This is a genomic window from Streptomyces cucumeris, from assembly GCF_024295805.1.
Taxonomy (GTDB): Bacteria; Actinomycetota; Actinomycetes; order Streptomycetales; family Streptomycetaceae; genus Streptomyces; species Streptomyces cucumeris.
The window spans coordinates 86031-142123 of the sequence record NZ_JANCLX010000021.1 but is presented as its reverse complement, the minus strand read 5'-3'; the positions used below and the strand labels follow the sequence as shown (position 1 = coordinate 142123).

At 73.0% G+C, this 56093-nt stretch carries 54 protein-coding genes (1 of these 54 only partly in view); 31 read left to right on the top strand and 23 right to left on the bottom strand.

The features are described 5' to 3' along the window. Positions 1-80, top strand: the 3' end of a protein-coding gene (gene ccrA, locus NMK44_RS27380) for a crotonyl-CoA carboxylase/reductase (RefSeq protein WP_254747870.1). Its footprint begins 1294 nt before the window's first position; 80 of the gene's 1374 nt are visible here — the last part of the coding sequence; the start codon falls outside the window, past its left edge; its stop codon occupies positions 78-80. On the opposite strand, the gene NMK44_RS27375 is transcribed toward ccrA, so the two are convergent. Next, on the bottom strand, positions 25-1314 hold the full coding sequence (locus NMK44_RS27375) for a catalase family protein (RefSeq protein WP_308358578.1): 1290 nt from the start codon (positions 1312-1314) through the stop codon (positions 25-27). The genes ccrA and NMK44_RS27375 overlap by 56 nt on opposite strands. Positions 1315-1469: 155 nt before the next feature. Between NMK44_RS27375 and NMK44_RS27370 the strand changes: the two genes are divergently transcribed. The 5 genes from NMK44_RS27370 to NMK44_RS27350 all read left to right on the top strand — a co-directional run bounded on the left by NMK44_RS27370 (position 1470) and on the right by NMK44_RS27350 (position 8193). Next, on the top strand, positions 1470-2336 hold the full coding sequence (locus NMK44_RS27370) for an Fpg/Nei family DNA glycosylase (protein ID WP_254747868.1): 867 nt from the start codon (positions 1470-1472) through the stop codon (positions 2334-2336). A gap of 67 nt (positions 2337-2403) precedes the next feature. After that, a complete protein-coding gene (locus NMK44_RS27365; protein WP_254747866.1) occupies positions 2404-3624 on the top strand; it encodes an FAD-dependent monooxygenase in 1221 nt (406 codons plus the stop codon). A 129-nt stretch (positions 3625-3753) separates the two neighbouring features. Next, positions 3754-5073 carry an NAD(P)/FAD-dependent oxidoreductase gene (locus NMK44_RS27360; protein WP_254747864.1) on the top strand — a complete coding sequence of 440 codons (1320 nt, stop codon included), beginning with the start codon at positions 3754-3756 and terminating at the stop codon, positions 5071-5073. 27 nt (positions 5074-5100) lie between these two features. Continuing rightward, the gene (locus tag NMK44_RS27355; protein ID WP_254747862.1) at positions 5101-6936 is read left to right on the top strand and encodes a transketolase; all 1836 of its coding nucleotides are present in this window, start codon (positions 5101-5103) and stop codon (positions 6934-6936) included. A 186-nt stretch (positions 6937-7122) separates the two neighbouring features. Next, positions 7123-8193: a phosphatidylinositol-specific phospholipase C domain-containing protein gene (locus NMK44_RS27350; protein ID WP_254747860.1), complete on the top strand. Its 1071-nt coding sequence runs from the start codon at positions 7123-7125 to the stop codon at positions 8191-8193. Positions 8194-8251: 58 nt separating this feature from the next. Here NMK44_RS27350 and NMK44_RS27345 read toward each other — a convergent pair whose 3' ends face one another. Continuing rightward, positions 8252-8488 carry a dodecin gene (locus NMK44_RS27345; RefSeq protein ID WP_254747858.1) on the bottom strand — a complete coding sequence of 79 codons (237 nt, stop codon included), beginning with the start codon at positions 8486-8488 and terminating at the stop codon, positions 8252-8254. 93 nt (positions 8489-8581) lie between these two features. Next, positions 8582-9043, bottom strand: a complete 462-nt coding sequence (locus NMK44_RS27340) for a universal stress protein (protein ID WP_254747856.1) — start codon at positions 9041-9043, stop codon at positions 8582-8584. A 98-nt stretch (positions 9044-9141) separates the two neighbouring features. Between NMK44_RS27340 and NMK44_RS27335 the strand changes: the two genes are divergently transcribed. Then, positions 9142-9993: a metallophosphoesterase family protein gene (locus tag NMK44_RS27335; protein WP_254747854.1), complete on the top strand. Its 852-nt coding sequence runs from the start codon at positions 9142-9144 to the stop codon at positions 9991-9993. Positions 9994-10062: 69 nt separating this feature from the next. Then, on the top strand, positions 10063-11352 hold the full coding sequence (locus NMK44_RS27330; RefSeq protein WP_254747852.1) for a cytochrome P450: 1290 nt from the start codon (positions 10063-10065) through the stop codon (positions 11350-11352). On the opposite strand, the gene NMK44_RS27325 is transcribed toward NMK44_RS27330, so the two are convergent. The 4 genes from NMK44_RS27325 to NMK44_RS27310 form a co-directional block, all read right to left on the bottom strand. Then, positions 11315-12085 (bottom strand): bestrophin-like domain, encoded by a 771-nt coding sequence (locus NMK44_RS27325; protein ID WP_254747850.1) that lies wholly within the window; start codon positions 12083-12085, stop codon positions 11315-11317. The two genes, NMK44_RS27330 and NMK44_RS27325, sit on opposite strands and share 38 nt — an antisense overlap. 243 nt (positions 12086-12328) lie before the next feature. Next, positions 12329-12643: a hypothetical protein gene (locus tag NMK44_RS27320; protein WP_302888679.1), complete on the bottom strand. Its 315-nt coding sequence runs from the start codon at positions 12641-12643 to the stop codon at positions 12329-12331. 367 nt (positions 12644-13010) lie between these two features. Continuing rightward, complete coding sequence (locus tag NMK44_RS27315) at positions 13011-13796, bottom strand: crotonase/enoyl-CoA hydratase family protein (protein WP_254747848.1); 786 nt, start codon at positions 13794-13796, stop codon at positions 13011-13013. After that, positions 13793-15439 (bottom strand): acyl-CoA dehydrogenase family protein, encoded by a 1647-nt coding sequence (locus tag NMK44_RS27310; protein ID WP_254747846.1) that lies wholly within the window; start codon positions 15437-15439, stop codon positions 13793-13795. The genes NMK44_RS27315 and NMK44_RS27310 overlap by 4 nt, the downstream gene beginning before the upstream one ends. Before the next feature lie 153 nt (positions 15440-15592). On the opposite strand from NMK44_RS27310, the gene NMK44_RS27305 reads away from it, so the two are divergent. Beyond that, entirely contained in the window at positions 15593-16333 is a 741-nt protein-coding gene (locus NMK44_RS27305; RefSeq protein WP_254747844.1) for a PaaX family transcriptional regulator C-terminal domain-containing protein, read from the top strand. Between the two features lie 64 nt (positions 16334-16397). Here the strand turns inward: NMK44_RS27305 and NMK44_RS27300 are convergent, their stop codons facing one another. From NMK44_RS27300 to NMK44_RS27290, 3 genes are all read right to left on the bottom strand, one after another. Next, on the bottom strand, positions 16398-17402 hold the full coding sequence (locus tag NMK44_RS27300; RefSeq protein ID WP_254747842.1) for a LacI family DNA-binding transcriptional regulator: 1005 nt from the start codon (positions 17400-17402) through the stop codon (positions 16398-16400). Between the two features lie 109 nt (positions 17403-17511). Next, complete coding sequence (locus tag NMK44_RS27295; RefSeq protein ID WP_254747840.1) at positions 17512-18519, bottom strand: acyl-CoA dehydrogenase family protein; 1008 nt, start codon at positions 18517-18519, stop codon at positions 17512-17514. A gap of 93 nt (positions 18520-18612) precedes the next feature. Further along, positions 18613-19815, bottom strand: coding sequence for an acyl-CoA dehydrogenase family protein (locus tag NMK44_RS27290; protein ID WP_254747838.1), 1203 nt, complete (start codon positions 19813-19815; stop codon positions 18613-18615). Positions 19816-19888: 73 nt separating this feature from the next. Here NMK44_RS27290 and NMK44_RS27285 point away from each other — a divergent pair, with 73 nt between their 5' ends. The 6 genes from NMK44_RS27285 to NMK44_RS27260 all read left to right on the top strand — a co-directional run bounded on the left by NMK44_RS27285 (position 19889) and on the right by NMK44_RS27260 (position 24550). Beyond that, positions 19889-20677 carry an SDR family oxidoreductase gene (locus tag NMK44_RS27285; protein WP_254747836.1) on the top strand — a complete coding sequence of 263 codons (789 nt, stop codon included), beginning with the start codon at positions 19889-19891 and terminating at the stop codon, positions 20675-20677. Between the two features lie 66 nt (positions 20678-20743). Then, entirely contained in the window at positions 20744-21331 is a 588-nt protein-coding gene (locus NMK44_RS27280; protein ID WP_254747922.1) for a TetR/AcrR family transcriptional regulator, read from the top strand. A 27-nt stretch (positions 21332-21358) separates the two neighbouring features. Continuing rightward, complete coding sequence (locus NMK44_RS27275) at positions 21359-22516, top strand: acetyl-CoA C-acetyltransferase (protein ID WP_254747834.1); 1158 nt, start codon at positions 21359-21361, stop codon at positions 22514-22516. A gap of 92 nt (positions 22517-22608) precedes the next feature. Next, entirely contained in the window at positions 22609-23031 is a 423-nt protein-coding gene (locus tag NMK44_RS27270; RefSeq protein ID WP_254747832.1) for a septal ring lytic transglycosylase RlpA family protein, read from the top strand. Positions 23032-23042: 11 nt separating this feature from the next. Continuing rightward, entirely contained in the window at positions 23043-23693 is a 651-nt protein-coding gene (locus tag NMK44_RS27265) for a cell wall protein (RefSeq protein ID WP_254747830.1), read from the top strand. Continuing rightward, the gene (locus NMK44_RS27260) at positions 23690-24550 is read left to right on the top strand and encodes a MauE/DoxX family redox-associated membrane protein (RefSeq protein WP_254747828.1); all 861 of its coding nucleotides are present in this window, start codon (positions 23690-23692) and stop codon (positions 24548-24550) included. Before NMK44_RS27265 ends, NMK44_RS27260 begins: the two co-directional genes overlap by 4 nt. Positions 24551-24595: 45 nt before the next feature. On the opposite strand, the gene NMK44_RS27255 is transcribed toward NMK44_RS27260, so the two are convergent. Beyond that, positions 24596-25567, bottom strand: coding sequence for an antibiotic biosynthesis monooxygenase (locus tag NMK44_RS27255; protein WP_254747826.1), 972 nt, complete (start codon positions 25565-25567; stop codon positions 24596-24598). 97 nt (positions 25568-25664) lie between these two features. Here NMK44_RS27255 and NMK44_RS27250 point away from each other — a divergent pair, with 97 nt between their 5' ends. From NMK44_RS27250 to NMK44_RS27235, 4 genes are all read left to right on the top strand, one after another. Beyond that, complete coding sequence (locus NMK44_RS27250) at positions 25665-26231, top strand: nucleoside deaminase (protein WP_254747824.1); 567 nt, start codon at positions 25665-25667, stop codon at positions 26229-26231. 83 nt (positions 26232-26314) lie between these two features. After that, entirely contained in the window at positions 26315-27166 is an 852-nt protein-coding gene (locus NMK44_RS27245; RefSeq protein WP_254747822.1) for a YhjD/YihY/BrkB family envelope integrity protein, read from the top strand. A gap of 211 nt (positions 27167-27377) precedes the next feature. Then, positions 27378-29015, top strand: coding sequence for an FAD-dependent oxidoreductase (locus tag NMK44_RS27240; protein ID WP_254747820.1), 1638 nt, complete (start codon positions 27378-27380; stop codon positions 29013-29015). Positions 29016-29066: 51 nt separating this feature from the next. Further along, positions 29067-30116: an amidohydrolase family protein gene (locus NMK44_RS27235; RefSeq protein WP_254747818.1), complete on the top strand. Its 1050-nt coding sequence runs from the start codon at positions 29067-29069 to the stop codon at positions 30114-30116. Positions 30117-30161: 45 nt separating this feature from the next. Here NMK44_RS27235 and NMK44_RS27230 read toward each other — a convergent pair whose 3' ends face one another. Further along, positions 30162-30647 carry a hypothetical protein gene (locus NMK44_RS27230; protein WP_254747816.1) on the bottom strand — a complete coding sequence of 162 codons (486 nt, stop codon included), beginning with the start codon at positions 30645-30647 and terminating at the stop codon, positions 30162-30164. A 227-nt stretch (positions 30648-30874) separates the two neighbouring features. Here NMK44_RS27230 and NMK44_RS27225 point away from each other — a divergent pair, with 227 nt between their 5' ends. The 4 genes from NMK44_RS27225 to NMK44_RS27210 all read left to right on the top strand — a co-directional run bounded on the left by NMK44_RS27225 (position 30875) and on the right by NMK44_RS27210 (position 34461). After that, a complete protein-coding gene (locus NMK44_RS27225; RefSeq protein ID WP_254747814.1) occupies positions 30875-31633 on the top strand; it encodes a Mut7-C RNAse domain-containing protein in 759 nt (252 codons plus the stop codon). Beyond that, complete coding sequence (locus tag NMK44_RS27220; RefSeq protein WP_254747812.1) at positions 31633-32322, top strand: hypothetical protein; 690 nt, start codon at positions 31633-31635, stop codon at positions 32320-32322. Before NMK44_RS27225 ends, NMK44_RS27220 begins: the two co-directional genes overlap by 1 nt. Continuing rightward, positions 32319-33611: a nucleotidyl transferase AbiEii/AbiGii toxin family protein gene (locus tag NMK44_RS27215; RefSeq protein ID WP_254747810.1), complete on the top strand. Its 1293-nt coding sequence runs from the start codon at positions 32319-32321 to the stop codon at positions 33609-33611. Before NMK44_RS27220 ends, NMK44_RS27215 begins: the two co-directional genes overlap by 4 nt. A 61-nt stretch (positions 33612-33672) precedes the next feature. Then, on the top strand, positions 33673-34461 hold the full coding sequence (locus NMK44_RS27210; RefSeq protein WP_254747808.1) for an Fpg/Nei family DNA glycosylase: 789 nt from the start codon (positions 33673-33675) through the stop codon (positions 34459-34461). 33 nt (positions 34462-34494) lie between these two features. Here the strand turns inward: NMK44_RS27210 and NMK44_RS27205 are convergent, their stop codons facing one another. Further along, positions 34495-35475, bottom strand: a complete 981-nt coding sequence (locus tag NMK44_RS27205; RefSeq protein ID WP_254747806.1) for a CU044_5270 family protein — start codon at positions 35473-35475, stop codon at positions 34495-34497. Next, on the bottom strand, positions 35472-36047 hold the full coding sequence (locus tag NMK44_RS27200) for an RNA polymerase sigma factor (RefSeq protein ID WP_254747804.1): 576 nt from the start codon (positions 36045-36047) through the stop codon (positions 35472-35474). Before NMK44_RS27200 ends, NMK44_RS27205 begins: the two co-directional genes overlap by 4 nt. Positions 36048-36151: 104 nt before the next feature. On the opposite strand from NMK44_RS27200, the gene ctaD reads away from it, so the two are divergent. Both ctaD and NMK44_RS27190 read left to right on the top strand, forming a co-directional pair. Continuing rightward, positions 36152-37828 carry an aa3-type cytochrome oxidase subunit I gene (ctaD, locus tag NMK44_RS27195; RefSeq protein ID WP_254747802.1) on the top strand — a complete coding sequence of 559 codons (1677 nt, stop codon included), beginning with the start codon at positions 36152-36154 and terminating at the stop codon, positions 37826-37828. Further along, complete coding sequence (locus tag NMK44_RS27190; protein WP_254747800.1) at positions 37825-38190, top strand: hypothetical protein; 366 nt, start codon at positions 37825-37827, stop codon at positions 38188-38190. Before ctaD ends, NMK44_RS27190 begins: the two co-directional genes overlap by 4 nt. Here the strand turns inward: NMK44_RS27190 and NMK44_RS27185 are convergent. The 6 genes from NMK44_RS27185 to NMK44_RS27160 form a co-directional block, all read right to left on the bottom strand. Further along, complete coding sequence (locus NMK44_RS27185) at positions 38122-40068, bottom strand: transglycosylase domain-containing protein (RefSeq protein WP_254747798.1); 1947 nt, start codon at positions 40066-40068, stop codon at positions 38122-38124. The two genes, NMK44_RS27190 and NMK44_RS27185, sit on opposite strands and share 69 nt — an antisense overlap. A gap of 138 nt (positions 40069-40206) precedes the next feature. Then, on the bottom strand, positions 40207-41466 hold the full coding sequence (locus NMK44_RS27180; protein ID WP_254747796.1) for a sensor histidine kinase: 1260 nt from the start codon (positions 41464-41466) through the stop codon (positions 40207-40209). 2 nt (positions 41467-41468) lie between these two features. Beyond that, entirely contained in the window at positions 41469-42251 is a 783-nt protein-coding gene (gene cseB / locus NMK44_RS27175) for a two-component system response regulator CseB (RefSeq protein ID WP_254747794.1), read from the bottom strand. Beyond that, complete coding sequence (locus NMK44_RS27170) at positions 42248-43048, bottom strand: hypothetical protein (protein ID WP_254747926.1); 801 nt, start codon at positions 43046-43048, stop codon at positions 42248-42250. The genes cseB and NMK44_RS27170 overlap by 4 nt, the downstream gene beginning before the upstream one ends. Before the next feature lie 144 nt (positions 43049-43192). Beyond that, complete coding sequence (locus NMK44_RS27165) at positions 43193-43855, bottom strand: helix-turn-helix transcriptional regulator (protein ID WP_374215348.1); 663 nt, start codon at positions 43853-43855, stop codon at positions 43193-43195. 220 nt (positions 43856-44075) lie between these two features. Next, on the bottom strand, positions 44076-44381 hold the full coding sequence (locus NMK44_RS27160) for a hypothetical protein (RefSeq protein WP_254747791.1): 306 nt from the start codon (positions 44379-44381) through the stop codon (positions 44076-44078). On the opposite strand from NMK44_RS27160, the gene NMK44_RS27155 reads away from it, so the two are divergent. Both NMK44_RS27155 and NMK44_RS27150 read left to right on the top strand, forming a co-directional pair. Beyond that, a complete protein-coding gene (locus NMK44_RS27155; RefSeq protein WP_254747789.1) occupies positions 44380-44847 on the top strand; it encodes a hypothetical protein in 468 nt (155 codons plus the stop codon). The genes NMK44_RS27160 and NMK44_RS27155 overlap by 2 nt on opposite strands. Before the next feature lie 45 nt (positions 44848-44892). Then, positions 44893-49338, top strand: a complete 4446-nt coding sequence (locus tag NMK44_RS27150; RefSeq protein WP_254747787.1) for a cation-translocating P-type ATPase — start codon at positions 44893-44895, stop codon at positions 49336-49338. A gap of 32 nt (positions 49339-49370) precedes the next feature. On the opposite strand, the gene NMK44_RS27145 is transcribed toward NMK44_RS27150, so the two are convergent. Further along, positions 49371-50750, bottom strand: coding sequence for an FAD-binding oxidoreductase (locus NMK44_RS27145; protein ID WP_254747776.1), 1380 nt, complete (start codon positions 50748-50750; stop codon positions 49371-49373). A 129-nt stretch (positions 50751-50879) separates the two neighbouring features. Here NMK44_RS27145 and NMK44_RS27140 point away from each other — a divergent pair, with 129 nt between their 5' ends. Both NMK44_RS27140 and NMK44_RS27135 read left to right on the top strand, forming a co-directional pair. Beyond that, positions 50880-51128: a DUF6296 family protein gene (locus NMK44_RS27140; RefSeq protein WP_254747765.1), complete on the top strand. Its 249-nt coding sequence runs from the start codon at positions 50880-50882 to the stop codon at positions 51126-51128. Between the two features lie 178 nt (positions 51129-51306). Beyond that, on the top strand, positions 51307-52293 hold the full coding sequence (locus NMK44_RS27135; protein WP_254747763.1) for a sigma-70 family RNA polymerase sigma factor: 987 nt from the start codon (positions 51307-51309) through the stop codon (positions 52291-52293). Here the strand turns inward: NMK44_RS27135 and NMK44_RS27130 are convergent. Then, a complete protein-coding gene (locus tag NMK44_RS27130; RefSeq protein ID WP_254747761.1) occupies positions 52204-52731 on the bottom strand; it encodes an STAS domain-containing protein in 528 nt (175 codons plus the stop codon). The genes NMK44_RS27135 and NMK44_RS27130 overlap by 90 nt on opposite strands. Before the next feature lie 28 nt (positions 52732-52759). Continuing rightward, the gene (locus NMK44_RS27125; RefSeq protein WP_254747759.1) at positions 52760-53689 is read right to left on the bottom strand and encodes a LysR family transcriptional regulator; all 930 of its coding nucleotides are present in this window, start codon (positions 53687-53689) and stop codon (positions 52760-52762) included. A gap of 133 nt (positions 53690-53822) precedes the next feature. Between NMK44_RS27125 and NMK44_RS27120 the strand changes: the two genes are divergently transcribed. Next, positions 53823-55319 carry an MFS transporter gene (locus NMK44_RS27120; protein WP_254747757.1) on the top strand — a complete coding sequence of 499 codons (1497 nt, stop codon included), beginning with the start codon at positions 53823-53825 and terminating at the stop codon, positions 55317-55319. Further along, the gene (locus NMK44_RS27115) at positions 55316-55993 is read left to right on the top strand and encodes a siderophore-interacting protein (RefSeq protein WP_254747755.1); all 678 of its coding nucleotides are present in this window, start codon (positions 55316-55318) and stop codon (positions 55991-55993) included. The genes NMK44_RS27120 and NMK44_RS27115 overlap by 4 nt, the downstream gene beginning before the upstream one ends. Positions 55994-56093 lie beyond the last annotated feature (100 nt).

Below are 56093 nucleotides of genomic sequence, written 5' to 3'. Positions count from 1 at the left end.
TGCGCGAACGCCATCTGCCGTCGATCAACCGCTTCCGCCGGCCGGCCGCGGCGGGGTCTCCGGGACCTCGGGGTCGATGAGGTGGAACCGGCGCAGGGTCCGCCGGAGCGCCACCAGGTCGAGCAGCCCCGGCGGGACCGGCAGCCGGTGCCAGGGCACATAGCGGTCGACCAGCCCGAAGGCCGCGCGCAGCGGTACGCCCAGCAGGGTGTTGTGGCCCGGTTCCGGGGTGCTGAAGCGCAGTCCGAGACGGTGCGCTGCGGCCACCTCGTACGCGGCCTTGCGGGCCCGGTTGAGGTTGCCCAGCGGCCGGAACTCCTCGGTGGTGTGCCAGGGGTTGAACGCCAGCTGCTCGACGCGGCGGGCCGCGGAGCGCGCCTCGGCGGAGTCCAGGTCCTGCCGCGGCAGGGTCAGCAGGGCGACCGGTACGACGGGAGCGTCGCTCTCCGGCCACTCCACCGAACCGTCCTCGACCGGGGTGCGGCCCTCGTCCCGGTAGCGCTGTACGCACAGTTCGAAGGCGACGTCCCCGGTGGCCAGCCGCAACGCCAGCTCATGGTGGAGGTAGTCGGGGTCACCGCGGTCGGGCGGGGGAGCGGGCGTCCCGCCGGGAGCCGGGCGCAGCTGGTAGCGGACCGGCCCCGCGCCGCCCCACAGGATGGCGCCCCGGCTCCAGAAGGTCTCCCGCGCCAGTGAGCCGACGCTGTGCCGGGTGGCCGTCCACACGTTGCGGCGCATCCGGTCGGCGGTCCCCCAGCCCACGGAGAGCGGCAGCCGTACGAAGAGTCCGAACGCCTGCTCGACGGTGCTGGTCGCGCCCGCCATGGCCTTGGCGAACGCCACGAACTCACGGGCGTCGGCGGCGTGCGAGACGGGGAAGCTGGTGGCCAGCAGATCGTGGGTCTCCTCGGGTCCGGCCTGGACCCGGACGGCGATCCCGCGCAGATCCGGCGAGGCGTCGTGCCGCTCGGTGCCCCCGGCGTTGGACATCCGCACCACGGCCGGGTACTCGGCGCCGGGCCGGGCGTACCCCACGCACAGTTCGGACGGCAGATCGTCGTGGAACCGCAGCCGCGCGTTCTCCACGCCCAGGGCCGCCTTGGCGTGGAAGGTGCGCAGCAGCGGTCCGGCGCCCGCGGTGTCCCGGTGGGTGTGCTGCACCCGCACCAGCTCCCGGGCCAGCTTGTCGAAGACCACCCGTTCGGCCTCGGGGCTGCCGCCCTGGTACGCCTCGTAGCGCTCCGCCGCCGGGTGTGCCGTCGCGCCGTACCCGTGACTCCGTACGGACCGCTCCTGCTGTCCGGTGTCGACCATGGGAACCTCTCCGTACGGGATGAACGCGAGAAAAGCGATAAAAGGAACAGAAAAGAGACAGTAGGGGAGGGAGTCCGAAGGCGCAGCCCGGAGCGGCGGCGGGGGTGGCGGTCCTCGGCGGCGCGTGGGCCGGGCCGCTGCGGCACACTGGGGGCATGCCGGAACTGCCCGAGGTGGAGGCCCTCGCCGGGATCCTGGCCGAGCGTGCCGTCGGCCGGGAGATCGGCCGTGTCCTCCCTGTCGCGGTGAGCGTGCTCAAGACCTACGACCCACCGCTGACCGCGCTCGAGGGCCGGACCGTGACAGCGGCGCGGCGCCACGGGAAGTTCCTGGACCTGGACACCGATGGGCTCCATCTGGTCGTCCATCTCGCCCGTGCGGGGTGGCTGCGCTGGAAGGACGGCCTGCCCGAGGCGCCGCCGCGGCCGGGCAAGGGGCCGCTGGCGCTGCGGCTGGTGCTGGCCGGTCCGGAGCGCTCCGGCTTCGACCTCACCGAGGCCGGGTCCCGCAAGGGACTCGCGGTCTACTGCGTGCGCTCGCCCGGGGATGTGCCGGGGGTCGCCCGGCTCGGCCCGGACCCGCTGGACGGCTCGCTCACCCCCGAGGCGTTCGCCGGACTGCTGCGCGGGGTGCGCCACCGGATCAAGGGCGTGCTGCGCGACCAGAGCGTCATCGCCGGGATCGGCAACGCCTACTCGGACGAGATCCTGCACGCCGCCAGGATGTCCCCCTACCGGCTGGCCTCCGACCTGGGCGAGAAGGAGATCTCCGCCCTGTACGAGGCGATGGACACCACGCTGCGCTCGGCGGTCGAGCGCTCCCGCGGGCTCGCCGCCGGGGACCTCAAGGCGGAGAAGCGCAGCGGGATGCGGGTGCACGGACGCACCGGCCTGCCGTGCCCGGTGTGCGGCGACACGGTCCGGGAGGTGTCCTTCAAGGACTCCTCCCTCCAGTACTGCCCCACCTGCCAGACCGGCGGCAAACCACTGGCCGACCGTCGTATGTCACGACTGCTCAAATAGTGCATGGCAGCGGTCAGTTGACGACACCCTCTTGACCCGGGCGGATCAAGCCCGCCATATGGTGGCCATGACCACAGCCCTGATCATCGGTGGCGGAATCGCCGGCACGGTGACCGCGATGGCCCTGCACAAGGCCGGGATCGACGCGGTCGTCCACGAGGCGTACCCCGAGAACGCCATGGACACGGGTGCGTTCCTCGTCGTCGCGGCCAACGGCCTGGAGGCGCTGCGCACGATCGACGCCCACCAACCCGTACTGGACCAGTCCTTCGCGGCCGGCCACGTCGACTTCATCAGCGACACCGGCAAACGGCTCGGCCGCAAACCGATGTCCGGTTCGCAGAACGGCGGCATCGGGTCCCGCACCATCAAACGCGCCACCCTGGTCGGCGCGCTGCGCGAGGAGGCGGTACGCCGCGGGGTGCGCATCGAGTACGGCAAACGGCTGCTCGCCGCCCACACCAGCCCCGACGGCTCGGTCGTCGGCTCCTTCGCGGACGGCGGCCGCGCCGTGGCCGATGTGCTCATCGGCGCCGACGGCATCCACTCGCTGATCCGCAGGACCATCGACGCCGCCTCGCCCCGGCCGCGCTACACCGGACAGCAGACCGTCTGCGGCTACGCCCGCGACGTCCCCGTGGCGCCGGATCCCGACACCTACACCATGATCTTCGGGAAACAGGCGTTCTTCGGCTGTACCACCGCCCCGGACGGCGAGATCTGGTGGTTCACCAATGCCCCGGCCCCCGAGCTGTCCCCGGCGGAGCTGGCCGCCGTCACGCCCGCGCAGTGGCGGGAACGGCTCACCGGGCTGTTCGCCGAGGACCGGACCGCCGCCGCCGGGATCATCGGCGCCACCGGCGACGACATCATCGCCACCGGCGCCTACGACCTCGTCTCCACTCCCACCTGGTCCTCGGACGGGATGGTCATCGTGGGGGACGCGGCGCACGCCTGTGCCCCCAACGCCGCACAGGGCGCCTCCCTGGCCATCGAGGACGGAGTGGTGCTGGCCCGGTGTCTGCGCGATCTGCGCCGCCCCCGGGCCGCCTTCGCCGCCTACGAGGGCTTGCGGCGCGAACGGGTCGAGAAGGTGGCCCGGAGCAGCGCAGGTATGGCCCGCCGGACAGCCCCCGGCCCGGTCAAACGCGCCCTGCGGGACGCCACCCTGCCCCGGCGGCTGGACCGCGCGGGCCAGGCCGCCCCCGACACCGACTGGCTGACCGGCTACCGCATCGACTGGGACGAGCCGGTGGACGGCCGGACGGCGCTCCACGACCGCCGCTGAGGCCCGCATCCGCCCCGGGGAGGGCGGCCGGACATTGTCCCCGTGGCCGGGGCCACCCGCCACCCGGGTTTGGCCCCGGCCCGCACGGGCACTTGGAGCCCTCTGGTTCCGTACGTCCGGGAGTCCCCTGTGAGCCCAGTACGTATCGTGATCGTCGGTGCCGGATTCGCCGGTTACCAAGCCGCCCGTACGCTTTCCCGCACCGTGCGTGACGCGGCGGAGATCGTCCTGATCAACCCCAATGACTACTTCCTGTACCTCCCGCTGCTGCCCGAGGTGGCCGCGGGAGTGCTGGAACCCCGACGGGTCTCGGTCTCCCTCACCGGCACCCTGCCGCACGTCCGGCTGGTGCTCGGCGAGGTCCACTCGCTCGACCTCGCGGGCCGCCGGGTCGGCTGGGAGGACCCGGAGGGCAACCGCGGCGAGATGAGCTACGACCGGCTCGTCCTCTCCGTCGGCAGCGTCAACAAACTGCTGCCGATCCCGGGCGTCGCCGAGCACGCCCACGGCTTCCGCGGTATGCCCGAGGCCCTGTACCTGCGCGACCATGTGACCCGTCAGATCGAGATGGCGGGCAACACCGAGGATCCACGGGAGCGCGCCGCCCGCCGCACCTTCGTGGTGGTCGGCGCCGGTTACACCGGCACCGAGGTGGCTGCCCACGGAGTGCTGTTCATCGACGCGCTGGCGCGGAAGAACACCGCGCTGCGCGGCACGGCACCACCCCGCTGGCTGCTCGTCGACGTCGCCCCGCGGATCCTGCCCGGACTGGACGAACGGCTGTCCCGCACCGCCGACCGGGTGCTCCGCAGACGCGGGGTCGAGGTCCGCACCGGCACCAGCGTCAAGGAGGCCACCTCCGAGGGGGTGCTGCTGGACGACGGTGAGTTCATCGACACCCGCTCCCTGATCTGGTGCGTCGGGGTGCGCCCGGACCCCCTGGTGGAGAACCTCGGGCTGGCCACCGAACATGGTCGGCTGAAGGTGGACCAGTACCTCGCCGTACCCGGCCATCCGGAGGTGCTGGCCTGCGGTGACGCCGCCGCGGTGCCCGATCTGACCCGGCCCGGCGAGGTCACCGCGATGACCGCGCAGCACGCCCAGCGCCAGGGGAGGACCGCGGCCCACAACACCCTGGCCTCCCTGGGCAAGGGCACGCCCAAGCCCTACAAACACCATGACCTGGGGTTCACGGTCGACCTCGGTGGGGTGCAGGCGGCCGCCGACCCGCTGCACATCCCGCTGTCCGGACCGCTCGCCAACGCGGTCACCCGCGGCTACCACCTGATGGCCATGCCCGGCAATCGCGTCCGCGTGGCCGCCGACTGGCTGCTCGACGCGGTGCTGCCACGCCAGGCGGTGCAACTCGGAGTGGTGCCCTCCTGGGCGGTCCCGCTGGACACCGAGTCCCCCGAGGTCGTCCGGACGGCCCGGGCGCCCGGCCGCTGACCGCCCGGCACGGAAGGAAGGAGAACCATGCGACACGAACAGCTCGGCGAGCTCGGGCAGCAGCTCCGTGTGGACTCGGTGCGCGCCGCCGCGGCGGCCGGGTCCGGCCATCCGACGTCCTCGATGTCGGCCGCGGATCTGATGGCCGTCCTCATGGGGAACCATCTGCGCTACGACTTCGAGAAACCCGAACACCCCGGCAATGACCACCTGGTCTTCTCCAAGGGCCATGCCTCCCCGCTGCTGTACTCGGTCTACAAGGCTGCGGGCGCGGTGAGCGACGAGGAACTGCTCACCTTCCGCAAGAACGGCAGCAGGCTGGAGGGCCACCCCACACCCCGGCTGCCCTGGGTGGACGTGGCCACCGGCTCCCTGGGGCAGGGACTGCCCTTCGGCGTCGGCATGGCGCTGAGCGCCAAACGGCTGGACCACGTGGCCAGCCGGGTCTGGGTGCTCATCGGTGACAGCGAGATGGCCGAGGGATCGGCCTGGGAGGCGTTCGAGCAGGCCGGGTTCGACCGTCTGGACAACCTCACCGCCGTCATCGACGTCAACCGGCTCGGCCAGCGCGGCCCCACCCGCCACGAATGGGATCTCGACGCCTACGCCCGCCGCATCCGCGCCTTCGACTGGCACACCATCGAGATCGACGGCCATGACATCGCGGCGATCGACCGGGCGTACGGCGAGGCGATGTCCACGGTCGGCCGTCCCACCGCCATCATCGCCCGCACTCAGAAGGGCCGTGGTGTGGCCGCGGTGGAGAACCGCGAGGGCATGCACGGCAAACCGCTGAAGGACCCCGAGGAGGCCATCGCCGAACTCGGCGGGATCCGGAACATGGCGGTGCCGGTGCTCGGCCCGCCCTCGGTCACCCCCACCCGCCCGACCTCCGAGGGCCCGCTGAGCCTGCCGCGGTTCAACCCCGGTGACACCGTCCCCACCCGGGACGCGTTCGGGGAGGCGGTGGCCGCCGTGGGCACCGCCCGCGGCGATGTGGTGGCGCTCGACGGCGAGGTGGGCGACTCGACCCGGCTGGAGTACTTCCAGAAGGAACACCCGGAGCGCTACTTCGAGTTCTACATCGCCGAACAGCAGCTGGTGGCCGCGGCGGTGGGGATGCAGACCCGTGGCTGGACCCCCTACGTCTCCACCTTCGCGGCGTTCTTCACCCGTGCCTACGACTTCATCCGCATGGCCGCCATCAGCCGTGCCGACCTCAACCTCGTCGGCTCCCACGCGGGGGTGGCCATCGGTGAGGACGGCCCCTCCCAGATGGGCCTGGAGGACCTGGCCGCCCTGCGGGCGGTGCACGGCAGCACGGTGCTCTACCCCTGCGACGCCAACCAGACCGCCCACCTGACCGCCACCATGGCCCGGCTGTCGGGCATCCGCTATCTGCGCACCACCCGCGGCGGGACCCCGGTCGTCTACCCGTCCACCGAGGAGTTCCCGATCGGCGGCAGCAAGGTGCTGCGCGCCACCGAGAACGACCGCGTCACCATCGTGGCGGCCGGGGTCACGGTGCCCGAGGCCCTCGCGGCGGCCGACCGGCTCGCCGAGGAGTCCGTCCCGGTACGGGTCATCGATCTGTACTCGGTCAAACCGGTGGACGCCGGGGCGCTGCGCACCGCCGCCGAGGCGACCGGCCGGCTGATCACGGTGGAGGACCACCACCCCGAGGGCGGACTGGGCGGCGCGGTGCTCGACGCCTTCACCGACGGTCGTCCCGTGCCCCGGCTGGTCCGGCTCGCGGTGCGCGACATGCCGGTCTCGGCAACCCCCGAGGAGCAGCTTCGCGAGGCCGGGATCGACGCGGACGCCATCGTGGCGGCCGCCCGCGACCTCGCCGGGGCCGCCTGACCAGGCCTCCCGGCCCCTGAGGGCCGACCCCACAACTCCATATGATCCACGCACAGCGGACGGGCCCGGGGCATCAGCGCCCCGGGCCCGTCCGCTGTGCGCGCGTCCCGCCTCTCGTACCCCGCGAGGCGACTCCCGTACGCTACTGCCCAGTTGTGTACCGGACGTCGACAAGGGGCGGGGACGATGGCGCACTTGGGCAGAACAGCGGGCGAGACGCCCCGCCGCTCGGGCACGGGCGCGGGCCTCGCGGCGGCCGCCGCACTGTGTCTGACGGCGCCGGCGGACGCGCGTCCGGCCGGGGCCTCGGACGACCGGCCCTACTCCGCCACCACATCGGTGGGCGTGCACAACGCGTACGAGAAGGACAAGTACCCGTACTTCGCCGACGCGCTCGACTCCGGTGCCGCACTGCTGGAACTCGACGTGTGGACCAACGCGTTCGGCTCCGGCTGGCGGGTCTCGCACAGCAATCCGTTCGGCAACGACAACAACTGCGCGGGCGCCGGATCCGCGGCCGAACTGCGCACCAAGGCCCGCAACCAGAGCCTGGCCGGATGTCTGGCCGACCTCAAGGCGTGGCACGACGCCCACCCCGGACACCGCCCGGTCGTCATCAAGACCGAGCTGAAGGACGGTTTCAACGGCAAGGGCGGCCGCGGTCCCGCCGATCTGGACGCCCTGCTGAGCGGCACACTGGGGGACGCCCTGCTGCGCCCCGCCGATGTGACGGGCGGCCACGCCACCCTCGACGAGGCGGTCCGGGCCGACGGCTGGCCCTCCCGCTCCGCGCTCGCGGGCAAGTTCGTCTTCGAGCTGATCCCGGGCACGGTCGAGCAGAGCAACCCCTTCGACCACCTGTGGACCGACCGCGAGTACGCCACCCACCTCCGCGACCTCGCCGCCGCCGGGAAGCTGCGGCAGGCCGCCGCCTTCCCCGCGGTCATCAAGGCGACCGCCGGTGATCCGCGCACCCGCTACGCCGACGCGGCCATCCGCCCCTGGTTCGTCTTCTTCGACGGGGACGCCGCCACCTACGTGGGCGGCGGGATCGACACCGCCTGGTACGACGACCGGCACTACCTACTGATCATGACCGACGCGCAGGGTGTGCCCCCGGCCATCGACGGCACCCACCCCACCGAGGAGCAGGCGAAGCAACGGGTGGCCCAACTCGCTGCCGGGCACGCCAGTTTCGTGACGGCCGACTGGTACCCACTGCCGTCGGTGCTGTCCTCCGTGCTGCCCCGTGGCTGAACCCGCTCCCCGGGCGCACCGCTCACCGGCCGGATCCGCCCCGCGGGTCCGGCCGTGCTCAGCCCGGCAGATCGCCCGCGCCGCCGTCGGCCGCCTCCAGCCGGAAGCCGACCTTCAGCCCCACCTGGTAGTGGGCGATCCTGCCGTTCTCGATATGCCCGCGGACCTGGCCCACCTCGAACCAGTCGAGGTTGCGGAGCGTCTGCGAGGCGCGGCTGATCCCGCTGCGGATCGCGTCGTCGACGCTCTCGGTGGACGAGCCGACGATCTCGGTCACCCGGTAGGTGTGGGACATGGCAGTCTCCCCGGTCCGTGGGGCGGTCCGATTGCTCCTCCCACCGTGCCTCACGGCGCGTCCGTGCGCGAGCCGGACGGCCGGCGCCCGGCCTCACGGAACCACGGTCACCGGCCAGCGCCCCGCCTTCACCAGCCGGACCGCCACCGAGCCGACGATCCGGTGCCCGGCCTGCTCGGAGGCGCCCACCACCACCGCGTCCGCGGTGAGCTCGTCCGCGGCCTGCACCAGACCGCTGTAGGGATCGCCGCGGAAGGTGTGGAACTCCCAGCGGACCTCGAACACCCCGCGCAGCCGCTCGGTCGCCTCCCGGATCTCCCGGACCAGCTCCTCGGCCACCTCACCGGTGGTGTCGGCGACCGCCGCGCCGAGCACCGCGCCCGCGGGCAGCACCGGCTGCACATAGACCACGGCCAGCAGCGCGTTCTGCCGTCTGGCCAGTCCGGCGGCGTACGCCGCGGCGCGCCAGGAGGAATCGGAGCCGTCCACTCCGACCAGGATGACCTTCGGGCCGTCGGTGCCACGTTCAAAAGACGCCGGGAGTTTGTCCACCACATCTGCGAGGCTAGCGCCAGGGACGGACCGGCCATCAGCCGGGCCGGGCCCGGTACGACCGCATCGCATATGACCGCCACCGTACGACAGGAGAAACAATGGGCGGCACGCACCGGGGCGAACTACTCGCCATCAGTGACCTGCACGTGGCCTACTCGGAGAACCGGGCGATCGTGGAGCGGCTGCGGCCGGGCTCCGAGGACGACTGGCTGATCGTCGCCGGGGACGTCGGCGAGATCTTCTCCGAGGTCGAGGAGACGCTGGGACTGCTGAGCGAGCGCTTCGCCAAGGTCATCTGGGTGCCGGGCAACCATGAACTGTGGACCCACCCCAAGGATCCGCTGGAGGCCCGTGGCGTCGCGCGCTACGAGGCGCTGGTGGAGATGTGCCGGGCCAAGGGCATCGTGACGCCCGAGGACCCCTACCCGCTCTGGGAGGGCGTCGGGGGGCCGCTGACCATCGCCCCGCTGTTCCTGCTCTACGACTACACCTTCCGCCTCGACGGCATCACCACCAAGGAAGCCGCCCTGGCCCACGCCCATGACTCCGGAGTGGTCTGCACCGACGAGCACTTCCTCCACCCCGACCCGTACCCCACCCGCGACGCCTGGTGCCGCGCCCGCGTCGCCGCGACCGAGGCGAAGCTGGCCGCGTGCGACCCCACCGTGCGGACCGTGCTCATCAACCACTGGCCGCTGACCCGGCTGCCCACCCGGGTGCTGCGCTACCCGGACTTCGCCCTGTGGTGCGGCACCGAGCTGACCGCCGACTGGCATGTACGGTTCCGCGCCGAGACCGTGGTCTACGGCCACCTCCACATCCCCCGCACCACGGTGGAGGACGGAGTGACCTTCCAGGAGGTGTCGGTGGGCTATCCGCGCGAATGGAAGGCGCACGGCAGGCTGCCCGAGGACCCGCTGCGCCGGGTGCTCCCGGTGCCGGTGCCATGACGGCCTCCTCCGGGGCGTGGTTCACGGCGTCTTGACGCGCCCGGCGGGTGGCGCCGTACGGTCTCGGCTGTGAACCCTGTCGAGGCGTTCCTCCCCGAGACCTATGCCACCGGCGTCCCCTACGCGCTCTTCCGCACCCTGCGCGCCACCCGCCCCGTCTGCCGGATCGAGGAGCCCGCGGTCGGCGGGTGGCCCGCGGGCCCGGGCTTCTGGGCGGTGTTCCGGCACGCGGACGTCAAACATGTGCTGCGCACCCCCGAGGTCTTCTCCTCCTGGCTGGGCGCCACCCAGATCCGCGACCCCGACACCCCGGCCGACCTCGACTTCGTCCGGGCGATGATGCTCAATCAGGATCCGCCAGGACATGTGCGGCTCCGCCGGATCGTCGCCGCCGCCCTCACCCCGCGCGCCGTACGCGAACTGGAGACGGCCATCGGGAATCGTGCGGCGGCGCTCATCGACTCCGTGGCCGACCGCGGCGAGGCCGACTTCGTCGAGCTCGCGGCCGATCTGCCGGTGTGGACCCTGGCCCAGGTGATGGGGGTCCCCGAGAGCGACCGGCGGCTGCTGTACGACTGGTCCAACCGCGTCATCGGCTACCAGGACACCGACCACGCCGGGTCCAGCACCGCCGACCCGGGGGAGCTGAGCCCCTCCGGACGCGCCGCCCTCGCCCTCCGGCCCACCCCGGCGGTCCGCCCGGACGGACGGCCGGTGAACCCGCGCTCCCGCGAGGCCCTGGCCGATATGTTCGGCTACGCCCATGCGCTGGCCGAACGGCCCCGGCCCGGCAGTGTGATGGCGCGGATGCGGGAGGCAGGGCTCAGCCGCGAGGAGTTCGAGACCATGTTCTTCCTCTTCGCGGTGGCGGGCAACGAGACACTGCGCAACGGCATCCCCGGCGGGCTGCTCACCCTGCTCGAACACCCCGGGAGCCACCGGCTGCTGCTGACACGGCCCGGACTGACCGGCTCCGCGGTGGAGGAGATGCTGCGCTTCTGGCCGCCGGTCGTCGACTTCCGCCGTACCGCCACCCGTGATGTGGAACTGGGCGGACAGCTCATCCGGCGCGGTGAGAAGGTCGTGGTCTTCCACGCCTCCGCCAATCGCGACGAGACGGTCTTCGCCGACCCCGACCGCTTCGACCCCACCCGCTCACCCAACGACCACGTCAGTTTCGGCCACGGGCCGCACTTCTGCATGGGTGCGCAACTGGCCCGCGTCCAGATGCGGGCCATGCTGCGCGCCGCCCTCGACCGGCTGCCCGGACTGCGCCTGGCCGGGGAGCCGGTGCGGCTGACCTCCAACTTCCAGAACGGGCTCAAGCGCCTCCCGTTGCGCTGGGGAACAGATCGGTGAACGGGGCGGTCGCGTCACCGACCGAGCGTCCGAAGGGATCGTCGAAGTCCCAGACCAGGAAGAGCAGAAAGACGATCAGGCTGGTGAACATCACCGACAGCATCAGCTCCCGTGGGGAGCGGCGGATCTGCAGGGTGAAGATCAGCCCCACCACCAGGGCCGCCCCCAGCGTCAGCCCGATCCAGACCACCTGGGGCATGGTCGGCCCCGCGCTCTGCTGCCGGGCGGTCCTGGCCGCGTCGGCGGCCGCCACCTCGTCCACCATGGGCTGGTACGCCTGTGACTGGAGCGCCGTCCGGGGCCGGGCATGGGTGACCTCGTGGCGCACCGCGTCCAGCAGTACCGTGCCGCGTTCGGTGAGTTCACCCTTGTCGATCATCACCTGCCACTCCTCGGACACCACGTGGTCCACGTACGCGTCGATGTCCCCACGGATCCGGTCGCGTACGGACGGCGGGTAGACACTCGCCCGCTGGCTCACCTCGTGCAGGGCCTGGGCCTCGGTACGCACCCCGTCCTGGGCGGCGCCCCGGGCCTCCCAGACCCCGGCGATGGCCAGACCGAGCACGATCGCGTAGACCACGCCGATCATCATGATCATGTAGTCGAGGACATCGGGGGTCTCGGTGGGATCGTCCTCCACGCCGAGGCGGCGGGAGTTGAGGACCGCGGCCAGTACGACGGCCGAGCAGACCCCGGCCATCACAAGCGTCAGAATCAGCCATTCGGGCATGGGTAACCTCCGGAGCGGGTCGGCAGGGCGGATCAGCCGCGCCGTCCGCCGCGTGAGGCGGAGCGTGAACGCGGGCGGAGAGCGGCGGCCGCGAGCACCGCGGGCGCCGTGAGCAGCAGGGTGAAGGTGACCAACGAGGTTCCCTCGGGGGGCTCGTCGCGGCGGGGCGGGCGATACGCCGGCGCCTGGACCGGCTCGGCCCGCGTCGGGGCGGGCGCCGGTTCGGAGGACGGCGCCGCGGGCTCACCGGGCGCGGCCGGGGAGGGCCGGGGCGGCGTGGGCCGAGGCGAGGGGGTCCGGCGGGGCGTAGGGCGCTCGGCAGCGGGCGCCGGAGCCTTCGAGGTCAGCGAGGGACTCGGCGTCGGCGTCGGGGTGGGTGTGGCCGTCGGGGTGGGCGTCGGCGAGACCGTGGGGGACGGTGTGGGAGTCGGCGTCGGCGTGGGGGTCGGAGTGGGCGTAGGGGTGGGTGTGGGCGTCGGGGTGGGCGTCGGGGTGGGCGTGGGGCAGTGTCCGTAGTGCGCGAACGCGCCGTCCGTCCCGGCCGACGCGACCGCGCACATACAGAAGCCGGGGCGGACCTCGATCCGTGCGGCCGCGTACGCCCCCTCGTCCGTCACTCCCGCCCGGACCCGGACGTCGACCGTCCGTCCGGGAGCGGGCGTGACGGACGTGTCCCCACCACCCGTTCCGTCGGCCGCGGCCGTCGCCCCCGCCGAGGCGCAGACAAGGGCCGTGACGAGGACCCCTGAACGCCATGCGCGATGCCATCGGTTCACGAGGAAGATCTTTGGCCCATCACACCGGTGTCAGCCGTGCGGCCCCGTGTTTTCGCCCGAACGGGTTACGGGGGAGGGGGGTTCACCGTGCCGGGGTTGACGTCAGGGGCGGATCCGCCCCTGACGCACCGGTCTAGAGGGCCCGCGGCTCACAGGTCGTCGAAGCCGCCGTGCCGTCCCGCGCCCGCCGCGAAGCGGGCCGCGCCGTCCAGCCCCTCGGCCAGGGTCGCCAGGCCGTGACGGAACTCCCCGGCCATCGCCTCCTCCTCCGGCAGCCCCTCCTGTTCGAGCAGCGCGGCACGGTCGCCGCGCAGACAGGTCTGCGGGAAGCGGGCGATCTCGGCGGCCAGCCGCTCCGCCGCGGCACGGGCCTGGCCCGGGGGCACCAGCCGGTTGGCGAGCCCGATGTCGTACGCCTCCCGGGCCGGTACCGGACGCCCCGTCAGCACCAGGTCCATGGCCCGGCTCGCGCCGATCAGCCGGGGCAGCCGTACCGTGCCGCCATCGATCAGCGGTACGCCCCAGCGGCGGCAGAACACCCCGAAGACCGCGTCCTCCTCCACCACCCGCAGATCGCACCACAGGGCCAACTCCAGCCCGCCCGCGACCGCGTGGCCGCTGACCGCAGCGATCACCGGTTTGGACAGCCGCAGCCGGGTGGGGCCCATCGGCCCGTCGCCGTCCTCGGCCACGCGGTTGCCGCGCTCGGTGCCGACCGCCTTGAGGTCGGCGCCGGAGCAGAAGGTGCCGCCCTCGCCCCACAGCACGGCCACCCGGGCCGCGGGATCGGCGTCGAAGGCGCGGAAGGCGTCGGCGAGGGCGGTCGCGGTCGCCCCGTCCACCGCGTTGCGGACGCCGGGGCGGGCGAGCACCACGGTGGTCACCGGGCCCGCCCGCTCGGTGCGGACCGCCGCCCCGCCCCCGTCGGAGGTCACCGCAGATCCTTGGGCCGGGCCCGCTCCAGGATCGGTCCGGTGTCGGTCCCCGGCGGCAAGGTGCCGAACGCGTGCCCCCAGTCCCCGTCCAGCCGCGAGGCACAGAACGCGTCGGCGACCGCCGGATGGCTGTAGCGCACCAGCAGACTGCCCTGGAGCACCAGGGTCATCTGCTCGGCCAGCCGGCGCGCCAGCAACTGGGCCCGCTGCGGGTCGCCGAGCTGCGGCAGCAGCGCCCGCAGCCGTGCCACGGCCGCGTCCAGCCGGGCGTCGGCCCCCGCCGCGCTCTCGACCTCGGCGAGGAACGCGTCGAGCGCGCCCTCCTCACGTCCCAGCGCGCGCAGTACGTCGAGCGCGGCGACGTTGCCCGAGCCCTCCCAGATGGACAGCAGCGGCGCCTCCCGGTACAGCCGCGGCATCCCCGAGTCCTCCACATAGCCGTTCCCGCCCAGGCACTCCAGGGCCTCGGCCGCGTGGGTCGAACCGCGTTTGCACACCCAGTACTTGCTGACCGCCAGCCCGAGCCTGCGCAGCGCCGCCTCCGACGCGTCCCCGGCCTCCGCACGGTCCAGCGCCGCCGCGAGCCGCATGGCCAGGGTGGTGGCGGCCTCCGACTCCACCGCCAGGTCCGCCAGAACGTGGCGCATCAGCGGCTGGTCGATGAGTTCGGCGCCGAACGCCCGGCGGTGCTCGGCGTGGTGCAGCGCCTGCCGCAGCCCGGTGCGCATGGCCGCCGCCGAACCGATGACGCAGTCCAGCCGGGTCATGTTCACCATCTCGACGATGGTGCGCACCCCGCGGCCCGGTTCGCCGACCCGCCAGGCCACGGCCTGTTCGTACTCGATCTCCGATGAGGCGTTGGAGTGGTTGCCCAGCTTGTTCTTCAGCCGCTGCAGCCGCAGGGCGTTACGGGTGCCGTCCGGCAGGACCCGCGGCACCAGGAAGCAGGTCACTCCCTCGTCGGCCTGGGCCAGCGTCAGGAAGACATCGCTCATCGGCGCGGAGGTGAACCACTTGTGGCCGGTGAGCACATAGGTGCCGTCACCGGCCGGGACGGCTCGGGTGGTGTTGGCGCGGACGTCCGAACCGCCCTGCTTCTCCGTCATCGACATGCCCGCGATCAGACCGCGTTTGCCGAGCGGCGCACGCAGTCCGAAGTCGTACTCCCGGGCGGCCAGCAGCGGTTCGTACGCCGCGGCCAGCTCCGGTTCCGCCCGCAGCGCGGGAACCGCGGCGTAGGTCATGGAGATCGGGCAGCCGTGCCCGGCCTCGGCCTGCGCGAAGGCGTAGAACTTGGCCGCGCGCACCAGATGGGCGCCGGAGCGGCTGTCGCGCCACGCCGCCGCGTGCTGGCCGCTCGCCACGGCCTCCGCCATCAGCTCGTGGTAGGCGGGGTGGTACTCGACCTCGTCGACCCGGTGGCCGTAGCGGTCGTGGGTGTGCAGCACCGGCGGGTGCTCCTCGGCCATCCGCGCCCGGTCCTGGACCTCGGCGGAACCAGCCCGCGCGCCCACCTCCCGGACCTCCGCCTCGCCCCAGGCGCCGCCGTCCCGGCGCAGCGCCTCCAGCAGGGCGGGGTCGTCCGCCGTGGTGAAGCCGACGAGGGGCGGGGGCTGGTTGAGGACTTCATGCGTGGGGCTCATCGCGGAACAACTCCTCGGTCGTGGCGGACTCACCGGCCTCCCGGTGCGCACCGGTCCCACCGGTGCCCTCCCGGGCGGCCTTACACTTCCATCATGCGTGATGAATAACTGTAATGGGAAGGGGGTCGGGCAGCTATAGAGTGCCCCTCAGCTATGGACGACACCGGAACCCTCGCCCTGCGGCCGCTGACCGCGCGCTCGATCGTGCTCAGTACCCTGCTCGGCCATCATCCGCCCCGGCTGCCCGTACGCGTCCTGGTCAGCGTCGGCGCGCTCTTCGGCACCGCCGAGGGCACCGTCCGGGTCGCGCTCACCCGGATGGTCGCCGCCGGTGACCTGGAACAGCGCGACGGCGACTACGCCCTCACCGACCGGCTGCTGGCCCGCCAGGCGCGCCAGGACGACAGCCGCGCCCCCCGCACCCGGCGCTGGGACGGCGGCTGGGAGATCGCCGTCGTCACCACCGACCGGCGCGCGGCGGCCGAGCGCGCCGCGCTGCGCCAGACGATGGCCGCCCTGCGGCTGGCCGAACTCCGCGAGGGCACCTGGCTGCGCCCCGCCAATCTGGTCCGCCCGCGCCCGGCCGTCGCCGCCGAGCAGTGCGGCTGGTTCTCCGGCGCGCCGGAGGGCGACCCGGTCGCGCTCGCCGCGCGGCTGTGGGACCTGGACGGCTGGGCCCGCCAGGCCCGGCTGCTGGCGGAGGCGCTGGACGGCGCGGAGGACCCCGCCGCCCGCTTCACCGTCGGGGCCGCCGTGCTGCGGCATCTGCTGGCCGACCCCGTGCTGCCCGCCCGGCTGCTGCCCGAGGACTGGCCGGGCGCGGGGCTGCGGCGCCGCTACGACGCGTTCGAGCGGGAGTTCCGCGCCCTGCTCACCCAGCACATCGGCGGCTGACCGCGCGGCCCGCGCGGGCCCGTCCGGACAGCCGCTGCGGAGGGTGACGGCCGGGGGCCCGCGGTCACCCCGAGTTGCGGACCACCAGCTCGGTGGGCAGCACGAGGGCGGGCTCGATGCTCTCCCCGGACGCCAGCCGCAGCAGCTGCCCCGCCAGCCGGCGGCCGATCTCGGCGATGGGCTGCCGGACGGTGGTCAGTGGCGGCTCGGTGTAACGGGCGGGCTCGATGTCGTCGAACCCCACCACGGCCACGTCGTCCGGTACCCGCCGCCCCGCCTGCCGCAGGGCCCGCAGCACCCCGATGGCCATCAGGTCCGACGCCACGAACACCGCGTCCAGCCCCGGCTGCCGCTCCAGCAGCTCCCGCATCGCCACCACGCCCGACTCCTGGGTGAAGTCGCCGACCGCCACCGACGGATCCAGCCCCGCCTCCCGCAGTGCCGAGCGGTAGCCCGTCAGCCGGTCGACCCCGGCCACCATGTCCTGCGGCCCCGCCACGGTGGCGATCCGGGTACGGCCGGAGGCAGCGAGATGGCGCACCGCGCCCGCCGCCCCCGCCACGTTGTCCACCCCGACGTACGGCAGCATCGCGGCGCCCAGCGCCCGTTCGTTGCAGACCACCGGGATCCCCATCCGGGCCAGGGCGGCGGGCAGCGGATCGGCCCCGTGCATGGACGCCACCATGACCCCGTCGACGTGGCGCGCCAGCGCGAACCGCTCGATCCGGTCCCGGCTGGCGGGGGAGCGGGCCATCATCAGCACCAGCTGCTTGTCGGCCGCCTCCAGCTCCTGGCTCACCCCGCGCACCACCCCGGGGAAGAACTGGTCGTCCGAGAAGACCCGGCCCGGCTCCTCCGGCAGCACCAGCGCGAAGGAGTCCGTGCGCTGGGTGACCAGGCTGCGCGCCGCCTGGTTGGGGATGTAGCCGAGCTCCCGGATGGCCCGCAGCACCGCCTCCCGGCTGTCCTCGCCGACCGTGGTGGAGCCGTTGACGACCCGGGACACGGTCGCGCGCGAGACACCCGCGTGCCGCGCCACGTTCTCCAGGGTGGGCCGGGGCCGGTGCATCTGTGGCATCCCTCGCTGTTCACTGGGTTCGCTCGCCGGTGGTCGCACCAGCATGGATCAAGAAGGCATGCGGGGAACACTCTTCGGCGCGGTTGGTCCCGTGTGGGCGTCAGCCCGCCAGCACACGGGCGCGGCAGACCGAGGGCGTGCCCCACGCGGAGCGCAGCGCGTGGGCCCTGCGGATCCACAGCGAGAGGTCGAACTCGTCCGTGTAGCCGATCGCGCCGTGCAGTTGGAGCGCCGCGCGGGCCGCCGCGTATCCCGCCTCACCCGCCGCCACCTTGGCGGCGGCGACCTCCGCCCGTCTGCCGGGCGTGTCCGAGGCGAGTGCCACCGCCGCCCCGAACAGCAGCGGCCGCGCGAACTCCAGCCCGATGAGCACATCCGCCAGCCGGTGCTTGACCGCCTGGAACGAGCCCACCGCCCGGCCGAACTGCCGTCTTCCCTTCACATACGCCACCGTCCGCTCCAGCAGGGCCAGTCCGGTGCCCAAGGAGAGCGCGGCCGTGGCGAACGCCGCCCAGTCCGCGGCCCGCTCGACGGCCGGAGCCACCGCGGGGCCGTGTGCCAGCGGTTCACCACCGGGCCGTGGCCTGGCCAGCCGCCGGGCCGGGTCGGACGAACGCTGTACCGGACCGTGCCCCGGGGCCAGCCACAACTCCTCGCCGGCCACCGTGAACACGGCGTCGGCGGCGTCCGCGTCCAGCGCGTACGGTCCGCCGTCGGCCGCCGCCAGGGTGACCAGGGCCCGCCCGGAGGCGATCCGCGGCAGCCAGTGCCGGGCGGCAGCGGCGGCCCGGGGGTGGTCCCCCTCGGCCAGCGCGGTCAGCAGGACGGCCACGGCGGCGGTCTCGGCCAGCGGTCCCGGCACCGCGTGGCGTCCCGACTCGACGTAGGCCACGGCCAGTTCCACCGGCAGCGGCCCGACGCCGTCGTACGCCTCCGGGACGGCCAGCGCGGTCACCCCGAGCCCGCCGAGCCGCTCCCACAGCGCCCGGCCCGGTCCGTGGTCCCCCCGCCCCCAGGCCCGGACGGTCCGCGCGGTACCGGCCCCACCGAGCATCCGGTCCAGCGTCCGCCCGAACTCGCCCTGTGCCCGGTCCAGTACGAAGTCCATCGCGTGTTCCCCTTTCCCACCTGTCCGGTCCGCCTGGACGGGGCATGTGCCGGATCGATGCGCCCGGGGGACGCACCCCGGCGGAAGCCACCCTCAGCGCCGGTCCCTCGGCAGGCCCAGCACCCGCTCGGCGATCAGATCGCGCTGGATCTCGTTGGTGCCCGCGTAGACCGGGCCCGCCAGGGCGAAGGTGTAGCCGTCCGCCCAGGCGCCGCCCCCGGCGGCCTCCGGCGCGTCGTCGGCCAGCTCCGCGAACGGGCCGAGCAGATCCAGGGCCGTTTCATGGAGGGCGATGTCCAGTTCGGACCAGAAGACCTTGTTGAGGCTGGACTCGGCCCCGGTGGCGGCGCCCGTGCCCCCCGGGTCCGGCCGTGTCGCGCTCGCGTACGCGAACAGCTCGTACGCGCGGGCGCCGATCACCGCGTCGGCGACCCGGTCCCGCAGTGCGCCGTCCAGGCCCGCGCCGCCCCCGCCGGACTCCGCCGACCGCTCCCGCCACAGCGCCACCAGCCGCCGAGCGGCGGCGGTGAAGCGCCCCGGGCTGCGCAGTGTCAGCCCGCGTTCGTCGCCCGCCGTGCTCATCGCCACCCGCCAGCCCTGCCCCGGCTCGCCGATGACGTCCTCGTCCGGTACGAACACCTCGTCGAGGAAGAGCTCGGCGAAGGCCGGTTTGCCGTCGAGGCGCCCGATCGGGCGGACGGTCACGCCCGGGGCGTCGAGCGGGAACATCAGGTACGTCAGCCCGCGGTGCGGGGGCGCGCCCTCCTCGCGATGGCTGCGGAAGAGCCCGAAGGCACGGTCGGCGAAGGCCGCCCGGGACGACCAGGTCTTCTGGCCCGTCAGCAGCCAGCCGCCGTCCGCCCGGCGGGCGGTGGAGCGCAGCGAGGCCAGATCCGAACCGGACTCCGGCTCGGACCACGCCTGGGCCCAGATCACCTCACCGCGCGCCATCGGCGGCAGGATCCGGGCCCGCTGCGCGGCGGTGCCGTGGGCGAGGAGGGTGGGGGCCAGCAGACTGATCCCGTTCTGGCTCACCCGGCCCGGCGCACCCGCCGCGTAGTACTCCTCCTCGAACAGCAGCCACTCCACCAGGGACGCCCCCCGGCCGCCGTACTCCTCGGGCCAGGTCACCGCCGACCACCGGCCCCCGGCGAGCGTCCGCTCCCAGGCGCGGTGGGCGGCGAAGCCCTCGGCGGTCTCCAGGGACGGCGGCAGGACGGCGGGGACATGGGCCGTGAGCCAGCGGCGGGCCTCATCCCGGAACGCCCGCTGCCGCTCGCCGAGTTCGAGGTCCACCCGTCCCGTCCTCCTCGCGTCCGCCACGCTCACCACGTTCCCTAACAAGTGTTTGGTAGGTTACCGTGGCAGGGTGACGGACAACAAGGCGCCGTATGTCCCCGGCCACGGCCTGCTCACCGGTCGCACGGCCGTCATCACCGCCGCCGCGGGCTCCGGGATCGGCGGCGCGACCGCCCGCCGCTTCCTCGAGGAGGGCGCGAGGATCGTTATCGGCGACGCCCATGAGCGCAGGCTCAAGGAGACGGCCGCCGTCCTCGCCGATGAGTTCGGCGCGGACCGGGTCGCCGGGCTGGTCTGCGATGTGACCGACGAGGACCAGGTGGCGGCGCTCCACGACCTCGCCGAGGAGCGTCACGGACGGCTGGACGCGGTCGTCAACAACGCCGGGCTGGGCGGCACCGCCCTGCTCACCGAGATGACCGACGCCCAGTGGGACCGCGTCCTGGACGTCACACTGACCGGCACCTTCCGCTGCACCCGCGCCGCACTGCGCCGGATGCGGGCCGACGGCCATGGCGGTGTCGTCATCAACAACGCGTCGGTCGTCGGCTGGCGCGCCCAGGCCGGGCAGGCCCACTACGCGGCGGCCAAGGCGGGCGTCATGGCGCTCACCCGCTGCGCCGCCGTCGAGGCCGCCGGATACGGGGTGCGGGTGAACGCGGTCTCCCCGAGCCTGGCCATGCATCCGCATCTGGTGAAGGTGACCACCCCCGAACTGCTCGCCGAACTGACCGAGCGCGAGGCGTTCGGCCGGTACGCCGAGCCCTGGGAGGTGGCCAACGTGATCGTCTTCCTGGCCAGCGGCTATTCGTCGTACATGACCGGGGAGACGGTGTCCGTCAGCAGCCAGCACGCATGAGGCGACAATGACCCCGTGCCGAACTCCAGCCAGAACCGCACCAGGACCAGCGAGAAGAAGACCACCGTGAGCCCCACCCCCGAACGACGCCGCGAACTGCTCACCACGGCGGCCGAGGTGTTCGCCGCCCAGGGGTACAACGCCACCACCGTCCGCAGGATCGCGGACGAGGCGGGGATGCTCGCGGGCAGCCTGTACTACCACTTCGACTCCAAGGAGTCGATGGTCGACGAGATCCTCTCCACCTTCCTCGACGAGCTGTGGGCCGGATACGAGGCGGTGCTCGGCGCCGGGCTCGGTCCCAGGGAGACCATCGAGGCGCTCGTCACCGAGTCCTTCCGGGAGATCGACCGGCACCATTCCGCCGTCGCGATCTACCAGAAGGAGGCCCGCCACCTGGCCGCCCAGCCCCGCTTCGGCTATCTCGCCGAGTCGCAGCGGAAGTTCGAACGGGCCTGGCTGGGCACCCTGGAGCGCGGGGTGGCCGAGGGGGTCTTCCGCGCCGACGTCGACATCCGGCTGGCGTACCGCTTCCTGCGCGACACCGTATGGGTCGCCGCGTCGTGGTACCGGCCGGGCGGACACCACAGCCCCGAGGAGATCGCCCGCCAGTACCTGTCGATGGTCCTGGACGGCATCACCCCGCGGGAATGACCACCAGCCGAAGGAGCGACAGCGGTCATGGCCGAGGCATACATCGTCGAAGCGGTACGCACCCCCGTCGGCAAGCGGAACGGCGGACTGGCGCCCGTCCATCCGGCCGACCTCGGCGCCCATGTGCTGCGGGCGCTGATGGAACGCTCGGGGGCCGACCCGGCCGCCGTCGAGGACGTCGTCTTCGGCTGCCTGGACACCGTCGGCCCGCAGGCCGGGGACATCGCGCGCACCTGCTGGCTGGCGGCCGGGCTGCCGGAGGAAGTGCCGGGGGTCACGGTGGACCGGCAGTGCGGCTCCTCCCAGCAGGCGATCCACTTCGCGGCGCAGGCGGTGCTCTCCGGCACCCAGGACCTGGTGGTCGCGGGCGGGGTGCAGAACATGTCGATGGTGCCGATCGCCTACGCCAGCCGCCAGGCGGCCGTCCCGCTCGGACTGACCGAGGGCCCCTTCGCGGGCTCCGAGGGCTGGCGGAAGCGGTACGGCGACCGGCCGGTCAACCAGTTCTACGGCGCCGAGCTGATCGCGGAGACATGGGACATCACCCGTGAGGCGATGGAGGAGTTCGCGCTGCGCTCGCACCAGCGGGCGGTCCGCGCCATGGACGAGGGCCGCTTCGCGCGCGAACTGGTGCCGTACGGGGAGGTCACCGCCGACGAGGGGCCGCGCCGGGACACCAGCCGGGCGAAGATGGCCGCCCTCAAGCCGGTCATGGACGGCGGCCGGATCACCGCCGCGCTGTCCTCCCAGGTCTCCGACGGGGCCGCGGCGATGCTGATCGCCTCCGAACGGGCGGTGCGGGACCACGGACTGACCCCGCGCGCCCGGATCCACCACCTCTCGGTGCGCGGTGAGGACCCCGTCCGGATGCTGTCCGCGCCCATCCCCGCGACCGCGCACGCCCTGGCGAAGACCGGTCTGGCCATCTCCGACATCGACCTGGTGGAGATCAACGAGGCGTTCGCGCCCGTGGTGCTCGCCTGGCTGAAGGAGACCGGCGCCGATCCGGAGCGGGTCAACGTCAACGGTGGCGCCATCGCCCTGGGCCACCCCCTCGGCGCCACCGGCACCAAGCTGATGACGACCCTGCTGCATGAACTCGAGCGCACCGGCGGCCGGTACGGCCTCCAGACCATGTGCGAGGGCGGCGGCCAGGCCAACGTCACCATCCTCGAACGGCTCTGAACCTGGTGCCGGACCGGGCCGCCGCGGTGGGCCACCGCCGGTTCGGACGCGTCCGCGTGGCGGGGCCCCACGGCCCCGCCCATGATGGCCGCATGGCGTGTGGATCGACCAGTCTCTGGAACGGCGAGGCCACCTGGTTCTGTTGTGGCAACGCCTGGGGCCCGTGTGCCGCCGCGGGCGGCGGGGCGTGTGGCACCTGCAAGTCCAGCAAGCTCCAGGCCGCCTGGCCCAATGCCTCCCAGGCGTGCTGGGACATCACCCGGCCGGACCTGTGCGGGGAGAAGCTGCCCCGGCGCGGCTGCGGGTCGGTGATGAAGGTGCGCCACCAGTGCTCAGGAGCCAGTGTGTGCGTCACGGTCAGCGATTGCGGTCCGCGCACCCGGAGCTTCTGTTCCGAGTCCAGTTGCTGTGACGGCACCTGCCGCACCAACCGGGTCATCGACCTCACCCCGGCCGCCTTCTCCGCGATCGGCAGTCTGAGCACCGGCACCCTGCCGGTGGTCATCTTCGAATGAGACGGGCGGACATGAGCGCGTACCGGACCGGCGACCCCCTGGACCGCCGGCGGTTCCTCACCGCCGCGGCCCTCCGCGGCGCCACCGTGGTCGGCAGCGGTGTCATCGGGGCGACCGCCCTGGGTGCCCTGGACGCCGACGCGGCCTTCGCGGCGCCCCTGCGTTCCCTGGATCCCGCGGTCGCCGACGCCACCTTCGTGGAGGGCCGGATCACCGGGATCGACGGCGGGCTGCTGGCGGTCGCGGGGTCATGGGGCACCTACGCCCGGGTCCGGGTCACCGCCGCCACCAGCGTCTGGAAGGTGCGCGCCACCACCGCGGACGCCATCGCCACCGGCGACGGCCTCTATGCCCGCGGGGTCCCGATGCCCGACGGAACCCTCGCCGCCGACGCGGTGTGGGTCAACATCGTCCACCTGCACACCACCGTTCGCGGGATCGAGAAGACCCGGCTGCACCTCGCCCACGGCTCCCACGAGATCGTCGGACATGTGCTCGCGGACACCACCAGCGTCTCCTACTCCGGTGCCGCGCCCACCGCGGACCTCTCCCGGCTGCGCATCGGCCAGGACGCCCAGGTGCTCGGCGCCTGGCGGCCGTCCGACGACTCGGTGGAGCTGGTGCGGGTCTCGGTCGGACCGGGCGCGGGACACCACCGGTGAGCCCTGCCGTCACCGTGGCCGTGGATCTGGCGGCACCGCTGCTCGCCTTGGTGCTGGGTACGGCCGGTGCGGGCAAGTTCTTCGGCCGCGGCGGGCCGCGGTCCGCCTCCCGCACCGCGCTGGCCCGGCTGCTGGGCGGCGGCGACCGGGCGGCCCGCGCGCTGCGCGGCCTCGGCGCCCTCGAACTCCTGCTGTGCGCGGCGCTGCTGGCGCTGCCGCCGTCGGTGGTCACGGGCGGCGCGGCCACCGCGCTCGGCGCCGGATTCCTGGGCTACCTCGGCTACGCCCGGCGCGCGGCACCCGGTGCGTCCTGCGGCTGTACGGCCGGGGACGACGGACCGGTCGGAGGCCGCGCGGTCATCCGCGCCGCCGCGGTCCTGGCGGGCGGGGTGGCCGTCGCCCTCGCCCGGCACCCGTGGTGGATCGTGGTGCCGAGCCATCCCGCCGCCGCCTCGGGCGCCGTGCTGGCCGCGCTGGCCGGAGCGGTGGCCCTCGCCCCGGACCGCTGGCGGCTGCCGTGGCGCAGGCTGCGACTGCGGCTGACCGGGCATCCGCTCGATGGAACCCGCGCCGCCACCCGGGTCCCGGTGGCGGCCACCGTCGAGCTGCTGGAACGTTCACTGGCCTGGCAGAGCGCCGCGCCCCTGGTGCGCTCCGCGCTGCTGGACCACTGGGACGACGACGGCTGGCGCATCCTGCAGTATTCCGGGGTCCACGGAGGCGGTGGTGGCGCCCGGCCGGTGGTGGTGCTCTTCGCGCTCGACGCGGCGGCCAGCCGGGACGGGGTGCGCGAACCCGCGGTACGGGTGAGCGTCCTGGACGCCGACACCGGTGAGGCCGTGGCGCTGACCGCTTGAACCGCTCGACGTTCCGCAGCCGGGAGGTTCCGCAGCCGGGGGGCCTCAGCTGGTGAGGCCGAAGATGAGGACGAGCAGCCCGTAGCACAGGGCGACCAGCGCGGCGCCCGCCACATGGACCCGCAGGGTGCGCGCCCGGCCGGGCAGCAGCCAGAACGCCAGCGCCCGGTTCACCAGCGGCATCAGCACCCAGGTGAGGATGGAGACGCTCAGGACGTTGCTGATGAACAGGGCGGCGTAGCCGGGCACACCGGCCTCGTTCAGACCGTACCCCGCCGTCAGATCGAGGATCATCACCGTCGGGTACAGGGCCAGTACCACGGACATGGCCTGTTTCCAGTTCGGCGGGACGCCCTGGTCAGCGCCCTCCCCGAAGCGGAACCAGCCGCTGAACGGTGAGCTGATCTTCCGTACGTCGTAGCGCGTGAAGTACTTCTCGCCCTCGTGCAGCAGTTTCCTGCGGGTGTCGGACCCGAGCCACTCGTCGAGGTGTTCACGGGTGTCGAAGCGGAAGACCACGACCCAGTGCTCCTGGATCCCCGGTACCGGGCGGAACAGCTCCGAGCCCATGAAGCCGGGGTACTTCTCCTGGGCCTTGAGCGTCTTCTCCTGCCACCGCAGGAAGGACTGTTCGCGCCCCGGGCGGATCTCGTGCGAGATGACCGCCGTGATGGCCTCGGGCTCGGCCGGGGGCGTGCCGCCGCTGAGCACCTCCTGGGTGGGCGGTGCCTCGAACAGCGGGCGTCCCTCGTCCAGCAGTTGCTGCCGGGCGTCCGACCGCAGCCAGGTGGTGAGCTGGTCGATCCGGGAGAACCGGAAGACGACCACCCATTCGTTCTCCTGGCCGGACGCGGGCGGATACAGCTCGGTTCCCTCGAAGCCGTCGAAACCGCGCACCGTCCGGTTGGTCTTCTCCTGCCAGCGCTTGTAGTCCTCGTCGCGTCCGGGGCGGACCTTCTGCGAGGTCACCACCGTTGCCCCGGCTCCGGCGGAGCCGTGGGTTGCACGGGCATCCATGCCGAGTAGTCTAGATCAAAAGGAATTTATGCGACAAACCGAGCGTTTCGCAGGGGGTCCCGACGCGGGCACGCAGAGCCGAGCGGAGGTCTGAGACATGGCGAAGCAGGAGTTCCTGGTCGAAGCGGTACGACTGGCCACCGAATCCGTGAAGAACGGCTGGGGCGGTCCGTTCGGTGCCGTGATCAGCCGCAACGGCGACATCGTCGCCCGGGGCCAGAACCGCGTACTGCTGACCGGCGATCCCACCGCCCACGCGGAGATGGAGACCATCCGCAAGGCGATCCAGGTGCTCAATCCCGAGGCGCCCAGTATCGACGGGGGACACGTCGACGAGAGCACGCTGGAACTCGTACCGCGCCCCGAGGGGTCGCCCGACCCGGTTCCGGAGCGCGCCCGGATGCTCCAGGGCTGCTCGATCTACATCAGTGGCGCACCGTGCCCGATGTGCATGAGCGCCATCTACTGGTCGCGGATCGACGCCGTGTACTTCAGCTGTGACCTGGCCGCCACGGCGAAGATCGGTTTCGATGACGCCTATCAGTACGAGGACTTCCAGAAACCCATGGATCAGCGCAGGATCCTCATCGAGCAGATCCATCCCGAGCTCGGCGCCGAGGCGTACAAGGCATGGATGGACAAGGCCGACCGACACCCGTACTGAGGGGGGCCCGTGGGGCGCGCGCCGAGCGGCGCGCGTTTCCGCGCGCCCGGGTCCGGGCCCTCGGCACGGGTAGGGAAGTGGCGATGTCCGAGAATCCTTCCGGCCCTCCGGGGCGCGGGCACCGGGCCCGGTTCGAGCGGCTGCACCACGTGTTCCACCGCTCCCCGGCCGGCCGGGGGTACCGGCGGGGCAGTGAGTTCGAGCTGCTGCACCGGGCGTTGGGCTTCGCCGCGCTCGGCTTCCTCACCCTGGTGCCGCTGCTCATCGTGGTCGCCGCCGCCGACCCGGTGAACCGCCACGGCTTCGCCCAGTGGCTCGCCGAGGGGCTGGGGGTGTCCACCTCCTCGCGGGACGAGGTGAAGGAGCTGTTCGCCCCGCCGAAGCGGGCGCTGGAGACCACCACGGCGTTCGGTCTGGCCACCCTGGCCATCTTCGGGCTGCGCTTCGGCGCGGCGGTGCAGACCGGCTACGAGAAGGTGTGGGAACTGCCCGCCGGGCGCTGGCACAACGTCTGGCGCCATCTGGTGTGGCTCGTGGTGCTCATCGGCTATCTGCTGCTCTCCTCCCATCTGGGGCCGGGGATCAGCCGGGTGCTGATCGCAGTGGTGGGCACCGTGCTGTTCTTCTGGTGGTCGCAACGGCTGCTGCTGGGCGGCCGGATCAGCTGGGGCGCGCTGCTGCCCGGCGCGCTGGCGACCGGTGTCGGACTGGCCGGACTGCGGATCTTCTCCCAACTGGTCTTCTCCCCGCTGATCGCCTCCAGCGCGGTCTCCTACGGTCCCGTCGGCACCGTTCTGGTCGTCCAGTCCTGGCTGGTGGGGGTCGGTTATGTGGTGTTCGGCGGAGCGCTGCTGGGCCGGGTGATACACGAGGAGTACCTGCGGCTGGTCGCCTGGCGCCGCCGCCGGCGCCCCGGTGGCGCCTCCGAACCGTGACTTCCCATCGCCGCCGGTGGCGCCGGCCGGCCGCGTGTCTTCCCCGTCCGGAGCCGGAACGAAACCGCGTTCACTCGTTCGCCCCCGGCAAGCACCGAAACGACGCGCCGGTGATGCGGCCGCACGGGCCGTGGTCAGCATGGTGCACAGGGACACCGCGGACAACGCGTCCGCGGCGCCATGCCGTCGACGCAGATGGAGGACGCCGGGAATGAAAGAGCACGACAACGAACACGTGCCCGTGCTGATCGTGGGGGGATCGCTCGTCGGTCTGTCCGCATCGGTCTTTCTCGGCCGTCTCGGCGTGGAGCACCTGCTGATCGAGCGCCACGCGGCCACCTCGGCCCATCCCCGCGGCCGCGGGAACAACATGCGGACGATGGAGCTGTACCGCACCGCGGGTCTGGAGCCCGACATCCGGCGGGCGGCGGCGATCCTGTCCAAGAACGACGGCATCCTCCAGGCGGACGTCCTCGCGGGTGGCACCTGGCGATGGATCTACCCGCGGATCACCGGCAGACCCCCGGAGGCCGAGAAGAGCTCGACCTTCCGGTGCGCGTGCAGCCAGAACGACCTGGAGCCGGTCCTCCTGGAGCACGCCCGCCAACTGGGCGGCGATGTGCGCTTCGGCACCGAGCTGGTCTCCTTCACCCAGGACGACCGCGCGGTGCACGCCGTGCTGCGCTCCCGGGACTCCGGTGAGACATACACGGTGCACACCGACTACCTGCTGGCCGCCGACGGCCCCCGGAGCCCCGCCCGCGAGCGCCTCGGCATCGGGCACACCGGACGCGGGGACCTCTTCCACAACATCAGCGTCACCTTCCGCAGCAAGGGGCTCCGTGACGCGGCGGGCGACCAGCCGTTCGTGGTGTGTTACCTCACCAACCCCGACGGTGAGGGGGTGCTGCTGCCCGTCGACAACGAGGAGCAGTGGGTGTTCCACATGCCCTGGACCCCCGAGAGCGGCGAGACCATCGAGGACTTCACGGACAGCCGGTGCGTGGCGCACATCAGGGCCGGTGCCGGAGTCCCCGACCTGGATGTGGAGATCACCGGACGGGCGCCCTGGCACGCGGCGGACCGGGTGGCCGACAGCTACCGCACCGGCCGGGTCTTCCTCATGGGCGACGCCGTGCACGAGATGCCGCCCACCGGCGCGTTCGGCTCCAACACCGGGATCCAGGACGCCCACAACCTGGCCTGGAAGGTGGCGGGGGTGCTGCGCGGCTGGGCGGCCCCCGGACTGCTGGACAGCTATGAGGTGGAACGCCGTCCGGTGGCACGGGCCACCAGTGAACGGGCCACGCTCCAGGCGGCCCTGGAACAGCACCCCGGTTACAACCCCGCCAAGGCGGCGAAGACCGGCACCGACCTGGTCACCACCGCCCTGTGCTACCGCTACCACTCCACCGCGGTGCACGGCGGGGACCCGGAGGCGCCCGTCGTGCCCGACACCTTCGAACTGCGGGGTGACCCCGGCACCCGCGCCCCTCATATGTGGCTCACCCGTGACGGCGCCGAGGTGTCCACGATCGACCTCTACGAGCGTTCCTTCGTCCTGCTCTGCGGACAGGCCGGGGCGCAGTGGCGGGCCGTCGCCCGCACGGTGGCGGAGAAGCTCGACGTCCCGCTGGACGCCTACCTGGTGGGCACCTCCGCCGACGCCGACCTCCAGGTCCGGGGCGGCGCGGACTGGGCGGAGACCCATGGCACCGCCGAGGAGGGCGCGGTGCTGGTGCGGCCCGACGGCTTCGTGGCCTGGCGGACGCGGACCATGCCGCCGAACGCGGAACAGGAGCTGGCGGACGTGCTCCTGGAGGTCCTCGGGCGCGGCTCGGGCCGCTGAACCCCGCCCGGCACCGCTTCCGTTCACCCCTCCACAGAACCGAGGAGTCCGATGACACCGCTCAACACGTCCGACACCGCGGTCGCCGACGACACCGTCCTGGCCGGCCGCGCGGGCACCGCGCCGGGTGATGACGCGCGGCGGTCCCGGGTGGATGTCCACCACCACTACACCGCACCGGAATGGCTCGACTGGGCCGAGGACAAGGACGTGGTCCGGCGCGACAAGCTGCCCTGGTGGACACGGTGGGACCTGGACAGCGCGCTGACCCTGATGGACCGGGCGGGCATCCACACCAGTGTGCTCACCGTCGCCATGCTGGGACGGCTGCGCGAACCCGCGCTGCGCAAGGAGAGCGCCCGGGTCGCGCTGCGGTCCGCGGGCGACCTCGCCGCCGCCCACCCCGAGCGCTTCGCCTTCTTCGCACCGGTCTTCCTGGACAACATGGAGCTGTCCCGCTGGTCGGTGACGTACGGCATGGACGAACTCGGGGCGGTCGGGGTGAGCACCCGCACCAGTGTGCGCGGGACCTTCCTCGGCGATCCGTCCCATGACGCGCTGCTGGCGGAACTCGACGAGCGCTCCGCCGTCATCAGCACCCATCCCATGGAGGTGCCCGGCGACGAGGCCGGACTGCCGGGGGTGCCGCCGTTCCTGTGCGACTTCCTGATGGACACCACACGTGCCGCCATCAGCCTCATCGTCAACGGGACGCTGGACCGCTACCCGAACCTCAGCTTCATCCTGCCGCACGGCGGTGGTTTCCTGCCGTACCTCGCGAGCCGTCTGGAGACCTTCGGCGACCAGCTCACCCCGAAGGTCGACGGCTCCCGGGTGCGCGACTATCTGCACCGCTTCTACTACGACACCGCGGGGCCCATGTCCCCTTCCTCGACGCCGAGTCTGCTGACCGCCGTGGATCCGTCCCGGATCCTCTACGGAAGCGACTGGCCCCCGACCCCGGCCCGGGTCGTCACGGAGGTGACGGCGCCCGCCCTCGACGACGACCCGGCGCTCGACGCGTACCAGCGGCGCGGGATCAACAGGGACAACGCCTGCCGTCTGCTGCCCGTGCTGTCGCGGGCGACGGTGCGGGCGTGATCCCTGGCCCCGCACCGGACCGGTGGCCGGTGGCCGGTCTCCCGGTCATGCCCCGGTGGTGGAGCCGGGGCGGACGATCATCAGCACGGTGACCACGGCCCACAGCAGATTGAACATCCCGGTGTACATCGCGAGTCGGGCCGTGGCCCGCCGGTCCGGCACACCGTCCCCCGGCCCGTCCCCGTCCATGGTGTCCAGCCCGGCCAGGAGCGCGTCCTGGCCGGGCAGCACCAGCCCGGCGAGCACCGTCGCGGCGAGCCCGGTGAGCACGATGGACACGATCAGCCAGATGTCACCCAGGACACCCAGGCTGTCGGCGGTGGCCAGTCCGAAGACCGGCACCACGACCCCCACGGCCGCGTAGACCCGGCACACCCGGTGCAGGGTGCGCAGGACGGCGGTGGCTCGGACGTCGCCGGGCGCGGCCAGGGCGGTGCGGGCGGCGGCGGGGAACATGCTGGCCGCCACGGTCACCGGTCCGATCGCGATGATCGCGGCCAGCACATGGACGGTGAGCAGGAATTTCGTCACGGCGGCAGCGCTTCCTTCAGCGGGCGGGGACAGCGGGCGGGGAAGAAACTGACGGCCCAGGACGGGGCGCCGACGCCGACGCTAGCCGCGTTCCGCGATCATGAGCAGTGGCTCGATTGCCATGCTTCAACGGATTCTCGCCAGCTCCGCGATCCGCCCGCCGCCCGGTCCGCACCGGACGGGAAACGTGATCGCGTACAGGCCCGGAACCCTGGCATGCTGGCGGTGTGAACGGACCGGAGATCCACCTCAGCATCGACCCCGGACTGCGGCTCTTCGCCACTCCCGAACGGCGCCGCGGACCGATCGCCCTCGTCACCGACGGAGCCTCCACCCTGGGGCATGTGGTCGAGTCGGTCGGGGTCCCGCTCACCGAGGTCGGCGCGCTGCTCGTGGACGGCCGGGAGACCCCGGTCTCGCATGTGCCGCGCGCGGGGGAGAGCGTCGAGGTGCGCCCGGTGGTCCGGCCCCAGGCGGTACCGGGCGCCCCCTTGCGCTTCCTGCTCGATGTGCACCTGGGTACCCTCGTGCGGCGGCTGCGGCTGCTGGGCGTGGACGCCGCGTACGAGAGCGAGGACATCGGGGACCCGGCGCTCGCCGCGCTCTCCGCGGCCCAGCGCCGGGTGATGCTCTCCCGCGACCGGGGGCTGCTGCGCCGACGGGAACTGTGGGCCGGGGCGTACGTCTACAGCGACCGCCCCGAGGAGCAACTGCGCGATGTGCTCGGCCGGTTCGGCCCGCGTCTGGCGCCGTGGACCCGCTGCACCGCATGCAACGGACCGCTGGAGGACGCCGACAAGGAGACCGTCCGGGAACGGCTGGAGCACGGCACCCGGCGCACCTACGACGTCTTCGCCCGCTGCACCGCCTGTGAGCGCGTCTACTGGCGCGGTGCCCACCACTCCCGTCTGGAGGCCATCGTCGCGGGCGCGGTCGAGGAGTTCGGCGGTGCGGCACCCGCGCTCTCCGAGGCGCCCGCCCCCTGATGGCCACCGCTTCCACCACCCCCGGCCCCGGGCCGAGGGCGATACCCCCGCCTCCCGAGGTACGCGGCCCCCTCGAGACCCATGTCACCGTGGACTGCCCGGTGTCCGCCACCGACCGGCTGGCGGCCTGGGCCGCGGCGCGCGGATTCGGGTTCACCCATATCGTGCTCGCCCGTGGCCGTACGCCCTCCCAGCCCATGCTGAACCTTCGTGGCGACGGCCCGGCCACGCTCTGGCGGGATACCGCGGAGCGGGTGGCGGCCGAGCTGGCGGCCGACGGCTTCCGCCCGGTGCGCGTCAAGACCGAGGCCGCGCCGTGGGCCGCGGGCGTCCCCCAGGACGACACCGCCGCCATGGCCCATGGCCCCGGCCGCTACTTCGAACACCACATCAAACTGCTGCTCCCGGCGGAGTGGGACCGGACCCCGCTGGACCGCCTCGCCGTTCCGCACGGCGCCCATGTCTCGTGGAACGCCCGCCGGTTCCGTGACGACGGACGGCAGGAGCGGTTCCTCACCCAGCGCTGCCACGGCGTCGGCCGCGCCACCGCCGAGCGGCGGCTGTCGGCCCTGCTCGGCGCGGTGCACCACGCCGGGCTCCCACCGCTGGAGGTGGAGCGGGAGTTCGTCCTGCACGACACCAACCTCACCCTGGACAACGGCTGGATCACCGAGGAGCGCACCCCATGACACCGCCGCCGGAACACGAACCCTCCTGGGACGCGATGTGGCGGAGCGACACTCCCGACATCCCCCACACCCCGCTGGACGACGGTGAGCGCCGACGCCACCGACTGCCGCGCACCCTGCTGCCGGTGCCCGAGGGGCTGCACAGCACGGCCGTCTTCGACCCCGCGCTGAAGGAGTTCGCCCGCGCCTTCCGGGCGGGCGAACCGCGGTTCGCCGACGAGGAGTCGGCGCGCGCCTGGCACCGTGCCCGGCGCACGGTGCTGGACACCGTGCTCGCCGCGATCGCCGGCGGCCCCTGGGCGGACCATCTGATGCTGCGCGGCAGCGTATTGCATGCCACCTGGTTCGGGAGCGCCGCCCGTGAGCCGGGTGACCTGGACTTCGTCGTCGTCCCCCGGGAGTGGGAGCTGGCCGACCCCCGCACCGCCGACCTCGTCGACGGTATCGCCCATGACGCGGCGACCGCCGCCCGCGCCGGTGGCGCGGTGCGGATCGATGCCGGGGGCCGGGTGACCGAGGACATCTGGACCTATGAGCGGGTGCCCGGCCGCCGCATGCTGCTGCCGTGGTCGGCGCCGGGGACGGCGGGCGGCACCGTCCAGCTCGACCTCGTGTTCAACGAACCGCTTCCGGCCCCGCCCGTACGCACCGCACTGCGCCCGCTCGGTGACGGCCCCGGCTGCCGCCTCCTGGCCGCCACGCCGGAGCTGTCCCTGGCCTGGAAACTGCTGTGGCTGGTCACCGACTTCCATCCGCAGGGCAAGGACCTCTACGACGCGGTGCTGTTGGCCGAGCACACCCCGCCCTCGTACGGGCTGGTGCGGGACACCTTCGTCCGCACCGGTGTGGACGGGCTGCGGCCCGCCGGTTCCTGGTGGACCGACACACTGCGGGTGGAGGACGGCTGGCCGCACTTCACCGCCGAGTACCCATGGGTGGCGGACACCCCGGAGACGTATGCGGCGCGGCTGACCCGGGCGCTCGGCTCCCTCCTCGCCGAAGCCGAACCACCCGGTGAGACCCGCTATGAACGCTGGGCACGCTGGCTGGAGCCCGTGGTGGAGACCGCCCGCGCGTCCTCCGCACCGCCCGTCGACCGTGTCCGCCACCTGGCGGCAGGGGGCTGGGAAGGGCTGCTGGCCATGGTCGTCGTCGTGCGGGAAGTCGCGGGACGCGAGGCGATGGGGATCGAGGACGCCCTGCGCACGGTGGTCGACCGGAGCGAGAGCCATCGGCTGATGCGGGACAACGCCAAGTGGTGGGCCGCCGCGCTGGATGAACTGCGCTGACCGCACCCCAAGGTCCCCGCGCGCACATGCGCCCGGCCGGGCCCGTACGTAGGCTGGCGTCATGCCCGAGCTGCCCGATGTCGAGGGGTTCCGGCGCACCCTGGCCTCCTGCGCCCGGGGCCGCCGTGTCGAACGTGTCGAGGTGGCCGACCCGGGTGTGCTGCACGGGGTGACCCCGGGGCGGCTGCGGCGCGAGCTGGAGGGCCGCCGCTTCACCGCGCCCCGGCGGCACGGCAAGTGGCTCATCGCTCCCACCGACGGTCCGACGCTGCTCCTCCACTTCGGCATGACCGGACGCCTCGTCTGCGCGGAAGGCGGCACACCGCCCGGCCGGTTCGAGCGGGTGGCCCTCACCCTCGACGACGGCCACCGGCTCGGTTACGAGGACCAGCGCAAGCTGCGCGGCCTCTGGCTCGCCGCCACCGAGGCCGCCGTCGACCGGGTGCTCGGTCCCCAGGGACCCGACGCCCTCACCCTGGACCGGGCCGGACTCGACGCCCGGCTGGCGGACCGGCGCGGCAGCGTCAAGGCCACCCTGATCGACCAGTCCGTGGTCGCCGGACTCGGCAATCTGCTCGGTGACGAGATCCTGTGGCGGGCCCGGATCCACCCCCGGCACCGTGCGGGCACACTGGACCCGGACGAGCGCCGAAGGCTCCACACCGCGATGCGCCAGGTGCTGCGCACCTCCGTACGGGCGGGACGGGTGCCCGACCGGTCCGGCTGGCTCACCGGCCACCGCGACGACGCCGATCCGCACTGCCCGCGCTGCGGCCGTCCGCTGCGCCGCGGCCGGATCGCGGGCCGTACCAGCGCCTGGTGCCCGCACTGCCAGCCGGACGGCGGCTGACCCCGGCCGCCCGCGATATGCGGCCGGTGCGGGTCAGCCCCGCCAGGCCGTGTAGGACATCACCGCACCGGCCTTGAGCCGGAAGTCGGGTTCGGCCCGGGTGGCGGTCAGTTCGAGGTCCAGCAGCCGTCCGTCGTCCGGGTCCAGGATGACCAGATACCGGCTGCCGTTGCTCCCGGACATCCGGAACCCCTGTCCCTCCCGCCCGAGCCGGTCGGTGACCCGGCCCGCCGGGCGCATCCCCTCCATCCGCGACAGCAGGGTGGCGATGTCCGCGATCTGGCGGGGTCCGGGTGTCCACACCGTCTGGAACGACTCCACGGCCGAGAGCAGGGACACCGGGTCCTCCTCCGCGCCGGGCAGCCATGCGGCGAGGTACGCGCGCAGTGCGGCCACTCCGGCCGGAGGGGCCTCGAAGTACTCCAGGTTGGCCCCGTAGGTGCCCTTCGGATAGTGCTCCCGGTTCATCACCTTGCCGTCGTGGACGGTACGCGGGGGGTCACCGCCGTCGATGACCGGACGGCCCGGGTAGCGCGGATCCGTGGCCACCTCGAGCAGGGTGCCGCTGCCGTCCGCGTTCCAGGTGGTCAGCGACTCCACGGGTGCGGTCACCGGGGGTCGTGCGCCCTCGCCCGACTCCATCCCCATCGACCAGGTCTGCACATGGCTGCCCCGCACACTCCTGCCCGGGGCGGCCTCGGCCGCCGCGCGCGCCCGCCGTGCGATCTCCGCCAGCGGTACGTCGGCGCGGGAGGCATGCGCCACCAGCGGGCGTGGCACGGCCACCGCGGGGGTGGAGCCACCGCCGGAGACGGTCAGCGCGAGGGCGAGGACGGTGGCCGCCGCCAGACCCTCGACGGCGAGCAGCCTGCGGCGGACGGTCCGGCGCCGCCGCTGGAGGTGCAGCCGCCGCAGGAGCAGTTCGGCGCGGGCGTCCAGCGGACGGTCCCGCCAGGGTCCGGTCCGGGCGGACACGGGATCGGCTTCGCGCAGGAGTTCCAGTTCATCGGTCATGGCCGTCCGTCCTTGTCGCTCGCCGTCTTGCCCGTCGTCCCGCTCACGCACCCCAGCACGACCGAATCCCTGCGATGGAGCCGGTCGATCTCCGTCCGCAGCCGCCGCCGCGCCCGGTGCAGCCGCATCGCGGCCGCCGACCGGCCGCATCCCAACACGGTGCTCACCTCGTCGACGGAGAGCTCCTCCCACGCGGTCAGCCGCAGCACCTCCTGGTCGGCCTCGCCCAGCCGGTCCAGCGCCTCCAGCACCCAGGAGCCGGGCCGTTCCGCGTCGGGACCGGGCGCCGTGCGCTGGTCCCGGGTCAACTCGTGGTGGCCCAGCCGGGCCAGCAGTCTGCGGTAGCGGCCCCGGCCGCGCACGGTGTTGGCCAGACAGTGCCGGGCCACGCCGTACAGCCAGGGCAGGGGCGGATCGGGCAGTTCGGCGCGACGTCTCCAGGCCACCGCGAAGACCTCGGCGACCACTTCCTCGACATCCGCCGTCTGTTCGTCCAGACGGCGCGCGACGAAGCGGCTGACCGCCCAGTAGTGCTCGCGATAGGCGGCGTCGAAGACGTCGTCGGTACTCATGATCGGTTGGTGTCCGGCACAGCCCCGATCATCACACCTTCGGAAAAGAAAATTTTCAGTGGCTCCTCCGTGACGATCCGAACGGTGCCGGACACCTACCGGGCATGAGTCACAACACTGTTGTCGCGGTACCGCCGGAGGCCCTCCCGGCGCGCCGCACCCGGCCCGGGTCCGCGGTCGTCCGGTGGCTGACCACCACCGACCACAAGACGATCGGCACCCTGTACCTCGTCACCGCCTTCAGTTTCTTCTGCATCGGCGGGGTGATGGCGCTCTTCATGCGCGCCGAGCTGGCCCGTCCCGGTCTGCAGATCATGTCGAACGAGCAGTTCAACCAGGCGTTCACCATGCATGGCACGATCATGCTGCTGATGTTCGCCACCCCGCTGTTCGCGGGCTTCGCCAACTGGATCATGCCGCTGCAGATCGGTGCGCCCGATGTGGCGTTCCCGCGGCTGAACATGTTCGCGTACTGGCTGTACCTCTTCGGCTCGCTGATCGCGGTGGGCGGTTTCCTCACCCCGCAGGGCGCGGCCGACTTCGGCTGGTTCGCCTATGCGCCGCTCTCCGACGCGGTCCGGTCGCCGGGTGTGGGCGCGGATATGTGGATCATGGGTCTGGCCCTCTCCGGCTTCGGCACGATCCTCGGCGCGGTCAACTTCATCACCACCATCATCTGCATGCGCGCTCCGGGCATGACGATGTTCCGGATGCCGATCTTCGTCTGGAACGTCCTGCTCACCGGTGTCCTGGTACTGCTGGCCTTCCCGGTGCTGGCCGCCGCGCTGTTCGCGCTGGAAGTGGACCGCAAGTTCGGGGCGCACATCTTCGACGCGGCCAACGGTGGCGCACTGCTCTGGCAGCACCTCTTCTGGTTCTTCGGCCATCCCGAGGTGTACATCATCGCGCTGCCGTTCTTCGGGATCGTCTCGGAGGTCATCCCGGTCTTCTCCCGCAAGCCGATGTTCGGCTACATCTCGCTGATCGCCGCGACGATATCCATCGCCGGACTGTCGGTGACGGTCTGGGCGCACCATATGTATGTGACCGGCGGCGTACTCCTGCCGTTCTTCTCCTTCATGACCCTGCTGATCGCGGTCCCGACCGGTATCAAGTTCTTCAACTGGATCGGCACCATGTGGAAGGGGTCGCTGAGCTTCGAGACCCCGATGCTCTGGGCGATCGGCTTCCTGATCACCTTTGTGTTCGGCGGGCTGACCGGTGTCATCCTGGCCTCGGCCCCCCTGGACTTCCATGTCTCGGACTCGTACTTCGTGGTGGCCCACTTCCACTACGTGGTGTTCGGCACCGTGGTGTTCGCGATGTTCGCCGGCTTCCACTTCTGGTGGCCCAAGTTCACCGGCAAGATGCTGGACGAGCGGCTCGGCAAGATCACCTTCTGGACGCTCTTCCTCGGCTTCCACGGCACCTTCCTCGTCCAGCACTGGCTGGGCACCGAAGGGATGCTCCGCAGGGTCCCCGACTACCTGGCGGTGGAGGGCTTCACCACCCTCAACACCCTGTCCACCATCTTCTCCTTCGTGCTGGGCCTGTCGATCCTGCCGTTCTTCTACAACATCTGGAAGACCGCCAAGTACGGCGAGAAGGTCGAGACCGACGACCCGTGGGGCTACGGCCGGTCCCTGGAGTGGGCCACCTCCTGCCCGCCGCCGCGCCACAACTTCACGCAACTGCCGAAGATCCGTTCCGAATCGCCCGCCTTCGACCTCCACCACCCGGATCTGCGCACCGACGCCGAGCGGAAGGAGACCGTGGCATGAACGCGGCCGGAGCCACCGGGGCCGGGGACGTCGCCGCCGGTATCAACCGTATCGAGGGCTATCTGCTGCTCCACCGGGAACAGGACATCGCCCGGGAACGGGCCCGTCGCTTCACCGGGCGGCTGGACTGGCTGACCTCCGCCCAGCGGGCGGAGGTCGAACGCCTCTACGTCCAGGACCAGTTGACCGCCACCGAGCGGAACCTGCGCCAGGTGGCGCGGCGCTGCGACGAGCTCCGGGGCGAGTACCAGGAGACCTACCGCGCGCTGCGCCGCCGGCTGCTGGTGGCCTGTCTATTGGGCGGCGGGGCGGCCCTGCTTCTCGTCCTGGCCGTCACCGCCCCCGCCCTCGCGGCGCGGTAGGCCCGTGAGCCCCGGCAGCGGGGTCGGTGGCACCGCCGACCCCGCGCCGGTGTCGAACCCCGAGGCCGGGGTGGAGCGCAGCACCTCCTCGGAGTAGGCGCGCCACAGCGAGAACACCCGGCCGGTGCCGGTGTCCGCGAGCCTGATCTGCTTGCGCGTCTTCGCGTTCTCGCCGAACAGGGCCATCGAGGTGACCAGTTCCGGGGTGTAGCCGATGAACCAGGACGCCTTCTTGTCGTCGGAGACCCCGGCCTTGCCCGCGGCGGGCCGCCGGAGCGCGCGGGCCGCGGTCGCCCCGTCGTCCTCGAGCAGACTGCTGGTGACCGCGTCGGCCGTGGTCCGGTCGACGGCCCGGCCGCCCACCGCCTCCGGCAGATCCGCCTTCTCGTCACCGCGCTCGGCCGACACCACCAGCGACGGGGTGACCCGCTTGCCGTGCCGGTTGAACGAGGCGTAGACCCCGGCCATCCGCAGCGGACTGGCGCCCATCAGCCCCAGCCGCACCGACTCCCGGGAGCGGAAGCCCTCGCCCTCGGTGTCCATTCCGAGCGCCTCGGCGGTGCGGCGCACCGCGGGCGGTGCATCGGGGGCGGTGGCGGCGCGCCGCTTCTCCTCCAGCGCCGCGGCGAGGGTGACCGGCTCGAACACCGGGCCCGCCTGGTAGTCGCCGCGGGTGGCGTTGTTGACGTAGTGCCTGGTGTAGTCACGGCCACCGTAGAGCGCCAGGACCCGGCCGTTCCTCGGGTCCAGCGAAACCGCCCCGCCCTGGGTGTTCTTGCTGTCCGCACCCGGCTTCCGCCCGGCACCGGACGGCTCCAGCGCCTGTGCCATGGACCGCTCCAGCGCCCGCTGCCTGGCCCGGTCGATGCTGAGCGTGATCGTCCAGCCTCCGGCGGCGAGTTCCTGCTCGCTGACGCCCGAGGCGATCAGCTCGTTGCGGGCCGCGTCGACCAGATATCCGGCCTGGCCGCCGAGGCCCGGGGCGGGCTTCGGCGCGACCGGTACGGGGAAGTGCATCCGCTGCCGCTCCGCCCGGTCCAGCCAGCCCATTTCGACCATGTTGTTCAGCACGTAGTTCCAGCGCTGCCGGACCATCCGCTTGCCCTTGGCGCTCGCCACCGCCCAGTCGTACTGGCTGGGGGCCTGCACCAGCGCCGCCAGATAGGCGCCCTCCTCGACCGTGAGGCCGCCGACCTCCTTGCCGTAGTAGGCGCGGGCCGCGGCCTGGATGCCGTAGGCGACCCGGCCGAAGTAGCTGGTGTTGAGATACCCGGCGAGGATGTCGTCCTTGGAGTTGCGCTGGTCGACCTTGAGCGAGATCACCAGCTCCTTGATCTTGCGGGTGACCGTCTGTTCCTGGCTCAGGTAGTAGTTCTTGACGTACTGCTGGGTGATGGTCGAACCACCCTGGGTGCCCTTCCCGGACACCGTGTTGACCATGCCGCGCAGCACACCCATCGGATCGACCCCCGAGTCCTGGTAGAAGGACTTGTTCTCGGCCGCGACGAAGGCGCGCTGCACCTCCTTGGGCACCCGGCTGATGGGGACCATCTCCCGGTTGATCTCACCGGTGCGGGCCAGCACCGTGCCGTCGCTGAACTTGTAGACATTGCTCTGCGCCTTCGCCTGGGCATTGGCCCGGGGGATGTCGATGGCGTAGTAGAGCACCGTGAACGCGCCGATGGACAGCACCAGCAGGGCGGCGGCGTAGGCCAGTACCTTCCGCCAGGTGAAGAAGCGCCGTATCCCGGTCCGCCGCACCGGGCGCTTGCGCTTGCGCCGTCTCGAGCGCCCGGTGTCGTCCGTCCGCGTCCCCTCACACACCTCCGCCTGTTCCGGCGAGCGCCGTGCGCGTAGAGCCGTCCGCGGACCTGTCATGGGCGAGCACCTCCGTCGATCCCGCCGTACGGGGTGCGCGGCGGGCCGCCGTCATCCTCCGGAGGGAAGATCTTCGGATCCGCACCACGGCGTCTCGGCCCGGGATCGGCCGTCCCTCGACTGCCGCTCGATCGTGTATCAGCCGTGTATCGCCCCGCGCGCCGGGCCCTCGGGCAGCCGGAGCGTGGCCACCGCGCCGCCGTCCGGCGCGTTGCCGAACTCCAGCGCCGCGCCGATCACCCGGGCCTGGCCGGCCGCGATGGTCAGCCCCAGACCGTGGCCGCGGCCGCGTTCGCGGACACCGGTGCGGAACCGCTGGGGGCCGTTCTCCAGCAGATCGTCCGGATAGCCGGAGCCGTGGTCCCGGACGGTCACCGTCCGGCCGTCCGCGGCCACCGTCACCTCCACCGGCTCCTTGCCGTGCCGATGGGCGTTGACCACGAGGTTGGCCACGATGCGCTCCAGCCGGCGGGGGTCGGTGCACACCCGCGTACCGCCCTCGGGGCCGGTGCCGTCCTCCGGGGTGCGCAACCGGGCGGACAGCCCGGTACGGGCGATCGCCTCCTCCAGGAGGGGCCGCAGCGGACAGGGCGACAGATCGGGCTCCTCCGCCCCCGCGTCCAGCCGTGAGATCTCCAACAGGTCCTCGACCAGAGTGCTCAGCACCCGTACCCGGTCCTGTACATATCCGGCGGCCTCACCGGGCGGCAGCAGTTCGGCGGCGGTCACCAGGCCCATCAGCGGGGTGCGCAGCTCATGTGCCACATCGGCGGTGAACCGCTGCTCCCCGCGCAGCCGTTCCTGGAGGGCGGCCGCCATCGAGTCCACGGCCCCGGAGATCTCGGCGATCTCGTCATGGGGCCGCGGACCGGCGGAGATCCGGGCGTCCAGGTCACCGGCGGCGATCCGGCGCGCGGTGGCCGCCGCGGTCCGCAGCCGGCGGCTCATCCGCTCGGCGGTCACCACGCCCAGCGGCAGCACCACGGCGGTGGTCACCAGACCGGCCAGGATGATGTTGGTGTCCAGTGCACCGATGTCCCGCATCGGGGTGTTCATATCGATGTGTACGGAGAGCACATGGCCGTCCGGGGCGGGCCGGGCCGCCCACATCGCGGGTCCGTCGGCCCCGGTGGTGAACTCGGTGCCCTGGTGGCCCCGCCGGACCAGCCGCTGCAGTCCGTCGGGCACTCTCGGCGCGTCCATCACCGCGCCGGAACCCTGGACCCCGCCGGTGCGGGCGTAGATGAGCGCGGCCCGGTCCAGGGTGGTCCGGGCGGTGTCACGGGCCTGGGACAGCTCCCGGTCCCGGGAGGCGTGGTGCACCAGCACCCCGACCGCCGCCGCGACGGCACAGGTGGCCGCCGCCACCAGCGCCGTGATACGCCATCGCAGAGCCATGGTCAGCGCCGCAGCTTGTAGCCGAAGCCACGGACGGTTTCGATCCGCTCGGCGCCTATCTTCGCCCGCAGCCGCTGCACATGGAGGTCCACCACCCGGGTGTCGCCCTGCCACGCGTGGTCCCAGACCCGGCTGAGCAGGGTGCGGCGCTCCAGCACGACCCCCGGTGAACCGGCGAACTCCAGCAGCATCCGCAGCTCGGTGGGGGTCAGCGCGAGCGGTTCGCCCTCCCGCCGCACCTCCATACCGAGGGTGTCGATGGTCAGATCGCCGAAGACGAGGGTGTCCGGTTCGCCCGCGGGCTCCGCGCCGTCCGCCCGGGCCGGTGTTCCGGAGCGGAGGACCGGCGCGAACGAGGCACGGCGCAGCAGTGAACGGATACGGGCCACCAGGACCGCGCTCTCACACGGCTTGACCACGTAGTCGTCGGCGCCCGCCTCCAGACCGGAGACGACGTCCAGCGAATCGCCCCGCGCGGACATCATCAGGATCGGGGCGAGGCTGAACTCGCGGACCCTGCGGCACAGTCCGATGCCGTCCAGTTCGGGCAGCATGACGTCCAGGAGCAGCAGATCGGGCCGTGCCTCGCGGAACACCTCGAGACCGGTGAGGCCGTCGCCCGCGGTGTGCACGGTGAAGCCGTACCGCTCCAGCGCCATCCGCACCGTGTTGCGGATGACCTCGTCGTCCTCGACGAGCAGGATGCGCGCCTCGGACGCGGACCCGGGCGCGGCCAAGGACCCGGGTACCGGGGACGGGCCGGGCGGGGGGTAGGGGGAGGTCATGGGCTCGTCCTCGTATCCGTGCCGGTGTCCGTACCGGTGCCGTCGTCCGGGCCCAGCCCGCTGTCCGGTCCGCCGAGGTCGCCGGGGTCGCCGGGGGCCCGGCCCTCCGGCGGGCTGCTGGTGGCATCGCCGGGTGAAACGGCCGCCATCACCTTGCCGTTCCAGTGGAAGCGGGTGGTGTACCGGCCCGCGTCGCCGGTCGCGGTGACCAGCAGATCGTGTCCGTAGGTGTCACCGCCCAGCCCCAGCGGGCCCCAGAACACCAGGATCGGCCGGACCGTCCGTCCCGACGCCCAGTAGACCTGCAGCAACGTCCGGTCGAACTTGGGCAGATCGACCGCCACCACCATCTCGTCCCGGCCGTCCCCGGTCAGATCGCGGTGCACGGCCTTGCGCATGGGGCAGTCGCGTCCGGGGCAGGGTCTGACCGACATCGGCACGATGGCCGGGAGGTTGGGATCGCTCTCCAGCAGCGTCCGCGCCGACAGCGCGGTCACACCGTCCTTGGGCACCCGCACCTTCTCGAGCGGCAGATACCGGACGTAGGGGGGCGGGGTCTTGCCCGGCTGGGGGCTGGACGACGGGGTGTAGCGCGGCCACAGCGGGGAGGCGCTGGTGGGCGCGGACAGCTTGGGCGCCGCGCCGCCGTCGTGCGGTCCGGCCTGGGGTGCGCAACCGGCCGTGCCGAGGGCCACACCGGCCGCCAGCAGAACGGGGAGGACACCGCGCGCCGACCGGGCCCGGGCCAGCCGCCGGGCCGTGCGCCGTTCGGAGGGGTCGCAGGGGGAGGAGTGCATAGCGCTGCCAGCCTACCGAGGGGCCCGGGTGCCCACCGGGCGGCGGGGAAAACGGCGGATGGCCGACGGGGGATGCCCGTCGGCCATCGGAACGGTGCCCGGATCATGCCCGAATCGCTGCCCGGAAGACCGCCCGCCGGGCCGTTACTTGACGAAGTCCGGCCGCACCGTGGCGGGCCAGGTGCCCACCGTCAGCATTCCCGCCGCGTAGGCCCGCGCCACCAGCGCTGCCCGGTTGGGCGCCTTGAGCTTCCGCAGCATCGATCCCACGTGGTACTCCACGCCCTGCCGGCTCAGGTAGAGCTTCCCGGCCAGCTCCTGCGTCGAGGCGCCGGTGGCGACGCCCTCGAGTATCCGGGCCTCCAGGGGCGACAGCAGGGTGCGCTGGGCGGGCTGGGCGCCCGGGAACCGCGTGTCATCCGGTTTGATCAGCACGACGATGGCCGACAGCCGGTGGGACCGGCCCTGGATCGCGGTACCGGTCAGCTCTCCGGAAAACACGTGGTCAGGTGAGCGGTATCCCACGACGCGCTCGGTGAACCGGGTGCGCCGCCCGTCGTGCAGCCGGGAGAAGTGCTCCCGCAGCACGGCTGGAGCGCTGGGGTGCAGCAGCTCGAAGAGATGGCGGCCGCACAGGTCGGCCGAGGAGCCTCCGAAATGCCGGAAGAAGTCGTGGTCCCCGGCCAGCACTTGGAGACCGGGCGCAAGTGTGGCCATGCCGGTCGCGTGCCGTGGCATGGCGCGCAGGGCCGGGCCGGAGGGACGGGGGACGACCCGGGCGGTGTGGGGGAGGGCCAAGGGACTCACCGCTTTCCTAGGGGAGTTCGCGTGACGGGTGTTAGATGAACTTCTCGGTGTATACCAATGATCTGGGCCAATCTTCTTGACCGAATCCCCCGCAGCCGTGACCGTTTATGCCCGAACGTGCGCTACCGGTTGGTGCATTGACGCACCATCCGGTAGCGCGGGGTGGAGGCAGGCCGGAGACACCGGCCGGACCGGTGTACGAAGAAGGGGGCGGGCGCCGTCAGGCGGTGGCCTCGCGGCCGGTGGACGGTGGTGCCATCACACCGCCGCGGCGCAGCACCGCGTAGCCCACGCCGATGCCGACGGCCACGGGCCACTCGAGCACCTCCACGGCGCCGAGCGCTCCGAGTCCCGCGTACAGGGGCAGTCCGCCCTTGGCGGGCAGGATCCGCCGGGCGACGTGGAAGGGCATCATGGCCGCGTGCGCGGCACCGCCGGCCGCCCGGGTCGTGGCATGGCCCATGGTGCCGAGCGTGGGCATGGTCACGGTCACCGAGCGGTGGCCGTCGCTGCGCGTGGTGGTCATGGCCTTCGCCGCCTTGGCCGTCCGGGAGCGCTTCGCGGCCTTCTCGGCCTTGGTGTTCCTGGCCGTCCCGGCCGACGTCCGCGCCGCCTTGGCGGGACGGTCCGTGGTCCTGGTCGCCTTCGCCGCGGTCCTGGTCGCCTTGGCCGTCGAGGCCGCCGCGGTCTTCTTGGCCGTCGCCGGGGTCTTCTTCGCCGTCGAGGCCGCCGTCGACTTCTTCGCCGGTTTCGCCTTCGCCGTGGCCTTCTGTGCCGTGGTCTTCTTGGCCGTTGCCGTCTTCGGCGTCGTCTTCCTGGATGTCGCGGCGGCCTTCGCGGCCGACCCGGCCGATGCGGTCTTCGTGGCCCGGCCGCCGCCCGCGGACTTCGCCGTCGCCGGGGAACCACCCCGGCGGGAACTGGTGGGAGTGGTCACTGGTCTCACGTCCACACGTGATGAGCGTCGGAATCTTCTTCCCTTTTCAGGGTAATCGGGATGAACCGGGCGGGCTGCCCGGGGAGCGGAGGTCTGGCCGATGTCACCGCTGTCTGGGCTGCACCTGCCCATGTCCTCGCTGCTGGGGCCCATCACGGACGGGATGTCCGCCGGGGCACGGGCAGCCGCCGCCGTCGGACGACTGGTCCGCTCCACGGACCGCGGCGTCTGGTCGTACCCAGGGCGCTACTACATCGAGGTGCACGGAGTGCACGGCATCGGCGGTGAGCAGGTCGCACGCCGGGTGGAACGGGCCCTGGAGGAGCACCAGCGGGTGCTGTGGGCCCGGGTGAACGCCCCCTCCGAGCGGGTCGTGGTGGCCGTGGCCTCCCCGCCGCCGTCCGAGCTGGAGCTGATGGCCCTGGTCGAACGGGCGGAAGCGCAGGTGCCCACCGTTCCCAGCGAGGAATTCGACGAATGGGCGCCGGAACCCCGCCACCCCTCCGGCGGCCCCCGGGACGCCCAGTCCCTGTCCGTCCTGGCCGCCGATGTGGTGGGACTGAGCGTGGCCACCGTGCTGCGCCTGGCGCCGTGGCTGAAACTGCCCACCGAGGTGGGCGCCACCGTGTCCGCGATCCAGAACCATCCGCGGCTGCGGCGGCTCGCCCTGGCCCTCACCCGGGGGGAGCCCACCCAGGCCACCCTGCCCGTGCTCAGCGCGCTGACCCAGGGGGTGGCCACCCGGGGCGGAGGGCTCGCGCTGGACCTGCTGGAACGCATGGCCCTGTGGCGGGAGGCCGGGGCCGAGGGCGAGGCGTGGGCGGCGATGGAGCCGCAGCTCGTGCACGGGCCCCAGGACGTGGTGGCCGAGCCGATCGTGGTCGAACGGCCGGGTCCCACCCCGCGGGACCGGATGGAGGTCTTCGCCGAGCGCTCGATGGCCACCGGAGCGCTGGCCGGGGCGCTCAGCACGCCCTTCGCCGGGCCCCGCCGCGGGCTGGCCGTCGCGTTCTCGTCGATACCCAAGGCCCCGGGGGCCGGCCGGGAGGGGTTCGCGACCAGCCTCGGCCGGTTCCTGGCGCTGCGCGGTGTGCTGGCCATGGACCGCAGCTCCCTGCGGCGGCTGGGCCAGGTCGACACCGTCGTCCTCGACGAGGCCGCGCTCCGCGGGGACCGCTACGAACCCGTCGACGTGGAACTGCTCGGCGGTGTGGATCCCGAACGCGCCAGTGAGCGGCTCTTCGACCTCTTCGACCCCGACGCGCCCCTGGAGGTGCGGCGGGACGACGGCTGGGTGCTCGGCCCGCTGGACCGGCTGGAGCTGTCCGGCCGCAGCGGCAGCAAAGCCGCCGGAACGCTCCGCCGCAGGGGCAGCGAGCGGGTGCTCGGCCTGGCCGAGGGGCACCGCCTCCAGGCCGTGGCGGGGCTGGCCGCCCAGGCGGTCCCGGGAGCCGAGGCGGTGGCCGCCGCGGCCCGCCGGGCCGGTGCGCGGATCGTCCTGGCCACCGACCGTCCACGTCCCACGGCGTTCACCTTCGCGGACGCGGTGGCCCCGGCGGGCCGCCGCCTCGTGGCCTCCGTCCGCGCCCTCCAGGCCGAGGGCGCGATCGTGCTGCTGCTCTCGGGCAACCGCCGGGCACTGGGGGCGGCCGACTGCGGAGTCGGGGTGCACCGCGAGGGCGAGCCCCCGGCCTGGGGCGCGCATCTGCTGGTCGGCGCGGACCTGGAGTCCGCCGGGCTCATCGTGGACGCCGTGGGCGTGGCCGCGCGGGTCGACCGGGAGAGCGCCCTGCTCTCGGCCAGCGGCAGCGGTATCGGCGCCGTCGCCGCCCTCAAGGCACCGCGGCGCCAGGCGGCGGCCCGCGGTGCAAGCGCCGGCACCGCGGCCGGAACCGTGGCCTTCTGCATGGGGGCCTGGCGCGCCCGGCAGCTCCTCGCCCGCCCCATGGTGCCGCCGGTGACCACCACCCCCTGGCATCTGATGCCCGTCCCCCGGGTGCTGGAACGGCTGTGCACCGGTACCGACGGGCTCAGCGCCGAGCAGGCCGCGGCACGCGCCGGGGGCGGCCCGCGCACCGGCGAGCCGACCGGCACCAGCCTCCCTTCGGCCTTCGTCGAAGAGCTGGCCAACCCCCTGACCCCGGTTCTCGCCGCCGGTGCCGCACTCGCCGCCGCCGTGGGGTCGCGCACCGACGCCGCGCTCGTGGCCGCCATCACCGGCACCTCGGCGCTCGTCGGCGGCTTCCAGCGGGTCAGGACCGAAAAGGCGCTCGCGGAGCTGTTCGCCCGCTCCGCGGTGGGCGCTCGGGTACGGCGCGGCGGGACCGCGCGCCTGGTCACCGCCGGTGCCCTGGTCCCCGGGGACATCATCGCGCTGGGCCCGGAGGATGTGGTGCCCGCCGACTGCCGGCTGCTGGAGACCGACGGACTGGAGGTCGACGAGTCCTCGCTCACCGGGGAGTCCCTGCCGGTGGCCAAGGATCCGGCGCCGGTGGTCGCGGCGCACCTCACCGAGCGCGCCTCGATGGTCTACGAGGGCACCACCGTCTCCGCCGGACGGGCCCAGGCCGTCGTGGTGGCCACCGGTCCCTCCACCGAGGTCGGCCGGAGTCTGGCCACCGCCCGCCAGGCGGCCCCCGTCACCGGTGTCGAGGCCCGGCTGACCTCGCTCACCCGGGCCAGTCTGCCCATCGCCCTCGGCTCCGCCGCCGCCGTCTCCGGCGCCGGACTGCTGCACGGCCACCCGCTCACCGAGAACCTGGCCTCCGCGGTCAACCTCGCCGTCGCCTCCGTCCCCGAAGGGCTTCCGTTCCTGGTCAACGCCGCCCAACTGGCCGCCGCCCGCCGTCTGGCGGACCTCGGCGCCCTGGTCCGCAACCCCCGCACCATCGAGGCGCTCGGCCGTGCCGAGGTCCTGTGCTTCGACAAGACCGGTACGCTCACCGAGGGCACCCTCCAGCTCGCCGCCGTCAGCGACGGCGGCGGACCGCTCCCCGCGGACCGGCTCGACTCCCCCCGCAAGGCCGTGCTCGCCGCCGCCCTGCGCGCCACCCCGCCCGCCCGGCAGTCGGAGCCCATGGCGCACCAGACCGACCGCGCGGTCGTGGCCGGTGCCCGCCGGGCGGGGGTCGCCGTACGCCGGGGCGCGCCGCGCTGGCGGCGCACCGACTCCCTGCCGTTCGAACCCTCCCGCGCGTACCACGCGACCGCGGGAAACACCGCGCGCGGCGCCCTGCTCAGTGTGAAGGGGGCGCCGGAAGGAGTGCTCGACCGCTGTGTCCGGCGGCAGACCCCGGGTTCGCCCACCGCCACCGACCTGGACGAGGCCGCCGTGCGCGAACTGACCGCGGCCGCCGAGGAACTGGCCGGTGCCGGACGCCGGGTGCTGGCGGTTGCCGAACGCCCCGTCCGCGCGGGCGAGGAGCTCACCGACGCGTCCGTCTCGGAGCTGGTCTTCCTCGGGTTCATCGCGCTCGCCGACCCGGTCCGCACCGGCGCCGCGCCCGCGACCGCGCGGCTGCGCGAGGCCGGTGTGCAGACGGTGATGCTCACCGGGGACCACCCGGCCACGGCCGACGCCATCGCCGCCACCGTCATCGACACCCCCGAGCCGACGGTGTGCACCGGGCCCGAGCTGGACGAGATGGACGACACCGAACTCGACGCGCTGCTGCCCACGGTGGATGTCATCGCCCGGTGCAGCCCGCACCACAAGGTCCGGATCGTCCAGGCGTACCAGCGTCTGGGGAAGGTGGTGGCGATGACCGGCGACGGGGCCAACGACGCCCCCGCCATCCGGCTCGCGGACGTCGGCATCGCCCTGGGGCGGCGCGGCACCCCCGCCGCCACCGCCGCCGCGGACCTGGTCGTCACCGACGACCGGCTGGAGACCATCGTGTCGGCCCTGATGGAGGGCCGTGCCATGTGGGCGTCGGTACGGGCCGCGCTCGCCATCCTCATCGGCGGCAACTTCGGCGAGGTCACCTTCAGCGTGGTGGCCTCCGCGCTCACCGGCAGCACCCCGCTCAGCGCCCGGCAGATCATGCTGGTGAACCTGTTGACCGACCTCGCCCCGGCGCTGGCCATCGCGGTCCGCGAACCCACCGGCCACACCGGTGAACGGCTGCTGAAGGAGGGTCCCAGCCGCTCCCTGGGCACCGCGCTGACCAAGGAGATGCTGCTGCGCGGGCTGATCACCGCCGCCGGTGCCGGGGTGGCGTGGACCAGCGCCCGGCTCACCGGACGCGGCCGCCGGGCCCGTACGGTGGCGCTGGCCGCGCTGGTCGGCACCCAGCTGGCGCAGACCCTGGCCACCGGCGGACTGGACCGGCACGTGCTGATCGCGGGTCTGGGCTCCGCCGCGGTCCTCGCCGCCATCATCCAGACCCCGGGGGTCAGCCACTTCTTCGGCTGCACCCCGCTGGGCCCGCTGGCCTGGGGCATCACCCTGGGTTCGATCGCGGCGGCCACGCTCTTCGGGTCGGCGCTGACACCGCTGGTCAGTGAACTGGCGCTCCGGCAGCCTGCCGACGGCGACGAGGAGTGATGTCCCTGGGCACACCCGGCGGCGGCCGTCCCTCAGCGGGGCAGGGGCGCGGGGAAGACCCCGTCCGGGTCGTAGCGGGCCCGCAGCTCCTCCAGCCGCCGCCAGTCGTCCGGTGTGAACGACCGCTCGGCGCGGATGAGTGCGGCCGGGAGGTCGGCCTCGGCGATGTAGTGGCCGGTGCCCAGCGGTTCCAGCAGCTCCATCGTCCGCCGCAGCCACCGCAGTTGGGCGCCGTCCTCGTCCGGGTCCTCCCAGACGGCGTAGGGCACCAGGTAGTTGCGGCCCAGGACGGAGAACGCCATGTCGTGCCAGAGTTCCGGATTCCGCGAGGCGGGGGCGAGGGGCACCAGGAAGAGGGACTTCTCGGAGGGGGCCATCGCCATCGCCTCACCGCACAGCGCCATCAGCGTGCCCAGGTCCTCATCGGACCACAGGGTGTCCACCGCGTAGCGGTGCTCCCGGGGCCACACCGCGTCACAGCCCTCGTACATCGCCGCCAGCGTCGTCGGTTCCTCCTCCCGCCGGGACAGGGTGCGTCCGGGGAACGGGCAGTCCCGCAGCGGGGCCAGCCACCGCAGGGCTTCCTGCCGTGAGTCCGCGAAGGCGGTGGCGGTCACCGACACCACCTTGGGGCGCGGCGATGCTCCGGAGACGTCCGGTCCGGCGGTGGCCAGGGTCAGCCCGGCCTCCACGCCCGGGTCCAGCCCCTCGGCCACCCCGGCGATCCAGCGCGCCACGGGTTCGGCGTCGGCCAGGGGGAAGGAGTACGCGGTGGTCGTGATCGCCGACGGCAGTGGACGCAGCCGCAGCCGGAACCGCGTCACCACGGCGAAGAAACCGGGACCGGCGCCGCGCGCCGCCCAGAAGAGCCCGGGGTGCTCCCCGGCGTCACAGCGGACCACCTCCCCGTCCGCCGTCACCGCCTCGATCCCCGTCACACTGGCGCAGGCGGGCCCGAACACCCCCGGGTTCCAGCCGAGCCCACCGCTGAGCAGATAGCCGCCGACGGCCACGGAGGGGCAGTGGCCCGAGGGGAAGATCAGTCCGTACCGGTCCAGCTCCGCGGCGAGTTCACCCCCGGTGACCCCGGGCTGGACCTCCGCGGTGCGACGGCCGGGATCGACGGTGATACCGCGCAGCCGGGACAGATCGAGCAGCAGGGTTCCCTCGCGCAGCGGGGAGGCGCACCAGCTGTGTCCGCCGGACCGCACACCGACGCGCAGCGAACGGGCGCGGGCCAGCCGGACGGCCCGGGGGACGTCCCGTTCCGAGGCGGCCGTCACGATCACGTCGGGGAAGCGCGCGGGCTTGACCCCGTTCCACACCATGCGCGCCCATACGCGCTCGTATCCGGGCTCGCCGCGCTCGACGACCGTTCCCTCCAGCCGTGCGTCCCGTGCGTCGGTGCTCATGATCACCTTTCCGTCGGGGTGAATGCCGAGGTGGGCGCCCTGCGGTCGTGCGGGGGCGGATACGTCCGATAGGGTGGATTGTCCCGGTTTGTAAGCCAGGGGGCCACCTTGGCGCGGGAGGAGGGCGTCATGGGGCGTCAGGAGAGATATGAACTGGTCTTCATCGATCTGGGTGACCTGACCTCGAAGGACACCATGGGTGAGGACGTGGTCGTGGTGCACCGCACGGACACCAGCGGACCGGGCGGGCATCCGGTGTACGCGGATGACACCGGGATCGTCCGGGCGGAGATCAGTGACCGCGCCGAGGTGCGGATGATCGCCAGCGGTGGTCACCAGGTGCACTCCTCCGCCGTGACCGCCCGCCCGGTGGCCTGAGGGGCCGCCGCGGTGTGCGAGGGCCCTGTGCGCGATCGTGCGACCCGCCCGTGATGTCCGGTGTTTCCGCACGTCGGGGTGGATTGTCAGACCCGCCCTATACGGTGCACTCACTGGAACCGGAGAACGATCGACGGTGCGGCGGTCCGGTGCGTCGCCGCGCGGCAGGGAGCCTTCCATGAGTGATGTCGCCGCGGTGGACAGTGCGGCCGGTGCCGAGCTCCGGCTCGAGCCGTTCCGGGTGCAGCTCACCGGATACTGCTACCGGATGCTGGGCTCGGCGTTCGAGGCCGAGGACGCCGTCCAGGAGACGATGGTCCGCGCCTGGCGGGGCCTGGACCGCTTCGAGGGCCGCTCCGCCCTGCGTTCCTGGCTCTACCGCATCGCCACCAATGTCTGTCTGGACATGCTGAACGGGAGCAAGCGCCGCGCCCGCCCGATGGACCTGACCTCCGCCGCCACCCCGTACCCGACCACGCTGGCCGCGCAGCCGGAGGCCACCTGGGTCGGCCCCGTCCCGGACGGTCAGGTGCTGGCCGACGGGGGAGACCCCGCCGAGGTGGCGGCCCAGCGGGACTCGGTGCGCCTGGCGTTCGTCGCCGCCCTCCAGCACCTGGCGCCCCGGCAGCGCGCGGTGCTGATCCTGCGCGAGGTGCTGGCCTGGAAGGCCAGTGAGGTCGCCGAGCTGCTGGGCACCACCGTGGCCTCGGTCAACAGCGCGCTGCAGCGCGCACGGGCCACCCTCGCCGCGACCGAGATCACCGCCAGTGACCCGGTCAAGCCCCTGGACGAGGAGCAGCGCGCGCTGCTCGCCCGCTATGTGGACGCCTTCGAGCGGTACGACCTGGACTCCCTCACCGCGCTGCTGCACGAGGACGCCACCCTGTCGATGCCGCCCTACGAGCTGTGGCTGCGCGGCCATGAGCACATCCGCCAGTGGCTGGTGGGCCATGGCGCCGGATGCCGGGGCTCGCGGCTGGTCCCCACGGTGGCGAACGGGACACCCGCGTTCGGCCAGTACCGTCCGGCTCCCGACGGCGGGCATGAACCGTGGGCGCTCCAGGTGCTGGAGATATCAGACGGGCGGATCACGGGGCTCAACTCCTTCCTGGACACCCAGACCCTGTTCCCGCTCTTCGGACTCCCCGGGCGCATCGACCCGTAGACCGTCTCCCGGGTCCGGCGCGGCCGGGCCGTGGGTCCCCTTCGGCCCGTCGCTCAGGGTCTCCTCGAGACCGGCCCAGACGAGCAGCTCCCGCAGCCCACCCCCGGCATTCCGCAGCCGCATCCCGCGGCCCAGCCGCCGGGCGGTGAGCCGCAGCCGGGCCAGGGCCTCGACCACGGCCAGGTCCGGGCGGCTCACCGCGGCCACGTCCACCGTCACCGGGCCGGGGCCGCCGCCGTGTGCCAGCTCCCCGAGGCGCTCGCACAGCCGCGGCACTTCCGCCCGCCCCACGGGTCCGTCCAGCACCAGGACGACCGGGGGCCGCCGGGGCGGCACCGGCGTCACCTCCGGTGGCTCACCGCCGCCCGCGCGGCGCATCGGCGTGTTCTCGGGACCGGCCAACATCCACCTCCTGTTGTGGTGTTCAGTGGTGCTCATCAGCAAGGACCCTCGGGCGGCGGGAAAGTCATCGGCCCCCGGTCCCCGGTCCGATCGCCCCCGCGATCTCCCGGACGCAGCCGCGCAGCCAGATATGGGCCGGATCCGCGTCGTACCGCGGATGCCACCGCTGACCGATCGGCAGCCGCGGCAGCTCCAGCGGAATCTCGAAGGTGGCCAGCCCCAGCCGCTCGACATGCGGCCGGGTCAGCAGTCTCCCGGCCCGCGCTACCAGATCGCTGTCCGCCGTCACCAGCAGGGCCGAGGCGAACGTCGGCACCGAGGCCACCACCCGCCGCCGCAGCCCCAGTTCGCCGAGCGCCTCGTCGATCGGACCGTGCAACAGCCCTCGGCGGGAGGCCGACAGATGGTCGGCCGCGGCATAGCGCTCGGGGGTGATGGGCCCGGAGAGCAGCGGATGGCCGCCGCGGACCACCCCCACGTTGTCATCGGTGACCAGGCGCTCCACCCGGGACTCGGGCGGCGGATCGTGGAACACCCCCAGCTCCAGATCGGCGCGGCCCTCCCGCAGCACCGAGGTCTCTCCGGGCCCCTCCGGGACGAGCCGCAGACTGACGCCCGGCGTCTCACGGCGGACCCGCTCCAGCAGCCCCATCCCGATGAGCGTCAGCAGCCCGTCGTCGGCCAGCAGTGTGAAGGTGCGTTCCAGCGTGGTCAGTTCGAGCTTCCCGGCGGGGGTGAACACCGCCCGCGTCCGCTCCACGACCTCGCGCACCTCCTCGCGGAGCGCCAGCGCCCGGGGTGTCGGCACCATCCGCCGCCCCGAACGCACCAGCACCGGGTCGCCGAGCGCCGTACGGATCCGGGCGAGCGTACGGCTCATGGCCGGACTCGACAGATGGAGCCGCAGGGCCGCGCCGCTCACACTCTCCTCCTCCAGCAGGGCGTCGAGGGCGACCAGCAGATTGAAGTCCAGCTTTGATTGCGTCACGTGCACTTATTCCTTGCATAAGTTGCATTTGAAGTTATGTCTCAGGGGCGCCTACGTTACAAGCGACGGTCGGCCGCCGTATCCATCCCCGCTCTCGTCCGAGAGCGGCCATGTCCTCCGCGCTCCGTGAGGTTTCTCCATGACCGTCACCACCGCACGTCCCGCGCCGCCGGCGCCGGGCCGCACCGCGCCACGCCCCGGCGGCGTCCTGGCCCTGATGTCGTCCTGCGTGATCCTGACCATCGCGCTCGTCGCCGCCATCAACCTCGCCATCCCCCAGCTGAACAACGGCTCCCTGCACCCCAGTTCCACCGAACTGCTGTGGATCGTCGACGCGTACGTCATCGTCTTCGCCTGTCTGCTGATACCGGCCGGGGCGCTCGGCGACCGCTGCGGACGCAAAGGCGCCCTGCTCAGCGGACTCGCGCTGTTCACCGTGGGCGCCCTGGCCTCCGCACTGGCGCCCGGCCCCGCGGTCCTCATCGCCGCCCGCGCGCTCACCGGCGCCGGGGCCGCGCTGATCATGCCCGCCACCCTCTCGCTGGCCCTCCAGACCGCCCCGCCCGAGCGGCGGCCGCACACCATCGCGGTGTGGACCGCGGCCACCGGCGCCGCCGGAATGGCCGGCAACCTCGGCGGTGGCCTCATCCTGCAATACCTGCCCTGGCAGGGGCTGTTCTGGTGCGTGGCGCCGATCTCCCTGGTGCTGTTCCTCCTCACCGCCCGCTACGCACCGCGCGGTGAACGCCACCCCGCCGACCCGGACATCGTGGGCACGGTTCTGATCGTCCTCGGCTTCGTGGCCCTGCTCTTCGGTGTCATCGAGGGACCCGAACGCGGCTGGACCTCGGCCACCGTCCTCGGTGCCTTCGCGGCCTCCGTGGTCGTCCTCACCGGTTTCGTGCTGTACGCGCTGCGCGCCGCGCATCCGCTGATCGACCCGAGGGTGTTCGCCGTGCCCCGGCTGCGGGCGGGTGTGCTGGGGGTGACCCTCACCTTCTTCGGTCTCTTCGCGCTGTTCTTCGTCAACGCGCAGTTCCTCCAGTACGTCAAGGGCTACTCACCCGTCCTCACCGGCCTCGCGATCGGCCCCCTGGCCATCGGCATGCTGGTGGTCTCACGGCACAGCATCCCGCTGGGCCGGCGGATCGGCGCGGGCCGGGTCATCGCGGCCGGGCTCATCTCCCTCGCGGGTGGACTCGCCCTGCTCTCCCTCGCCGACGCCGACACCCCGTATCCGCTGTACGCCGCGGTGTTCCTGGTGACGGCGGCCGGGATGGGGCTGTCCATGCCGATGCTGTCCGCCTCGATACTCGGCGCCCTGCCGCACAGCCGGGCCGGACTCGGCTCCGGTCTGGGCAGCGCGGCCCGGGAGGTCGGCAGCGCGCTGGGCGTGGCGGTCATGGGCACGGTGCTGACCGCCCGGTTCACCGACCGGCTGCCCGACTCCCTGGGCGGACACGCGGATTCGCCCGGCGAGGCGATGACGGCGGCGCGGTCACTGGGCGCCGCCGAGCACGCCCGTGCCGTCGCCGCCTTCACGGACGCCATGACCGTCGGATTCCGGGTGGTCGCCGCGGTCGTGGCGGTCCTAGCCGTCGTGGTGGTCCTCTGGTTCCGGGAGGAGAAGCGGTGAAACTGCTCGAACGCTTCCTGGTCCGGGGCACCGTCGAGTACGCGGGGGTGGCCGCCGGACGGATGCGGCGGGTCAGGATCGCCTGCCGCGAGCTGCCATGGGTCCCCGGCCAGCAGATCCGTCTCCAGCTGGGCGGACTGCGCGGCCCGCGCCGTACCTACTCGGTGTGGGACCTCGACGGCGGGGCCGTGGAGCTGCGGATGCTCGACCACGGCGGCGACGGTCCGGGCGCCCGGTGGGCCCGTACCGTACGCCCTGGTGAGCAGGTGCTGTTCGGCCGCCCCGAGGGCGGGTTCATCACCCGGCCCGCGCCGTACCACCTGTTCGTGGGGGAGGAGACCGCGATGGCCGCCTTCGGTCCGATGATGGCCGCGCTGGACGCCACCGAGACGGTGTACGGCCTGGTCGAGGTGGATACCGCGGACGACCGGCTCCCGTTGCCCCGGGAGGTGTGCTGGCGCTACCGGAACGGCGGTCCGGCCGCCTCCTCCCGGACCCTGGTCGCGGCGCTGCGGAACCTCGACCTCCCCGCGCGGCCGGGGGTGGCCTATGTCGCGGGCGAGGCCCGCACCGTACAGGCGGTCCGGCGCCATCTGGTGAACGACCTCACCTGGCCCCGCCGTTCGGTGGTCACCAAACCCTTCTGGACCCCCGGGCGCACCGGCATGGAGTGACCGTGGTGGGGGGGGGGGGGCCGGGGGGGGGCCCCCCCCCCCCCCCCCGCCCCGCGCGCCCCCCCCCCCCCCCCCCCCCCCCCCCCCCCCCCCCCCCCCC

Coding starts and splice junctions, on each gene's coding strand:
- NMK44_RS27375 (WP_308358578.1), bottom strand. CDS start 1,314: ATGGTCGACACCGGACAGCAGGAGCGGTCCGTACGGAGTCACGGGTAC.
- NMK44_RS27370 (WP_254747868.1), top strand. CDS start 1,470: ATGCCGGAACTGCCCGAGGTGGAGGCCCTCGCCGGGATCCTGGCCGAG.
- NMK44_RS27365 (WP_254747866.1), top strand. CDS start 2,404: ATGACCACAGCCCTGATCATCGGTGGCGGAATCGCCGGCACGGTGACC.
- NMK44_RS27355 (WP_254747862.1), top strand. CDS start 5,101: ATGCGACACGAACAGCTCGGCGAGCTCGGGCAGCAGCTCCGTGTGGAC.
- NMK44_RS27350 (WP_254747860.1), top strand. CDS start 7,123: ATGGCGCACTTGGGCAGAACAGCGGGCGAGACGCCCCGCCGCTCGGGC.
- NMK44_RS27345 (WP_254747858.1), bottom strand. CDS start 8,488: ATGTCCCACACCTACCGGGTGACCGAGATCGTCGGCTCGTCCACCGAG.
- NMK44_RS27335 (WP_254747854.1), top strand. CDS start 9,142: ATGGGCGGCACGCACCGGGGCGAACTACTCGCCATCAGTGACCTGCAC.
- NMK44_RS27325 (WP_254747850.1), bottom strand. CDS start 12,085: ATGCCCGAATGGCTGATTCTGACGCTTGTGATGGCCGGGGTCTGCTCG.
- NMK44_RS27310 (WP_254747846.1), bottom strand. CDS start 15,439: ATGAGCCCCACGCATGAAGTCCTCAACCAGCCCCCGCCCCTCGTCGGC.
- NMK44_RS27305 (WP_254747844.1), top strand. CDS start 15,593: ATGGACGACACCGGAACCCTCGCCCTGCGGCCGCTGACCGCGCGCTCG.
- NMK44_RS27300 (WP_254747842.1), bottom strand. CDS start 17,402: ATGCACCGGCCCCGGCCCACCCTGGAGAACGTGGCGCGGCACGCGGGT.
- NMK44_RS27295 (WP_254747840.1), bottom strand. CDS start 18,519: ATGGACTTCGTACTGGACCGGGCACAGGGCGAGTTCGGGCGGACGCTG.
- NMK44_RS27275 (WP_254747834.1), top strand. CDS start 21,359: ATGGCCGAGGCATACATCGTCGAAGCGGTACGCACCCCCGTCGGCAAG.
- NMK44_RS27270 (WP_254747832.1), top strand. CDS start 22,609: ATGGCGTGTGGATCGACCAGTCTCTGGAACGGCGAGGCCACCTGGTTC.
- NMK44_RS27265 (WP_254747830.1), top strand. CDS start 23,043: ATGAGCGCGTACCGGACCGGCGACCCCCTGGACCGCCGGCGGTTCCTC.
- NMK44_RS27255 (WP_254747826.1), bottom strand. CDS start 25,567: ATGGATGCCCGTGCAACCCACGGCTCCGCCGGAGCCGGGGCAACGGTG.
- NMK44_RS27250 (WP_254747824.1), top strand. CDS start 25,665: ATGGCGAAGCAGGAGTTCCTGGTCGAAGCGGTACGACTGGCCACCGAA.
- NMK44_RS27245 (WP_254747822.1), top strand. CDS start 26,315: ATGTCCGAGAATCCTTCCGGCCCTCCGGGGCGCGGGCACCGGGCCCGG.
- NMK44_RS27240 (WP_254747820.1), top strand. CDS start 27,378: ATGAAAGAGCACGACAACGAACACGTGCCCGTGCTGATCGTGGGGGGA.
- NMK44_RS27235 (WP_254747818.1), top strand. CDS start 29,067: ATGACACCGCTCAACACGTCCGACACCGCGGTCGCCGACGACACCGTC.
- NMK44_RS27220 (WP_254747812.1), top strand. CDS start 31,633: ATGGCCACCGCTTCCACCACCCCCGGCCCCGGGCCGAGGGCGATACCC.
- NMK44_RS27215 (WP_254747810.1), top strand. CDS start 32,319: ATGACACCGCCGCCGGAACACGAACCCTCCTGGGACGCGATGTGGCGG.
- NMK44_RS27210 (WP_254747808.1), top strand. CDS start 33,673: ATGCCCGAGCTGCCCGATGTCGAGGGGTTCCGGCGCACCCTGGCCTCC.
- NMK44_RS27205 (WP_254747806.1), bottom strand. CDS start 35,475: ATGACCGATGAACTGGAACTCCTGCGCGAAGCCGATCCCGTGTCCGCC.
- NMK44_RS27200 (WP_254747804.1), bottom strand. CDS start 36,047: ATGAGTACCGACGACGTCTTCGACGCCGCCTATCGCGAGCACTACTGG.
- ctaD (WP_254747802.1), top strand. CDS start 36,152: ATGAGTCACAACACTGTTGTCGCGGTACCGCCGGAGGCCCTCCCGGCG.
- NMK44_RS27190 (WP_254747800.1), top strand. CDS start 37,825: ATGAACGCGGCCGGAGCCACCGGGGCCGGGGACGTCGCCGCCGGTATC.
- NMK44_RS27185 (WP_254747798.1), bottom strand. CDS start 40,068: ATGACAGGTCCGCGGACGGCTCTACGCGCACGGCGCTCGCCGGAACAG.
- NMK44_RS27180 (WP_254747796.1), bottom strand. CDS start 41,466: ATGGCTCTGCGATGGCGTATCACGGCGCTGGTGGCGGCGGCCACCTGT.
- cseB (WP_254747794.1), bottom strand. CDS start 42,251: ATGACCTCCCCCTACCCCCCGCCCGGCCCGTCCCCGGTACCCGGGTCC.
- NMK44_RS27170 (WP_254747926.1), bottom strand. CDS start 43,048: ATGCACTCCTCCCCCTGCGACCCCTCCGAACGGCGCACGGCCCGGCGG.
- NMK44_RS27155 (WP_254747789.1), top strand. CDS start 44,380: ATGGCCTTCGCCGCCTTGGCCGTCCGGGAGCGCTTCGCGGCCTTCTCG.
- NMK44_RS27160 (WP_254747791.1), bottom strand. CDS start 44,381: ATGACCACCACGCGCAGCGACGGCCACCGCTCGGTGACCGTGACCATG.
- NMK44_RS27150 (WP_254747787.1), top strand. CDS start 44,893: ATGTCACCGCTGTCTGGGCTGCACCTGCCCATGTCCTCGCTGCTGGGG.
- NMK44_RS27145 (WP_254747776.1), bottom strand. CDS start 50,750: ATGAGCACCGACGCACGGGACGCACGGCTGGAGGGAACGGTCGTCGAG.
- NMK44_RS27140 (WP_254747765.1), top strand. CDS start 50,880: ATGGGGCGTCAGGAGAGATATGAACTGGTCTTCATCGATCTGGGTGAC.
- NMK44_RS27135 (WP_254747763.1), top strand. CDS start 51,307: ATGAGTGATGTCGCCGCGGTGGACAGTGCGGCCGGTGCCGAGCTCCGG.
- NMK44_RS27130 (WP_254747761.1), bottom strand. CDS start 52,731: ATGAGCACCACTGAACACCACAACAGGAGGTGGATGTTGGCCGGTCCC.
- NMK44_RS27120 (WP_254747757.1), top strand. CDS start 53,823: ATGACCGTCACCACCGCACGTCCCGCGCCGCCGGCGCCGGGCCGCACC.